Origin of the sequence: Methylobacterium sp. E-046 (assembly GCF_022829625.1) — a bacterium.
GTDB lineage: Bacteria > Pseudomonadota > Alphaproteobacteria > Rhizobiales > Beijerinckiaceae > Methylobacterium > Methylobacterium longum.
The window spans coordinates 1-57,671 of sequence record NZ_JAKSYP010000085.1; the positions used below are offsets into that span (position 1 = coordinate 1).

48 protein-coding genes and 1 tRNA gene are annotated in these 57,671 nt (G+C 70.9%); 31 read left to right on the top strand and 18 right to left on the bottom strand.

What is annotated here, in order from left to right:
• Positions 1-367, top strand: a 367-nt coding sequence (locus MKK82_RS06830; protein ID WP_243985060.1) for a response regulator, incomplete at its 5' end; no start/stop codon positions are given.
• 318 nt (positions 368-685) lie between these two features.
• Here the strand turns inward: MKK82_RS06830 and MKK82_RS06835 are convergent.
• Positions 686-1,810: an alpha/beta hydrolase gene (locus tag MKK82_RS06835; RefSeq protein ID WP_243985062.1), complete on the bottom strand. Its 1,125-nt coding sequence runs from the start codon at positions 1,808-1,810 to the stop codon at positions 686-688.
• 219 nt (positions 1,811-2,029) lie between these two features.
• Between MKK82_RS06835 and MKK82_RS06840 the strand changes: the two genes are divergently transcribed.
• Positions 2,030-3,664 (top strand): alpha-D-glucose phosphate-specific phosphoglucomutase, encoded by a 1,635-nt coding sequence (locus MKK82_RS06840; RefSeq protein WP_243985064.1) that lies wholly within the window; start codon positions 2,030-2,032, stop codon positions 3,662-3,664.
• Between the two features lie 76 nt (positions 3,665-3,740).
• Here MKK82_RS06840 and MKK82_RS06845 read toward each other — a convergent pair whose 3' ends face one another.
• Positions 3,741-4,259, bottom strand: coding sequence for a GNAT family N-acetyltransferase (locus MKK82_RS06845; RefSeq protein ID WP_243985066.1), 519 nt, complete (start codon positions 4,257-4,259; stop codon positions 3,741-3,743).
• Between the two features lie 190 nt (positions 4,260-4,449).
• Between MKK82_RS06845 and rpsD the strand changes: the two genes are divergently transcribed.
• Positions 4,450-5,067 carry a 30S ribosomal protein S4 gene (gene rpsD, locus MKK82_RS06850; RefSeq protein ID WP_010686187.1) on the top strand — a complete coding sequence of 206 codons (618 nt, stop codon included), beginning with the start codon at positions 4,450-4,452 and terminating at the stop codon, positions 5,065-5,067.
• Between the two features lie 98 nt (positions 5,068-5,165).
• On the opposite strand, the gene MKK82_RS06855 is transcribed toward rpsD, so the two are convergent.
• The gene (locus MKK82_RS06855; RefSeq protein ID WP_243985068.1) at positions 5,166-5,492 is read right to left on the bottom strand and encodes a hypothetical protein; all 327 of its coding nucleotides are present in this window, start codon (positions 5,490-5,492) and stop codon (positions 5,166-5,168) included.
• Positions 5,493-5,617: 125 nt separating this feature from the next.
• Here MKK82_RS06855 and MKK82_RS06860 point away from each other — a divergent pair, with 125 nt between their 5' ends.
• The 5 genes from MKK82_RS06860 (at position 5,618) to MKK82_RS06880 (ending at position 9,498) form a co-directional block, all read left to right on the top strand.
• Complete coding sequence (locus tag MKK82_RS06860; RefSeq protein ID WP_238290210.1) at positions 5,618-5,962, top strand: DUF2293 domain-containing protein; 345 nt, start codon at positions 5,618-5,620, stop codon at positions 5,960-5,962.
• An 83-nt stretch (positions 5,963-6,045) separates the two neighbouring features.
• The gene (locus MKK82_RS06865; protein ID WP_238290211.1) at positions 6,046-6,255 is read left to right on the top strand and encodes a molybdopterin-binding protein; all 210 of its coding nucleotides are present in this window, start codon (positions 6,046-6,048) and stop codon (positions 6,253-6,255) included.
• A gap of 305 nt (positions 6,256-6,560) precedes the next feature.
• A complete protein-coding gene (tsaD, locus tag MKK82_RS06870) occupies positions 6,561-7,652 on the top strand; it encodes a tRNA (adenosine(37)-N6)-threonylcarbamoyltransferase complex transferase subunit TsaD (RefSeq protein ID WP_238290213.1) in 1,092 nt (363 codons plus the stop codon).
• Positions 7,649-8,503 (top strand): GNAT family N-acetyltransferase, encoded by an 855-nt coding sequence (locus MKK82_RS06875; protein ID WP_243985070.1) that lies wholly within the window; start codon positions 7,649-7,651, stop codon positions 8,501-8,503. Before tsaD ends, MKK82_RS06875 begins: the two co-directional genes overlap by 4 nt.
• Positions 8,500-9,498, top strand: coding sequence for an NAD(P)H-dependent glycerol-3-phosphate dehydrogenase (locus MKK82_RS06880; protein WP_243985072.1), 999 nt, complete (start codon positions 8,500-8,502; stop codon positions 9,496-9,498). The genes MKK82_RS06875 and MKK82_RS06880 overlap by 4 nt, the downstream gene beginning before the upstream one ends.
• Positions 9,499-9,520: 22 nt before the next feature.
• Here the strand turns inward: MKK82_RS06880 and MKK82_RS06885 are convergent, their stop codons facing one another.
• Positions 9,521-11,929, bottom strand: coding sequence for an EAL domain-containing protein (locus tag MKK82_RS06885; RefSeq protein WP_243985074.1), 2,409 nt, complete (start codon positions 11,927-11,929; stop codon positions 9,521-9,523).
• A gap of 231 nt (positions 11,930-12,160) precedes the next feature.
• Between MKK82_RS06885 and MKK82_RS06890 the strand changes: the two genes are divergently transcribed.
• Positions 12,161-12,574, top strand: a complete 414-nt coding sequence (locus tag MKK82_RS06890; protein ID WP_243985076.1) for an EVE domain-containing protein — start codon at positions 12,161-12,163, stop codon at positions 12,572-12,574.
• A 168-nt stretch (positions 12,575-12,742) separates the two neighbouring features.
• Here the strand turns inward: MKK82_RS06890 and MKK82_RS06895 are convergent, their stop codons facing one another.
• On the bottom strand, positions 12,743-14,275 hold the full coding sequence (locus MKK82_RS06895) for an ATP-binding protein (protein WP_238290218.1): 1,533 nt from the start codon (positions 14,273-14,275) through the stop codon (positions 12,743-12,745).
• Positions 14,276-14,567: 292 nt separating this feature from the next.
• On the opposite strand from MKK82_RS06895, the gene MKK82_RS06900 reads away from it, so the two are divergent.
• The 5 genes from MKK82_RS06900 (at position 14,568) to MKK82_RS06920 (ending at position 19,494) form a co-directional block, all read left to right on the top strand.
• Complete coding sequence (locus tag MKK82_RS06900) at positions 14,568-15,023, top strand: (2Fe-2S)-binding protein (protein ID WP_238290219.1); 456 nt, start codon at positions 14,568-14,570, stop codon at positions 15,021-15,023.
• A 61-nt stretch (positions 15,024-15,084) separates the two neighbouring features.
• The gene (locus MKK82_RS06905) at positions 15,085-17,280 is read left to right on the top strand and encodes a xanthine dehydrogenase family protein molybdopterin-binding subunit (RefSeq protein ID WP_243985078.1); all 2,196 of its coding nucleotides are present in this window, start codon (positions 15,085-15,087) and stop codon (positions 17,278-17,280) included.
• A gap of 137 nt (positions 17,281-17,417) precedes the next feature.
• Positions 17,418-18,038, top strand: a complete 621-nt coding sequence (locus MKK82_RS06910; protein WP_243985080.1) for a uracil-DNA glycosylase family protein — start codon at positions 17,418-17,420, stop codon at positions 18,036-18,038.
• A 359-nt stretch (positions 18,039-18,397) separates the two neighbouring features.
• A complete protein-coding gene (gene pyrF, locus MKK82_RS06915) occupies positions 18,398-19,090 on the top strand; it encodes an orotidine-5'-phosphate decarboxylase (protein ID WP_243985083.1) in 693 nt (230 codons plus the stop codon).
• A 59-nt stretch (positions 19,091-19,149) separates the two neighbouring features.
• Positions 19,150-19,494, top strand: coding sequence for a DUF1330 domain-containing protein (locus MKK82_RS06920; protein ID WP_238290226.1), 345 nt, complete (start codon positions 19,150-19,152; stop codon positions 19,492-19,494).
• A gap of 35 nt (positions 19,495-19,529) precedes the next feature.
• Here MKK82_RS06920 and MKK82_RS06925 read toward each other — a convergent pair whose 3' ends face one another.
• Entirely contained in the window at positions 19,530-20,159 is a 630-nt protein-coding gene (locus tag MKK82_RS06925; RefSeq protein WP_238290227.1) for a TetR/AcrR family transcriptional regulator, read from the bottom strand.
• Positions 20,160-20,315: 156 nt separating this feature from the next.
• On the opposite strand from MKK82_RS06925, the gene MKK82_RS06930 reads away from it, so the two are divergent.
• Positions 20,316-21,086, top strand: a complete 771-nt coding sequence (locus tag MKK82_RS06930) for an SDR family NAD(P)-dependent oxidoreductase (RefSeq protein WP_243985085.1) — start codon at positions 20,316-20,318, stop codon at positions 21,084-21,086.
• A 58-nt stretch (positions 21,087-21,144) separates the two neighbouring features.
• Here MKK82_RS06930 and MKK82_RS06935 read toward each other — a convergent pair whose 3' ends face one another.
• From MKK82_RS06935 to MKK82_RS06950, 4 genes are all read right to left on the bottom strand, one after another.
• Entirely contained in the window at positions 21,145-21,342 is a 198-nt protein-coding gene (locus MKK82_RS06935) for a hypothetical protein (protein ID WP_238290229.1), read from the bottom strand.
• A gap of 218 nt (positions 21,343-21,560) precedes the next feature.
• On the bottom strand, positions 21,561-22,124 hold the full coding sequence (locus MKK82_RS06940; RefSeq protein ID WP_313902086.1) for an isochorismatase family cysteine hydrolase: 564 nt from the start codon (positions 22,122-22,124) through the stop codon (positions 21,561-21,563).
• 286 nt (positions 22,125-22,410) lie between these two features.
• Positions 22,411-22,920, bottom strand: a complete 510-nt coding sequence (locus tag MKK82_RS06945; protein WP_238290230.1) for a ferritin-like domain-containing protein — start codon at positions 22,918-22,920, stop codon at positions 22,411-22,413.
• A 149-nt stretch (positions 22,921-23,069) separates the two neighbouring features.
• A complete protein-coding gene (locus MKK82_RS06950) occupies positions 23,070-23,669 on the bottom strand; it encodes a PAS domain-containing protein (protein ID WP_243985087.1) in 600 nt (199 codons plus the stop codon).
• A gap of 586 nt (positions 23,670-24,255) precedes the next feature.
• Between MKK82_RS06950 and MKK82_RS06955 the strand changes: the two genes are divergently transcribed.
• Positions 24,256-24,642: a hypothetical protein gene (locus MKK82_RS06955; protein WP_243985089.1), complete on the top strand. Its 387-nt coding sequence runs from the start codon at positions 24,256-24,258 to the stop codon at positions 24,640-24,642.
• Between the two features lie 12 nt (positions 24,643-24,654).
• Positions 24,655-25,011 carry a hypothetical protein gene (locus MKK82_RS06960; protein ID WP_243985092.1) on the top strand — a complete coding sequence of 119 codons (357 nt, stop codon included), beginning with the start codon at positions 24,655-24,657 and terminating at the stop codon, positions 25,009-25,011.
• Between the two features lie 120 nt (positions 25,012-25,131).
• Here MKK82_RS06960 and MKK82_RS06965 read toward each other — a convergent pair whose 3' ends face one another.
• The 5 genes from MKK82_RS06965 to MKK82_RS06985 form a co-directional block, all read right to left on the bottom strand.
• Entirely contained in the window at positions 25,132-25,677 is a 546-nt protein-coding gene (locus MKK82_RS06965) for a hypothetical protein (protein WP_243985094.1), read from the bottom strand.
• Positions 25,678-25,877: 200 nt separating this feature from the next.
• On the bottom strand, positions 25,878-26,627 hold the full coding sequence (locus MKK82_RS06970) for a class I SAM-dependent methyltransferase (protein WP_243985096.1): 750 nt from the start codon (positions 26,625-26,627) through the stop codon (positions 25,878-25,880).
• Between the two features lie 486 nt (positions 26,628-27,113).
• Positions 27,114-30,593, bottom strand: a complete 3,480-nt coding sequence (locus MKK82_RS06975; protein WP_243985098.1) for a PAS domain S-box protein — start codon at positions 30,591-30,593, stop codon at positions 27,114-27,116.
• Between the two features lie 1,207 nt (positions 30,594-31,800).
• Positions 31,801-32,952, bottom strand: a complete 1,152-nt coding sequence (locus MKK82_RS06980; RefSeq protein WP_243985100.1) for an acyltransferase family protein — start codon at positions 32,950-32,952, stop codon at positions 31,801-31,803.
• A 522-nt stretch (positions 32,953-33,474) separates the two neighbouring features.
• Entirely contained in the window at positions 33,475-33,801 is a 327-nt protein-coding gene (locus MKK82_RS06985) for a hypothetical protein (protein WP_243985101.1), read from the bottom strand.
• Between the two features lie 772 nt (positions 33,802-34,573).
• Here MKK82_RS06985 and MKK82_RS06990 point away from each other — a divergent pair.
• Positions 34,574-36,304, top strand: a complete 1,731-nt coding sequence (locus MKK82_RS06990; protein WP_243985102.1) for an omptin family outer membrane protease — start codon at positions 34,574-34,576, stop codon at positions 36,302-36,304.
• Between the two features lie 448 nt (positions 36,305-36,752).
• Here the strand turns inward: MKK82_RS06990 and MKK82_RS06995 are convergent.
• A tRNA-Val gene (locus tag MKK82_RS06995) sits at positions 36,753-36,827 on the bottom strand.
• Positions 36,828-37,167: 340 nt separating this feature from the next.
• Between MKK82_RS06995 and MKK82_RS07000 the strand changes: the two genes are divergently transcribed.
• The 9 genes from MKK82_RS07000 to scpA all read left to right on the top strand — a co-directional run bounded on the left by MKK82_RS07000 (position 37,168) and on the right by scpA (position 49,433).
• Positions 37,168-38,211: a hypothetical protein gene (locus MKK82_RS07000; RefSeq protein WP_238290241.1), complete on the top strand. Its 1,044-nt coding sequence runs from the start codon at positions 37,168-37,170 to the stop codon at positions 38,209-38,211.
• 2 nt (positions 38,212-38,213) lie between these two features.
• A complete protein-coding gene (locus tag MKK82_RS07005) occupies positions 38,214-40,394 on the top strand; it encodes a glycosyltransferase family 2 protein (protein ID WP_409566778.1) in 2,181 nt (726 codons plus the stop codon).
• 170 nt (positions 40,395-40,564) lie between these two features.
• Positions 40,565-41,896, top strand: a complete 1,332-nt coding sequence (locus tag MKK82_RS07010; protein WP_238290243.1) for an MFS transporter — start codon at positions 40,565-40,567, stop codon at positions 41,894-41,896.
• A gap of 108 nt (positions 41,897-42,004) precedes the next feature.
• Positions 42,005-43,234, top strand: a complete 1,230-nt coding sequence (cyoA, locus tag MKK82_RS07015) for a ubiquinol oxidase subunit II (protein WP_238290244.1) — start codon at positions 42,005-42,007, stop codon at positions 43,232-43,234.
• Positions 43,235-43,309: 75 nt separating this feature from the next.
• Entirely contained in the window at positions 43,310-45,310 is a 2,001-nt protein-coding gene (gene cyoB / locus MKK82_RS07020; RefSeq protein WP_238290245.1) for a cytochrome o ubiquinol oxidase subunit I, read from the top strand.
• A gap of 4 nt (positions 45,311-45,314) precedes the next feature.
• Complete coding sequence (gene cyoC, locus MKK82_RS07025) at positions 45,315-45,947, top strand: cytochrome o ubiquinol oxidase subunit III (protein WP_238290246.1); 633 nt, start codon at positions 45,315-45,317, stop codon at positions 45,945-45,947.
• Positions 45,944-46,369: a cytochrome o ubiquinol oxidase subunit IV gene (gene cyoD / locus MKK82_RS07030; RefSeq protein ID WP_243985103.1), complete on the top strand. Its 426-nt coding sequence runs from the start codon at positions 45,944-45,946 to the stop codon at positions 46,367-46,369. Before cyoC ends, cyoD begins: the two co-directional genes overlap by 4 nt.
• A gap of 14 nt (positions 46,370-46,383) precedes the next feature.
• On the top strand, positions 46,384-47,160 hold the full coding sequence (locus tag MKK82_RS07035; RefSeq protein ID WP_243985104.1) for an SURF1 family protein: 777 nt from the start codon (positions 46,384-46,386) through the stop codon (positions 47,158-47,160).
• Between the two features lie 107 nt (positions 47,161-47,267).
• Complete coding sequence (gene scpA / locus MKK82_RS07040; RefSeq protein WP_238290249.1) at positions 47,268-49,433, top strand: methylmalonyl-CoA mutase; 2,166 nt, start codon at positions 47,268-47,270, stop codon at positions 49,431-49,433.
• 140 nt (positions 49,434-49,573) lie between these two features.
• Here the strand turns inward: scpA and MKK82_RS07045 are convergent, their stop codons facing one another.
• Positions 49,574-51,130: a PepSY-associated TM helix domain-containing protein gene (locus MKK82_RS07045; RefSeq protein ID WP_243985105.1), complete on the bottom strand. Its 1,557-nt coding sequence runs from the start codon at positions 51,128-51,130 to the stop codon at positions 49,574-49,576.
• A 10-nt stretch (positions 51,131-51,140) separates the two neighbouring features.
• On the bottom strand, positions 51,141-53,483 hold the full coding sequence (locus tag MKK82_RS07050) for a TonB-dependent siderophore receptor (RefSeq protein WP_243985106.1): 2,343 nt from the start codon (positions 53,481-53,483) through the stop codon (positions 51,141-51,143).
• 402 nt (positions 53,484-53,885) lie between these two features.
• Here MKK82_RS07050 and MKK82_RS07055 point away from each other — a divergent pair, with 402 nt between their 5' ends.
• From MKK82_RS07055 to MKK82_RS07070, 4 genes are all read left to right on the top strand, one after another.
• A complete protein-coding gene (locus MKK82_RS07055) occupies positions 53,886-54,359 on the top strand; it encodes a VOC family protein (protein WP_238290286.1) in 474 nt (157 codons plus the stop codon).
• A gap of 553 nt (positions 54,360-54,912) precedes the next feature.
• Entirely contained in the window at positions 54,913-55,827 is a 915-nt protein-coding gene (locus MKK82_RS07060) for a helix-turn-helix domain-containing protein (protein WP_238290253.1), read from the top strand.
• Positions 55,828-56,167: 340 nt separating this feature from the next.
• Complete coding sequence (locus tag MKK82_RS07065) at positions 56,168-56,584, top strand: cupin domain-containing protein (protein ID WP_238290255.1); 417 nt, start codon at positions 56,168-56,170, stop codon at positions 56,582-56,584.
• A gap of 3 nt (positions 56,585-56,587) precedes the next feature.
• Positions 56,588-57,526 (top strand): NADP-dependent oxidoreductase, encoded by a 939-nt coding sequence (locus MKK82_RS07070; protein ID WP_243985107.1) that lies wholly within the window; start codon positions 56,588-56,590, stop codon positions 57,524-57,526.
• The last annotated feature ends 145 nt before the right edge of the window (positions 57,527-57,671 follow it).

Consider the following 57,671-nt stretch of genomic DNA (forward strand, 5'->3'; position numbering starts at 1 on the left):
GATGCTGGTCACCGAGGTGCTGGAGGATCTCGGCTACACGGCGATCGAGGCCGCCGACAGCGTCGCCGGGCTGAAGGTGCTGCAATCGGACGTGCGCATCGACCTCCTGGTGACGGATGTCGGCCTGCCGGGCGGCATGAACGGCCGGCAGATCGCCGATGCCGGCCGCGCCCGGCGTCCCGGCCTCAAGGTCCTGTTCATCACCGGCTACGCCGAGAACGCGGCGGTGGGAAGCGGGCAGCTCGATCCCGGCATGCAGGTGCTGACGAAGCCCTTCGCCATGGAGGCGCTCGCCGGGCGGATCCGGGACCTCATCCACGTCGCGGCGCCCCCGCAGGGGGGCGACCCGGGCTCGGGGACGCGCTGAGGCCGCGACCCGGTCCAAGATCCGGTCCGCGACCCGATCCAAGACCCGGTCCGCGACCGCCGGCGGCCGACCCGTCGGGGGGGCGCCGAAACTAAGGACCGGGAGCCGCGCCCGCGTGGCGCACATCCGTGCAGCACACGAGTGCAGCGCGCGCTACACGACACCGCCCTGCGGCAGGCTGATCGGGGGCTTCCGCCCGTCCCCCTCGGCCCGAGGTGGCCGCGCGGCGGCCTCTCGGGATGAGTCGGGATGAGGACGTGGGATTGGAGGACCGCCCCCGGCCGCCCTGTGTCGTGGACCGTGGCTCTCGGCGCGGCTCTAGTTCAGCGCCTGCGGGTCCGCCTCCGTGAGGAAGGCGCCGACCTCGTGGAGGAACTGCATGCGGTTCTTCTCCATCATCACCGTGTGGGTGCCCTCTCCCAGCTCGACGAAGCGCTTGTAGGGGGCGTGCGTCAGCTTGGTGAAGTATTCCTGCGCCTGGTAGCTCGGCAGGTCGGCGTCCCACTCGGCGTGGATGATCAGCACCGGCACGCGGATCTCGCCCGGGTCGTAGAGCGGCTTGCCCGCCGCCCAGTAGGCGTCCTTGTCGGCGACCGTGCCGTTCGGCGCCCGCAGGACCGGCGGCGACTGCTTCGCCCCGACTTGGTCCGTGGCGAAGGTCGCGTCGGCCCATTGCTCGAACCACCCCGCCGGGATCAGGTCGGCCTTCTTGTCCTCGGGCACCCCCGTCAGCCAGCGCGTCCGGGCGCTGTCCCGACTGACGCTGCGATAGGCCCCCACGGGCCCGCCACCGCCGATCAGGCCGGGCGTGCGCGCCAGCCATTGCGGCGCGTAGAGGACGAGGCGGTTGACCGTGTCGTTGTGGGTGCTGGTGTAGAGCCCCATGGTGGAGGTCCCCCAGGACCAGCCCATCAGGTCGATCTTCTCGACGTTGCGCCGCTTCCGGATGAAGTCGACGACCTGCCCCACCACCTTTGCGGCGTCCGGCGTGCGCATCAGCGGCGGGTTGTCGGCGGGCGGCGCGTCCATGGCGGCCGGGCGCCCGGACAGGCCGTAGCCCGGCAGGTCGACGCAGTACACGTCGAAGCCGAGGCCCGCGAGGTAGTCCATCGCCGACAGCCCGCCGAGCGGCAGGTCGAAGGCCGTCGAGGACGGGTAGGTGGAGCCGTGCACGTAGAGCAGGATCCGGTCCCCCGGGAACCGGTCCGTGCCGGCCGGGCGCTTGTTGCGCACGTAGATCTCAACCCCGGGCTCGCTCCAGGGCAGGCGGAACTCCTCCGTCGCCAGCCGGCCGGCCGGGGCCGCGGTGGCCGGGGCCGCGGTGGCCGATGCCGTGGCCGCGACCGCCGCCCCTGCGGCGAGCGCCCCGACCAGCTCGCGCCGGGCGAGGCCCCGGCCCGGCCGCGCCCCGTTCGGATCCGTCCGCATTGGTCTGTCCGCCATGATGTCCTCCGGCCCGCCTTGTCGGGCGGCTCGTTCGATAGAACCGGCGGGCGCCGGCCGGCGCAACGCCCCGCGGCGCGGACCAGCGGACAGGAGGCGGCTTCCGTCGCCCGATCCGACGGAAACCCCGTGAAAAAAGCCCGCCCTCGTCGCCGGGGGCTGGTGACGCCGCGCCCGCGGACGGGCATTGAGGCGGGAAATCCCGGGAGACGCCCGCTCATGACGACTCCGACCCGCGTCGCGACCACGCCCTTCCCCGACCAGAAGCCGGGCACGTCCGGCCTGCGCAAGAAGGTGCCGGTGTTCCGGCAGCCGAACTACGTCGAGAACTTCGTCCAGGCGATCTTCGACACCCTGCCCGACAGGGATGGCGCGACCCTGGTGCTGGGCGGCGACGGCCGGTTCCTCAACCGCGAGGTCGTGCAGAAGACCCTGCGCCTCGCCGCCGGCAACGGCTTCGGCCGGGTCCTGGTCGGGCGCGGCGGCCTGCTCTCGACGCCGGCCGCCTCCTGCGTGATCCGGAAATCGAAGGCGCTCGGCGGCATCGTCCTGTCGGCGAGCCACAACCCGGGCGGGCCGGACGGCGATTTCGGCATCAAGTTCAACGCCGCCAACGGCGGCCCGGCACCCGAATCCGTCACCGACGCGATCTTCGCGCGCGCCAAGGCGCTGACGGAGTACCGCCTCGTGGAGGCCCCGGACCTCGACCTCGACCGGCTCGGCGACACCCGCCTCGGCACCATGACGGTGACGGTGATCGACCCGGTGGCCGACTACGCCGAGCTGATGCGCACGCTCATCGACTTCGACGCGGTGTCGCGCCTGTTCGCCTCCGGCTTCCGGATGCGCTTCGACGCCATGAGCGCGGTGACCGGCCCCTACGCGACGGCGATCCTCGAAGGGATGCTGGGCGCGCCCGCCGGCACGGTGGTCAACGCGGTCCCGAAGGAGGATTTCGGCGGCCACCACCCGGATCCCAATCCGGTCCATTGCCACGACCTGTTCGACCTGATGCAGGGGCCGGACGCGCCGGATTTCGGCGCCGCCTCGGATGGCGACGGCGACCGCAACATGATCGTGGCCCCGGGGCTGTTCGTGACGCCGAGCGACAGCCTCGCCCTGCTGGCCGCCCACGCCCATCGGGCACCGGGCTACGCGGGCGGGCTCTCGGGGGTCGCCCGCTCCATGCCGACGAGCCGCGCCGCCGACCGGGTCGCGGCCGCCCTCGGCATCAAGGCCTACGAGACGCCCACCGGCTGGAAGTTCTTCGGCAACCTGCTGGATGCGGGCCTCATCACCCTCTGCGGCGAGGAGAGCGCCGGCACCGGCTCGAACCACGTCCGCGAGAAGGACGGGCTCTGGGCGGTGCTGCTCTGGCTCAACATCCTGGCGGCCACCGGCGAGCGCGCCGACGCGCTTGTGCGAGCGCATTGGCGCACCCACGGACGCGACTACTACGCCCGCCACGACTACGAGGAGGTGGATTCGGACGCCGCCAACGGCCTGATGGACGCGCTGCGCGAGAAGCTCGCCGGGCTGCCGGGCACGCGGATCGGCGACCTCACGGTGTCGACGGCCGACGAGTTCGCCTACCGCGATCCGGTGGACGGCTCGCTCACCGAGCGCCAGGGCATCCGCATCGGCTTCGCCGAGGACGCGCGGGCGGTGTTCCGCCTCTCGGGCACGGGCACCGCCGGGGCGACGCTGCGGGTCTACCTGGAGCGCTACGAGAACGCGCCGGACCGGCTCGACCGGCCCGTGGCCGAGGTTCTGGCCCCGGTGGCGGCCGCCGCCGGCGCGATCGCCGAGATCGCGCCGCGGACCGGCCGGGCCGAGCCGAGCGTCGTGACCTGAGGAAGGCCGGGTGTGGGGGCGCTGCGCCAAGTCCTGACGCCAGGTCCCTCACGCCGGGTCCCTCACGCCGGGTCCCTCACGCCAGATCCTTCACCATGTGCACGGTGACGTCGTCGTCCCGGGTCCGGCCCGGTCCATCGTAGGGCTCCTCCCGCTCCACCCGGTAGCCGAGGGCCCCGTAGAGGCGCAGGTTCGCCGTGTACTTCTTGTTGGTGTAGAGGCGCAGCCGCGCGAGCCCCGCCTCGGCCGCGAGGGCGTCCGCCCGCGCCATCAGCGCGACGCCGAAGCCCCGGCCCTGGAAGGCCGGGTGCACCGCCACGTTGACGACCAGCAGGTGGTCGACCTCCGCTTTCGTCTCGATCAGGCCCGCGAGATCCGAACCTGCGAGATTCGAACCTGCGAGACCTGGGCCTGCGCGGTTCGGGCCAACGGGCAGCAGGTCGAAGCGGTGCTCGAGCACCGCCTGCGCGTAATCCGCCCGCATCGGGATCGGCAGCCGGCCGATCACCGGGATCCACTTGGCGTAGGCTGCCGCCACCAGCGCCCGGATCGCGTCCGCGGGCGCGCCGCGCCGGATCGTGGCTGGCTCGTCCATCCGACCTCCCATGGTTGACCGCGGCGCCCCCGTCCCCTAAACACCCGGCCGTCGATGGGGCTCCGCACGGGGCCCCGTCGCGTTTTCACGCGCACCCGTGGGCGGGATCCTCCCGCCCTGTCGTCCCGGACCTGAACGTCCGGGAAAAGGAGGGCGCGTTCCTCATTCTCGTCACGAGAGGACGCGAAACATGTCGAAGCGGATTCAGGCCAAGCACAAGCTCGACCGCCGCATGGGCCAGAACATCTGGGGCCGCCCGAAGAGCCCCGTCAACCGCCGCGAGTACGGCCCCGGCCAGCACGGCCAGCGCCGCAAGGGCAAGATGAGCGACTTCGGCACGCAGCTGCGCGCCAAGCAGAAGCTCAAGGGCTACTACGGCAACATCACCGAGAAGCAGTTCCGCCGCTACTACGCCGAGGCGATCCGCCTGCGCGGCGATTCCGGCGAGAACCTCGTCGGCCTGCTCGAGCGCCGCCTCGACGCCGTGGTCTACCGGGCGAAGTTCGTCGCGACCCCGTTCGCGGCGCGCCAGTTCGTCAACCACGGGCACGTCAAGGTGAACGGCGTCCGCGTCAACATCCCGAGCTATCAGGTGAAGGCCGGCGACCTGATCGAGGTCAAGGAATCGTCCCGGCAGCTCGAGATCGTCATCGTGGCGACCCAGCTCTCCGAGCGCGACGTGCCGGACTACATCGAGGCCGACCACGCCAAGATGACCGCCCGCGTCACCCGCATCCCCAGCCTGTCCGAGGTGCCCTACCCGGTGCAGATGGAGCCGAACCTCGTCATCGAGTTCTACTCCCGCTGAGCTTGCATCGACGGCGACGTCGATGAAGGGGCTGCCCGTTCGGGCGGCCCCTTCGTGTTTCCAGGGTACCGGCCCGGGACCGGGACGGCGCGGAGGCCTCAGCACCCGTGGCAGATCGAGCCCATCGTGTTGCGCATCTTGCTGTCCCAGGCCTTCGAGCGGGCCTCGGCGGCCTTCTGGGCCTTGATCATCTCGGCCTCGTTGACGGTGCGGGGGGGGAGCGCCGCGCCGGTGCCGGGCGGCTTGGTCTGACCGGTGGCGGTGATGCGCCGGCCGCCGGCCGGAGGGGCGGACGGAGAGGCCGTCGGAGACGTGGCCGTGGACGGGGATGGGCCGACGCCCGGATTCGGGGCCGGGCTCTGGGCCAGGGCCGGCGCCGCCCCGAGCAGAAGGCCCAGAATCAGCGCGTGACGAAGAACTGCCATGGACCTGATCTCCCCGGCGAGGACCCATTGCCTGCCCCGCCTCATCCGGGCCCGACCCTAGCCGATCGCGGTCCTGAAATCATGCGGTGCGTGTGCGGGACCGCCGCGGCCTCGGCGCCCCCCCGGTGAGCGGCCCGCCCCCGAACCGCCGCGAGGCCGTCGCCGATGCGCTGGCCCGCCTCGCCCCGCGCCTGCCGGCCTTCGAGGCCGACGCCGCCCTCGACCGGGCGCTGGCGAGCCCGGGCCTGCGCCGGGCCGCGCCCGAGACCGCGGCGCGCCTCGCCCTCGTGGCCTACGCGCGCCACGTCTTCACCGATTACGACGACCTGCTGGCCGACGGGTACGACCGGGACAGCGCCCGCCACTTCGTCCTCGACGATCTCAACGCCGCCCTCGCCGCCTGGGGCGCCGCGCCGATCCCCGAGGAGGCCGCCGTCGAGGCCGACGAGCCGGAGGACGATCCGCGCTGAGGTGGTCGCGCCGGGCGCCGCCATGCTGTAGGAGACCCGCCCGAGGTCGCCCGGTGCGGCCCAGGGAAGCTTGGCGGATCATCATGAAGATCAGCGCGCGCAACGTCCTCAAGGGAACCGTCGTCTCGGTGGACAAGGGGGCCACGACGTCCCACGTCAAGATCGAGGTCAGCCCCGGCCAGGTGGTCACCGCCTCGATCACCAACGAGGCGGTCGAAGCCCTCAAGCTCGTCGCGGGCGGCCCCGCCTACGCGGTGATCAAGGCCTCCGACGTGATGGTCGCGGTCGACTGAGGCGGCGGGGTTCACGGGCCGGCTGCCCGGGGCGGGCGGGGACATCCCATCCGGTCCCCTCATCCCGCGGCGCGGCGGAGCCGCCGCGAAGGCGCCCTCCGGCCGCGCGATCGTGGCGCGCTCCAAGGGCGTTCCAAAGGCGCTCCCCCGTGCGCTCCCCGCGCGCTCCGGAGGCCTCCTCCGAGGCCGCGCTCCGGCCCTCAGGGGGCGACCGGGATAGGCCCCCGACGCCGCGCACCGGCTCCTCGACGCCTCCTCGACGCCGCCTCCTCTCTGCCTTCGCGCCGCGACCGTCGGCGGATAGAATGTGGTCCCGACAAGGAGTTCCGCCCGTGCAGAAGACCGTCCTCGGCATCGAGACCACCTGCGACGAGACCGCGGCCGCCGTGGTGTCGGTCGACGCGGACGGCATCGGCCAGATCCGCTCCAACGAGGTGCTGAGCCAGATCGCCGAGCACGCCGCGTACGGCGGCGTCGTGCCGGAGATCGCCGCCCGCGCCCACGTGGAGGTGCTCGACCGGCTGATCGCCCGCGCCCTCGAACGGGCCGGAACCGGGTTCCGCGACCTCGACGGCATCGCGGTGGCGGCCGGACCGGGGCTGATCGGCGGCGTGCTGGTGGGTCTCGTCACCGCCAAGACCCTGGCGCTCGTGACCCGCAAGCCCCTGCTCGCCGTCAACCACCTGGAGGCGCACGCCCTCACGGCGCGGCTCACCGACGGCATCGCCTTCCCCTACCTCTTGCTGCTGGTCTCGGGCGGCCACACCCAGCTCGTCGCCGTGCGCGGCGTCGGCGACTACGTGCGCCTCGGCTCCACCATCGACGACGCCATCGGCGAGGCCTTCGACAAGGCCGCCAAGCTCCTCGGCCTCGGCTATCCGGGCGGCCCCGAGGTCGAGCGCATGGCCGAGGCCGGCGACCCCGAGCGCTTCGCCCTGCCCCGGCCGATGCTCGGCCGCCGCGAGGCCGACTTCTCCCTCTCGGGCCTCAAGACCGCCCTGCGGATCGAGGCCGAGAAGATCGCACCGCTGGCCGAGCGCGACGTCGCCGACCTCTGCGCGAGCTTCCAGGCTGCCGTGGTCGACGTGGTGGTGGACCGCACCCGAGTCGCCCTGCGGGCCTTCTCGGACGCGGCCGGGCGGCCGACCGCCCTGGTGGCGGCGGGGGGCGTGGCCGCCAACGGTGCCGTCCGGCGGGCGCTGGCCGCGCTGGCCGGCGAGGCGGGCCTGAGCTTCGTGGCGCCGCCCCTGCCGCTCTGCGGCGACAACGGCGCGATGATCGCCTGGGCCGGGCTGGAGCGCCTGCGCCTCGGGCTGGTGGATGATCTCACCGCGCCCGCCCGGCCCCGCTGGCCGCTGGCGGCCGCCCCGGACCGCGCGGCGGTGCCGGCCGGATGAGCGCGGCGGCGCGGCGCGCGCACTGGCGCGACTTGGTGGAGCGGCGCCTGCCCGAGGCCGCCCGGCCGGACTGGCCGGTGCGGCTCGATCACTGCTTCGGCCGCATCCTCCTGGACCACGCCTGCGGCGGTCCCTGGCGCGACCAGGTGCGCCCGCCCGCCCACGCCACCCTGCCCCTCGATCAGCTCGAGACGGCGATCGCGCTCGGCGAGGCGGTGCTGGCCGGCCACGCGGATCTCGCGCTCCTGAACCGGCGGTCGCTCGCGTGGCGCGGCAAGATCCCGCCCGCCCCGGTGCCCGCCATCCGAGACGGGGGCCTGATCCTGCGCCGCTGGCGGCCGGAGGACGCGGCGCCGTTCGCGGCGCTCAACGCCGACCCGGCGGTGATGGCCCATTTCCCGCGCCCCCGGACCGGGGCCGAGAGCGCCGCCGAGGCCGGTCTCCTCGACCGGCGCTTCGTGGCGGACGGGTTCGGCCCCTGGGCGCTGGAGCATGACGGCCGGTTCGTCGGCTTCGCGGGCGCGATGCGGATCCTGCGGCCCCTGCCCTTCCCGGGCGGCGACCGGCCGGGCAGTACGGTCGAGCTGGCTTGGCGCCTGGCGCGGGAGGCCTGGGGGCGGGGCCTCGCCACCCGTGCCGCGCGGCTGGCCCTGGCCGATCTCGCCGGGCGCTGCGGCATCCGCGCCGTCGTGGCTTTCACGGCGGTCGGCAACGTCCGGTCGCGGGCCGTGATGGAGCGCCTCGGCATGGCGCCGTCCGGGACGTTTCCGCATCCGGCCGTGCCGGAGGGGCCGCTGCGCGAACACGTGCTCTACCGGCTCGACGGCGCGGACAGGGAGGAAGCGGCATGAGCGCTGAGACCGCGATCAACGTCGTCGGCGGCGGGGCCTGGGGGACGGCGCTGGCCAACGCCGCCGCCGGGGCCGGCCACCCCGTGACCCTCTGGCTGCGCGACGCGACGGCTGCGGCCGCCCTCCAGGCGGACCGCGAGAACCCGCGCTACCTGCCGGGCGTCCCGCTGCATCCGGGCATCGCGGCGACCGCCGATCCGCACAGGCTCGCCGACGCCCGGGCGACCCTGCTGGTCGTGCCCGCCCAGACCGTGCGCGGCGTGCTGGAGACTCTGCGCGACCCCCTGGCCACGGCCGGTCCGGTGATCCTCTGCGCCAAGGGGATCGAGCGCGGCAGCGACAGCTTCATGAGCGCGGTCGCCGCGGAGACCCTGCCGCCGGGAACGCCCGTCGCCGTCCTGTCGGGTCCGAGCTTCGCGGCCGACGTCGCCCGGGGCCTGCCCACCGCGGTGACCCTGGCGGCTTCCGATCCCGGCCTCGCCGCGTCGCTGAGCGGCCTGCTGTCCGGTCCGAGCTTCCGGCTCTATCACACCGACGACGTGCGCGGCGTCGAGATCGGCGGCGCCGGCAAGAACGTGCTGGCCATCGCGTGCGGCATCGTGGCCGGGCGGGGCCTCGGCGACAGCGCCCGGGCGGCGCTGATCGCCCGGGCCTTCGCGGAGCTGATGCGCTTCGCCCGCACCTTCGGGGGCCGGGCCGAGACGCTGATGGGGCTCTCGGGCCTCGGCGACCTCGTGCTGACCGCCTCCTCGCCGCAATCGCGCAACTTCGCCTTCGGCCAGCGGCTCGGCGCCGGGGCGAGCCCGGACGAGGCCGCCGGCGGCAAGCTCGCCGAGGGCGCGTTCACCGCGGCGGCGCTGGCGGGCCTCGCCGCCGCGAAGGGGGTCGAGATGCCGGTGGCGCAGGCCGTCGCGGCGATCGTGGCAGGCGCGGCCGGGGTCGACGACGTGGTCGCGGGGCTGCTGGCCCGGCCGCTGCGCGGCGAGACCGATTAGGCGTCTGGCGGGCCCCGGTCGCTCACGCCACCGCGGCCGTCCGACCCGGCTGGGCGCCCTGGCTCTGGGCGCCCTGGACCTGGGCGCCGTGGGTATGGGCGGCGAAGCGCTCGATCGGGGCGGGGCGACCCAGCAGGTATCCCTGGGCGGAGGTGCAGTTCTCCTGGGCCAGGAAGGACAGCTCGTCGGCCGTCTCGACACCCTCGGCCACCACGGAGAGCCCGAGGCCGCGGCCCAGGCCCAGCACCGAGCGCACGATCGCGGCTCCCTGGGGGTTGGTGTGGACCGCCTTGATGAACGAGCCGTCGATCTTGATCCGGTCGAACGGGAAGGAGCGCAGGTTCGAGAGCGAGGAATAGCCGGTTCCGAAATCGTCCATGGCGATCTGGACGCCCAGGGCCTTGAGCTGGCGCAGGGTGAGTAGCGCCCGGCCCGGATCCCGGATCAGCGCGGTCTCGGTGATCTCGATCTCCAGGCGGTCGGCCTTCAGGCCGGTCTCGAACAGGGTGCCGTGGACGAACTGCACGAAGTGCGGGTTGTGGAGCTGCACCGCCGAGACGTTGACGGCGATCGCCAGGGGCTGGGTCCAGCCGGCGGCCGTGCGGCAGGCCTCCCGCAGCACCCAGGCGCCGATCTCCAGGATGGCCCCGGTTTCCTCGGCGATCGGCACGAACACGGCCGGCGAGATCGTGCCGCGCGCCGGATGGACCCAGCGCAGCAGCGCCTCGAATCCCGTCACCGCGCCGGTCCCGATCTGGGTCTGCGGCTGGTAGACGAGATGGAGCTCGCTCCTGGCCACCGCGTGGCGCAGGTCGTGCTCCAGCATCCGCCGGTCGCGGATCTGCGCGCCCATGCTGGCGTCGTAGCGGCGGCAGGTGCCGCGCCCCTCGTTCTTGGCCCGGTACAGGGCGGCGTCGGCGTAGCTCAGGAGGGCGCGCTGGTCCGGGGCGTCGTCGGGATAGACCGCGATGCCGATGCTGGTGGCGATCACCGGGCCGGAGGCCGCCGGCACCGCCGCCAGGGTCGTCAGGATCCGCTCGGCCAGCCGCTCGGCGGTCCCGTCCGCGGATCCCGGACCCTGCGGCGTCAGGATGGCGAACTCGTCGCCGCCGAGCCGCGCCATCAGCTGGTTGCCGTCGAGCAGGCCGCCGACCCGCAGGGCGAGGTCGCGCAGCATCGCGTCGCCGGCCGCGTGGCCGAACAGGTCGTTGACCTCCTTGAACCGGTCGAGGTCGAGGCACAGCACGGCGAGCCGGGTGCCCTGGCCGTCAGCGGCGCGCATCGCCCGCTCCAGGCGGGCGTGGAAGCTCGTGCGGTTGGCCAGCCCCGTGAGCGCGTCGTGGTGGGCGAGGTAGTGGATCTCGCTCTCGGCCCGGCGCCGAGCGCGCAGGTCGCGCACCGCCACGGCGTGGTGCGGCTGGCGGCCGTACTCGGCCACCGGGCGCATGATCACCTCCACCGGGATGGTGGTGCCGCCCACCTGGACGAGCTCGGCCTCCAGGGGCTGGTCGGGCGTTCCCGACCCGGCCACGAGGCCCGGGAGGTACGCGGCGAGGCCCGTTCCCGCCAGGCTGGCCGCTTCGGCGCCGGCCAGCCGGGCGAAGGCCTCGTTGGCGCTGACGATCTGTCCGGCGCGGCACACCACCAGCCCCTCCACGGCCGCGTTGGCGAGGCTGAGCAGGCGCTCGCGCTCGAACGCGGCGCGCCGGCGCTCGCGCAGGTCGATCAGGAGGGCGGCCCCGGCCATGAGCAGGATCAGGCAGCTCGCCACGGCCACGGCGGCGGCGAGCCAATCGGTCCGGATCGCGCTCTCCGGGATCGTGACGGCCGGATCGGGCAGGAGGGTCACCGCGCCCATGCCGGTGAAGTGATGGCCGCAGATCGCCAGGATCAGCAGGGCGGCGCCGAGGCAGCGGCCCCGGACCCCGTCGGAGGACAGCCCGACCACAAGGGCGGCGGCCCCGAGCGCAGCCCCGAGGCCCACCGAGACGACGACCAGCGCGGGGTTCCAGAGGAGGTGGCCCGGCACTTGGTAGGCGGCCATGCCGGTGTAGTGCATCGCGGCGATGCCGCCGCCCGCGACCGCGCCCCCGATCGCCGCCCGGACCCGGCCGCCGGTCGTGGCGAGGGCGAAGCCGAGTCCGGTGATCGCGACGGCGTCCGCGTAGGACAGAAGGGTCAGGCCGAGGCCGTAGCCGGAGGGCAGTCCCGGCTCGAAGGCGAGCATCGCCAGGAAGTGCGTCGCCCAGATGCCGGATCCGCCCGCAGCCGCCGCGACCGCCAGCCACGTGAAGCGGCTGCGGCCGCCGGCCCGGACGGCATGGGTCAGAAGCTCCATCGCGGTGGCGCTCGCCAGCGCGCAGACGAGCCCCGCCAGCGCTACCAGCCAGACGTTGTGATCGCCGACGAAGCAACCGATGACGGTCAACATGTGGACAATGGGCTTCCGCAAGGAGACGTATGAGGGTCTATGTTCTGTGATAGAATTTAATATCCAAACAACGACTGGGCTTGATCTTGCTTAATAGGGTTCGGCCGCCCCGCGTGCCGGTGCCGATGCCGGGGCTTGGTCCGGGGCCGTCTCCGCGGCCTGTCCCTCGGGGGCGAAGCTGCGCTATGGCGGGCGCGCCGCCGGGTCCGGGCGGCCCCGGGGGTCTCAGCGATGGCGTACTGGCTGTTCAAATCGGAGCCCGCGACCTGGTCGTGGGATCAGCAGGTTGCGGCCGGCGAGGCCGGGACGTTCTGGAACGGCGTGCGCAACCACCTCGCCAAGAAGCAGCTCATGGCCATGACGGTGGGCGAGCGGGGCTTCTTCTACCACTCGAACGAGGGCAAGGCGGTGGTCGGCATCGTGGCGGTGATCCGGCCCTACTACCCCGATCACACCGACGAGACCGGCCGCTTCGGCATGGTCGACGTGCGGGCCGTGCAGGCGCTGCCGCGGCCGGTGACGCTCGACGCGATCAAGGCCGATCCGGCGCTCGCCGACATGGTGCTGGTGAACAATTCCCGCCTGTCCGTTCAGCCCGTAACCGAGGCCGAGTGGGCCCGGGTGCGCGCCCTGAGCGGGCTGTAACGCGGGCGCCGCGTTCGCGCGCCCGCCCCCTCCGCAGGGGCCGGCGGAGGTACACCCTACCCGATGCGCCCGCGCTGACCGCGGCGCCCGACGCGTGAGCGTCCCGGCTCGCCGCGGGGAGGGCGGGCGCGTGCCGGTGGCGCACCGCGCTTCCCCGGGGATCCGCCGTCACGCCGCCCGGTCGAAGGAGCCCCGGGCCGGCACCAGCTCCTCGTCGACCTCGACCGCCGGCAGCGTGTCCATCACCCGGGTGGCCGGTAGCGTCACCACCACCTCGGTGCCCTCCCGGGGCTTCGAGGTCAGCTTGAACCGCCCGCCGTGCAGCTCGACCAAGCCCTTGACGATCGGAAGCCCCAGGCCTGAGCCCTGCTCGGCGGTCTTGATCGCCAGGGAGCCGCGGCCGAAGGAGGACAGGACCGTGCCGAGTTCGTCCTCCGGGATCCCGGGGCCGCTGTCCTTCACCGACACGTACTGCCCGCCCGAGGCGGTCCAGCCGACCTTCAGCCAGATCTCGCCTTCGGGCGGCGTGAACTTCACGGCGTTCGACAGGAGGTTGAGCACGATCTGGCGCAGCGCCCGCTCGTCCGCCCAGAGCCGCGGCAGCGAATCGTCGACGAGGCCGTGGAAGGTCTGGTTCTTCGCCTTGGCGCGCAGGCCCATCATGTGGCGGCACTCCTCCACGATATGGGCGAGCTGCACCGCCTCCTCGTTGAGCTCGTAGCGCCCGGCCTCGATGCGGGAGAGGTCGAGGATCTCGTTGATCAGGTTCAGGAGGTGCATCCCGCTGTCGTGGATGTCGTTCGAGTATTCCCGGTAGGAGGGCGCCGTGTGGGTGCCGAACACCTCGTTCTTCATCACCTCCGAGAAGCCCAGGATGGCGTTGAGCGGCGTGCGCAGCTCGTGGCTCATGGTGGCGAGGAAGCGCGACTTGGCGAGGTTCGCCTCCTCGGCCCGCCGGCGGGCCTCGTCGGAATTGGCCTTGGCCTGTTCCAGCTCGCCGAACACCGCGTCCTTCTCGGCGCGGGAGCGCAGGGCACCCACCGTGGAGGCGTAGAGGCGGCGGGACAGGCCGAGGAAGAAGAGCTGCGCGCCGCCGGCCATGGCCACGAGCATCAGCGCGTTCATCTCGCCCGGGAAGGCGGAGAGCGAGGCCGTGGCCAGCGCCAGCGGGACCAGGGCGGCGATGGCCGCCAGCGGCACCGTGGCGGCCAGCATGGTGGTGACCGCGGAGGCGATGACGAGTCCGAACAGCGCGAAGGTCCACCCCCCGGTGGCGCCCAGCCCGATCATGGCCGACCACGACAGGCTCTGGAGCACCTCGCCGATCAGGAAGCGGCGGCGCCACCGGGCGAGCGGGCTCGTCGCCGGGTCGGCGCGCAGGAAGCGGCGGCTCAAGGTGGTGTTGAGCGAGATCATCAGGACCACGCCGAGGGCCCAGACCGCCGCCACCGGCGGCGTGATCCAGACGGTCGCGGCCAGGGCGAGGACCCCCGCGAACAGGACCAGCGGGATCCCCGCCCCGGTCCGGTGCTCGGCGTAGTGGCGCAGCAGCTCGTAGTCGAAGGCCCGCTCCAGGCCGGTCTGCGAGGTCAGCTTCTCACGGGCCGAGCGGATCTCGCGGGCGACCCCGCGGCGGCGCGCCGCCTCTTCCGTCGAGGGGCCGCGACCGCGCTGAACCATCTCGACGGTGAGATCGGACATCGCGTCTTGAAACTCGGAAGGGGTGTGGGCTCGGAATCGCTCCGTGAGGATGCGGCGGATGTGTTAAGAAGCGGCTGCCGGTATCCGTTGGATCTTAAGCAATCTGGCTGTTGCGAGGCTGTCGCGAGGTTGTCTCAAGGGTGCCGCGTCGCTCGGGCCGGCGTGCGGTCCCGCACATCGCGCGGGCCGGGGTGAACGCTACGGTTGCACCGCCGACCGCGATGCCCGATCGAGGCCGCGGACCGTGAACCGGGACGCCCGGGCGCACGCGTCGTGTAAGGGGTCGCCGACCATGCCGAATCTCACCGTCAACGGCGTCACGCACGCGATCGACGCCGACCCCGACATGCCGCTGCTCTGGGTGCTGCGGGACCGGCTCGACGCCACCGGCACCAAGTACGGCTGCGGCATCGCGCAGTGCGGCGCCTGCACGGTCCACCTCGACGGCCAGCCGGTCCGCGCCTGCCAGACGAAGGTCGGCGATGTCGGCGCCGCGCAGGTGACCACCATCGAGGGCGTATCGGGCCGGGTGGCGGAGGCCGTGCAGGCCGCGTGGCGCAAGCTCGACGTCGTCCAGTGCGGCTACTGCCAGTCCGGCCAGATCATGTCGGCGATCGGCCTGCTCTCGGGCAACGCCACGCCGAGCGACGCCGACATCGACGGCGCCATGGACGGCAACATCTGCCGCTGCGGCACCTACCAGCGCATCCGCGCGGCGATTCACGAAGCCGCGCGCAGCCTCGCCTGATCCGTCCCGGCGCCCACTTTCCCCCGCCCTGCCCCGCGGTCCCGACCGGAGCCTCGCCGCCATGCTGAACGCCCGTCGACCGAATCCCCTCCCCGCCCGGCCCAGCCGCCGCGGCCTGCTGGCCGGCGCCGGCGCCCTCGTGGTCGCCTTCCGCCTCGACCCGAAATCCGCCCGCGCGGCGTCCGGCCCGAACCTCGCCGACGTGAAGGCCCAGCCCAACGCCTTCGTGCGCATCGGCGCGGACGACACCGTGACGGTGGTGATCAAGCACCTCGACATGGGCCAGGGGAACACCACCGGGCTGGCCACGATCCTGGCCGACGAGCTCGGCGCCGACTGGGCGAAGGTCCGCACCGAGTTCGCCCCCGCGGACGCGACGCTCTACAACAACAGCCTGATGGGACCGATCCAGGGCACCGGCGGCTCCACCGCGGTGGCCAATTCCTGGTTCCAGCTGCGCAAGGCGGGTGCCGCCGCCCGCGAGATGCTGATGGCCGAGGCGGCCTTCCACTGGAAGGTGCCGGTGTCGCAGATCACCGTGGCCGAGGGTGTGGTCCGCCACGAGCCGTCCGGCCGGCAGGCCCGGTTCGGGGAGCTGGCGGCCTCCGCGGCCTCCTTGCCGGTGCCCTCGGAGCCGCGGCTCAAGGACCCGAGCGAGTGGCGGCTGATCGGTCGGACGATCCCGCGCCTCGACTCCGTGGCCAAGACCGACGGCACGGCGATCTACTCCCTCGACATCCGCCGCCCGAACCAAGTCACCGCGGTGGTGGCCCGGGCGCCGCGCTTCGGCGCCACCGTGAAGTCCTTCGACGCCGCCGCCGCCCGCACGGTCGCGGGCGTGCTCGACGTGGTGCAGGTGCCGACCGGCGTGGCGGTGATCGCCCGCGACACGTGGTCGGCCATGAAGGGCCGCGAGGCGCTCACGGTCGCCTGGGACGACAGCACCGCCGAGACCCGCTCGTCCGACGCGATCCTGGCCGAGTACCGGGAGCGGGCCAAGGGCCCCGGCCTGACGGCCTCCGAGCGCGGCGACCCGCAGGCGGCGCTGAAGGGCGCCGCCAAGGTCGTCGAGGCCGAGTTCACCTTCCCGTACCTCGCCCACGCGGCGATGGAGCCGCTCAACGCCACGATCGAGCGGGCGGCCGACGGCGGCTACGACGTCTACGCGGGCTTCCAGTTCCAGACCGTCGAGCAGGCCACGATGGCGGCGATCCTCGGGGTGACGTCCGACCGGGTGCGGCTGCACAGCAACTGGGCCGGCGGCTCCTTCGGGCGCCGGGCGACCCCGACCGCCGACTACCTCGCGGAGGCCGCCGCCGTCTTCAAGGCGTCGGGCGAGAAGGCCCCGGTCCACCTCGTCTGGACCCGCGAGGACGACATGGCCGGCGGCTATTACCGCCCGACCGTGCTGCACAAGGTCCGGGCCGGAATCGACGGCAAGGGCGCGGTGGTCGGCTGGGACCACGTCATGGTCGGCAAGTCGATCATGATCGGCTCGCCCTTCGAGGCGATGATCGTCAAGAACGGCATCGACTCCACCACCGTGGAGGGCGCCTCCGACACGCCCTACGCGCTGCCGGCCTACCGGTTCGGCGTCCATAACGGCCGCGAGGGCGTGCCGGTCCTGTGGTGGCGCTCGGTCGGCCACACCCACACCGCCCACGTGATGGAGGTGATGATCGACGAGTTGGCCCACGCCGCCGACGTCGATCCGGTGGCCTACCGGCTCTCCCTCCTGACCCAGGCGCCGCGCCTGTCCGGCGTCCTCAAGCTCGCCGCCGACAAGGCCGGCTGGGCGAACAAGCCGCAGGACCAGGGTCGCGGCCTCGGGGTGGCGGTCCACGAATCCTTCGGCTCCTACGTCGCCATGGTGGCCGACGTGACCGCGCAGGATGGGGCAATCCGGGTGAACCGGATCGTGGCGGCGGTGGATGTCGGCGTGCCGGTGAATCCGGACGTGATCCGCGCGCAGGTCGAGGGCGCGGTGGGCTTCGCCCTGTCGGCGGTGCTCCGGAACCGCATCACCCTCAAGGACGGGCGGGTGCAGGAGCACAATTTCGACGCCTACGAGCCGACCCGGATGAGCGAGATGCCCCGGGTGGAGGTGCACATCGTGCCGAGCCAGGTGGCGCCCACCGGCATCGGCGAGCCGGGCGTCCCCGTCCTGGGGCCGGCGATCGCCAACGCGGTCTTCGCCGCCACCGGCCGGCGCCTGCGCTCGCTGCCGCTGGACCTGTCCGGGGTGAAGGGCGCGTGAGGAATCGCACGTTCCGCGGGCGCGGATCGGCGTAGGACGGTGGGGCCTTCCCCCCAAGGCAAGAGACCCGACTGAAGACGGCGCGGCGCAACACCGCGCCGTTTCTTTTTTGCGCGCCGACGCGCCATCTCCGGGTCATGCCGTTCGACGACACCGCCGCGCGCCTGCGCGCCTGCCGCCTCTGCCGGGACGCCCCGCGCTACGGCCCGCCCCTGCCCCAGGAACCCCGGCCGATCGTGCAGGGCTCGGCCACGGCCCGTCTCTGCATCGCCAGCCAGGCCCCCGGAACGCGCGCGCACCGCACCGGGCAGCCCTTCACCGATCCCTCGGGCGTGCGGCTGCGGTCCTGGCTGGGGCTCGACGCCCGGCAATTCTACGACGCCACCCGGGTCGCCATCGTGCCGATGGGCGCGTGCTTCCCGGGCCTCGACGCCAAGGGCGGCGACCGGCCGCCCCGCCGGGAATGCGCCGAAACCTGGCGGGCGGAACTCGTCTCCGGCCTGCCACACCTCGAATTGATCCTGGTGATCGGCCAGTACGCGCAAGCCTGGCACCTGGGGCGGATGGAGGGCGGGCTGACCGGCACGGTGCGGCGCTGGCGGGAGATCCTGTCCGAGCCGCGCCGCCCGCGGGTGCTGCCCCTGCCCCACCCGTCCTGGCGCAACAACGGCTGGCTCAAGCGCGAGCCCTGGTTCGCGGCGGATCTGCTGCCGGTGCTGCGGGCCGAGGTGGCGCGGGTGATGGCGGGTGATCCCTGAGCCCGTCGCCGGCGAGGTCGCGAATGCCGGCTTCTCCCGCGGGGATCGGCAGGCGGTGTCCGACAGCCCCGGATCGGCGGGCGCGCGATGGGCCGGAATGCGCCCGCGGCCGCCCGGCGGGCCGGGCGGGCACCGAGACCCGCGGTCGCCCGTCCCGGTGCCCGCCGGTTGCGATGCGCGCCGCCTGCGCGGCCGGCGGTCCCGGCCGGCGCGCATGGGACGCGGCGCCGGGCGGAGAACGCCGGGCGGCCCGGCCGGGGGCGGCCGAGCGGGTCTGAGACCCGGCGGCCCGCCCCGGGGCCGCATTGACAGGGATCGCCGGCCCGTGATCCGTGCTGCGACTCCCGAAGGACGCCCCGATGACCGACCCTGCCGACCCCCGCGACCGCCTGATCGTGGCCCTGGACCTGCCCGGCGTGCCCGAGGCCGAGGCGCTGATCGACCGGATCGGCGACGCCGCGACCGTCTACAAGATCGGCTACCAGCTGGGCTACGCGGGCGGCCTCGCCCTCGCCGAGCGGCTGGCGGCGCGCGGCCTGAAGGTCTTCCTCGACTTGAAGCTTCACGACATCGGCAACACCGTCGAGGAGGGCGTGCGCGCGGCCTCGGGCTCGGGCGCCACCTTCCTCACCGTCCACGCCTATCCGCAGACCATGCGGGCGGCCCTGCGCGGCCGGGGCGCGGGCCTGAAGATCCTCGCCGTGACGGTGCTCACCTCCTACGACGATGCCGACGCCGCGGAGGCCGGCTATGCCCTGCCGGTGGCGGAGCTCGTCGCCCGGCGCGCCGCCCAGGCCGCCGAGATCGGCCTCGACGGCCTGGTCTGCTCGGCCGCCGAGGCGGCCTCGGTCCGGCGGATCGTCGGGCCGGGCCGGCTGATCGTCACCCCGGGCATCCGCCCGGCGGGCGCCGAGGCCGGCGACCAGAAGCGGGTGATGACGCCGGCCGCCGCCCGCACGGCCGGGATCGACCACGTGGTGGTCGGTCGCCCGATCACCGGCACGGCGGATCCCCGCGCGGTGGCACAGGCGATCGTGGCGGACCTCGCCTGACCGGGCATTGCCTTCGCGCGGATCGGATCCACTTCGTTGCGCATCAGAGGAGACGCGGCATGACGAAGGGCTACTGGATCGCGCGGATCGATGTCCGCGACGCGGAGGCCTACAAGGACTACGTGGCGGCCAACGGCGTCGCCTTCGCGAAGTTCGGCGGCCGCTTCCTCGTGCGCGGCGGCGCCCACGAGGCGGTGATGGGACAGGCCCGGTCGCGCAACGTGGTGATCGAGTTCCCGACCTACGCCGACGCCCTCGCCTGCTGGAACTCCGACCTCTACCAGGCCGCCAAGGCCAAGCAGCGCGGCGGCGTGGAGGCCGAGATCCTGGTGATCGAGGGCTATGACGGCCCGCAGCCCAGCGCCTCCGAGCCGGCGCCGGACGCGGGACCGGCCTCCGAGTAGCCCGCGGCGCCGCGGGCGTAGCCCTCCCGGGAGGGCTACGCCCGCCGCCCTGCCGGCGCGAGGCTCCGCAGCAGGAACGCCGTCATGACCTCCACGGACGGTGCCGGCTGAAGGGGCGAGGCACCCACCAGCAGCGGATGGGTGTAGCGGGCGATGGCGGTGTGGATGCAGGCCGCCGCCTGGGCGGGGTCGTCGGCCTCGAAGGCGCCGCGCGCCACCCCGTCGCGGATGATCCGTTCGAATCCGGCGGTGATCCGGGCGACATGGTGGCGGCAGACCTCCCAGCTCTCCGCCATCGCCGCCTCGATCATCTCGTGCAGGCGGGGAAAGGCTTCGCAGCGCCGGGTGCAGTCGCGGTGCAGGGTCTCGATCGCCGCCGCGAGGCGCGCGGTGGCGTCGAGGCCGGGGCGGTCGGCGATCTCCGAGATCACCGCCTCGCTCTCCCCGATCAGGCGCTCCAGCACCGCCTCGTTGATCGCCTTCTTCGAGTCGAAGAAGCGGTAGACGTTGGCGGGGCTCATCTTCAGCGTCCGGGCGATGTCGGCGACCGTCGTCTTCTGGTAGCCGATCTCGCGAAAATACGTGTCGGCCGCCGCGAGGATGCGGCTGCGGGTGTCGGGGGCGCACTCCTCCGTGGGCAGGGGGATCGTGTCGTCGAGGGACATGCGTCCTCCCTAGGGCATGCGGGCGCGGAGCGTCAAAGGCGCCAACCCCGGATCGGGTTCCGCCTGCGGCCGGTGCGCACGCCTGGAACCGGCCCCGGCGGCACCGATTGCCCCCGCATCCGGCCGCGACCGCGGTGCGCCTGAGAGGGACCAGCGATGAGCTTCACCGATACCCGTGCCCTCGTCACCGGGGCCGATTCCGGCATCGGGCAGGCGACCGCGGAGCTGCTGGCCCGCGCCGGCGCCGACGTGGCGATCACCTACCACACCGACGAGGCCGGCATCCGCGAGACCGCCGGCCGGGTCGAGGCCGCCGGGCGCCGGGCGCTGGTGCTCCAGCTCGACGTCGGCGACCCGGCCGCCGTCACGGCCGCTTTCGACCGGATCGGCAGCGAGTTCGGCACCCTCGATCTCCTGGTGGCCAATGCCGGCCAGGCCATGAGCGGCGTGCCGGTCGCCGAGATGGACGACGCGCTGCTGGAGCGGATCCTGCGGGTGAACCTCATGGGGCCGCTGTTCTGCGCGCGGCCGTTCATCAAGATGCGCAAGGCGCAGGGCGGGAACGGCAAGATCGTGTTCGTGTCGTCGGTGGCCCAGCACCTGCCGACGCCGGAGAGCGCGCCCTACGGCATGTCGAAGGCCGGCCTGGGCTCCCTGTGCCGCTCCCTGTCGCGGGAACTTGCCGAGGACCGGATCAACGTCAACAACGTGGCGCCGGGCCTGATCGAGACGCCGATGACGGCGGACCGCTTCGAGAAGCCGGAGGTGCTCGAGCAGTCGCTGGAGCGGATTCCGTGGCGCCGGGCCGGGCGGCCGGAGGAGATCGCCCGGGCGATCCTCTACCTCGCCTCGGACGCGGCCGATTACGTCACCGGCCACACCCTGGTGGTCGATGGCGGGCTGACGATGCAGTGGGGCGGGGCCTGAACGACGAACGGCGCCGGACCCGCGTCCGGCGCCGCTCCGAGCCCGCGGAGAGGACGGCTCAGGAGCCGAACTGCGAGCCGAGCCGCTCGAGGTATTCGGCGAGGTCGACGCCGCCGATCCGCTTGCCGTAGTCGAAGCGCATGCCTTGGCGGATGTCGACGCTGGCGTCGCGCGTCGTCAGTGTGAAGGGACGGACGCAGATCCAGGCTCCGTCACGACGGTGCTCGAAGTAGCCGAGGATCTCGTGCTTGGCCATGATCTATCCTCCGAAGCCGTGTTTGGAGACATAACGGCCGCGCTCGCCGGCGGTTCACCCGGAGCGACTGTTTTTCGCACACGATCTGGTGGAGACCGGCGTGCCGGCGACCAGCCGAGAGACGAGACCGCGCGGCCTGTTCTGGCGTGAGCTTGACCATACGCCCGCGAAGCTTGGCGCTGGCCGGCCGAATGCTCCGCGCGTGGTTCCCGGTCCGCTCACTGCCAGCAATCGAGGATCTCGGCGGTGGTCATCGTCTGGACCTGATGCCCATAGCGCATCCGGTACATCAGCAGCAGCGCGTCGTGCGCCTCGTCGCAGGAACTGCAGAGGCCGTCGGTGGCCAGTACGATGCGGTAGCCGCGGTCCACGCCGCCGAGCACCGCGGCCAGGACGCAGACATCCGTCTCCGCGCCGGTGACGATGAGGGTGTCGACGCCCCGCGCCTGCAGGCGCGCGTCGAGGTCCGTGTCGAGCCAGGGCGAGTAGACGCCCTTGTCGATCACCTCCGCGGGCGGGGTCAGCCGCGCGAGGTCCGGGACGAGGTCGATCATCTCGGGGGCGAGGTGTTCCCGGGTCATCGACGCCCATCGCTTCGAGTAGGTCGCCCAGGTGCCGCGGCCCTCCCCAGGCCGTCCGGCGGGGATGTAGCGGGTGAAGATGGTCCGGGCCGGATGCGCCGCGGCGAGGCGGGACACGTGCGGCAGGACCCGCGTCATCCACGGGGTCTGCCAATCCGTGGGCTCGGCGAACATGCGCTGCATGTCCACGCACAGATGCACGCAACGCTCCCCCAGGGGCTGCGCGGAGGCCCCGCCGTCCGATCCGTGATTGGATCCGTGATTGCCCGTCAAGTGACCGCTATCCGTGCTCATAATCGCGAAATCGGGCCAGGATCGGGGTTGTTCCTGCGGTGAAGAGGTGCCGGCCCGCGGGGTCGCCAACCCCTCCGGTCCGCCGGGGTGCTCCCCGGCGGGGACAGGGTGTCGACGGGGCGACCAGTCCGGTCGCGGTGCCGTGCCGGAGGGACAAGAGGTCCCGCGCCGCCCGTCTCCGGCGGCGCGGGACCTAGCGGTCCGCCTTCTCGCCGGCGGTGGTCAATTGCAGGTAGCGCTCCGTGGTCGGCCGGATCAGGTTGCGCACCGCCTCGGCCATGGTCTGCTCCTCCTTCAGCGATTGCTGGAAGGCCGTGCGGTGGCCCTGCTGGCCGGCCGCGTCGCCGATGGTGAGCAGCGACTCGTAGGCCGCGATCTCGAAATTCTCGAACGCATGGTTGGCGTAGGTGTTCTTCAGGATCTCGTCCTGGGCCGGCGCGTGGCCCAACGCCATCATGTTGCCGACGAAGCCCAGAAAGCCCTCCTTGAGGGCCGAGGGGCTGTCGCCCAGGCTCTGGAGCGCTTCCTCCAGGCGATGGCGCTGGCCGTGCGTCTCCTCGATGTGGCGGCGGAGCGCCTGCTCCATCTCGGGATAGCGCTCCAGGCGCTCGACCTGGCGCTCCATGATCTGCAGCGCCTGCATCTCGAGGGCGTGGGTATTCTTCAGGGCCGTGACGTAGATCTCGCGTGCGTCCAGGGCCATGGGGTTACCTCATCTCGGTTGCGAGCCAGGTGGCTCGTTCAACCAGGGAACGCAGACGTCGCACGGCCAAGTTCCGGCAGGATGGTCGCAGGGGCGGGGCTTCCGGACGGTGACCGGGATGCGGCTGGAGTGCGGCTGGGGCGCGCCGGTCAGTGCAGGGAGCCGGTCCGCGCGGCCCGCTCGCGGTCCGCCAAGCGCCGGCCGATCTCGAGCAGCAGGGTCTCGGTCAGCGCCACCAGGGGCGCGTCACCGAACTGCGAGACCATGTTGTGCAGCGAGAGGCACAGGTCGGCGGTCCGGTTGAGGGCGTCGTCGATCGTGGCGCCGTCGCGGATCGCGAAGGCCGCACCGGCGGACTTGCTGTCCGTGATCTCGACGATCACCCCCCGGCCGGTGGTGGGCCGGCCATCCTGGTCGAGGTAGAAGTGCCCGCGGGTGAACAGCCACCGCAGCTGGCCCTCCGGCGAGCACACGCGGTACTCGGCCGTGTAGGAGCCGCCGGTCTGAACGCAGTCCAGGATGACCTGCGAGATGTGCGCCTGATCGTCCGGGTGGATGGCCTTGAGGATCTCGGAGAGGCTGACGCCCGCGCGCGACCGGGCGGGGCTGATGTTGAACAGCAGGGCGCTGACCGGATCCGCCCGCGCCTCGTCCCGGAGGATGTCCCACATCCAGAAGCCGACGCCGCCCGAGGCTTCCAGGGCCGCGACCAGGGCGGCCTCGGAGACGACGTCGTGCGCGTGATCCATCCGAGACGTCTCCCGATCCCGTCGCCCGCGATAGGCGGCGCTGCGCGAGGCCCGGGAGCCCGCCAAAACCCGATTTTCGCCGCTTCGATCCGAGATCGCGCGCGATCGAATCGTGTCTACACGCGTGTCTACAAGTATGCGCGTCCCGTGTCTGTATCCCGGATCGCAGGTCGGCCGTGCCGCCCGGGGCCCTCCGTCCGGCACGCGGCGTCAGGTCGGCCGCTTCGCCCGGAGAATTCCGGGCCGCGGCCACGGCGCGCGACGACCGCCCGCCGCATCCGGCAGGCGGGCTTCCTCCGGACGAACCGGGCGGACATGAATGTTCTCAGATTTGTGAGCGGCAAACGTCCTAACCTGAGTTATTCTCAGGGTGTCGGCACGATTGCTGACCATCCATGCCCTCTCGGACGTTCATTACCCCTCAGAGCTGACGAGAGGGCGTGGATGCCTCGGGCCCCGACGACGCTTCGGCTTGCGGCGCGACCGGCGACGTGTCGGTTGCCGCGCCGCATCGAGGCCGATGACGGCGGGTCTCCTCGCCGAAGGGCAGTAGCCCTCGACGCGCTTCGCATCCAAGATGCATCCGGTGGCCTTCACCCCGCGAGGCCATCGGCCGGATCCCCACCGAGCACCTGAAGGCGAAGGGCGACCTGAGATGACCGAGGAAGGCGATCCGTCCAACAAGATGTTCGAGGTCGCCGGACTGGCGGCGGCGATCGCCGACCGCATCCTCGAACAGCACGCGGCGGCCACGCCGATCCCGCCGGAGCAGTTCCGGATGCTGGTTCGGGCGGCGCGGATGCTGCTCGACAACGGCGTGCCGTGGCCGCCCTCGGTAGAGCACGTTGTGATGGAGGTGGCCAGGCGGGTGGAAGAGGCCAAGGCCGTCTCCGCGGGCGCCGCGGGTGCTTCTCAGGGCCACGATGTCGTGGTGAACCTGACGCAGGCCCTCGGCGCCATGAAGCGGTCCTGAGGGAGCGGTCCGATGGACGAACCGAAGGACGGACCGTCTGCCACGGACGCGGATGTCTCAGCGGCCCTGTCGGAAGTCCTGCGCCTCACGACGGCGCTCGCGGATCAGGTGCGCGCCGAGCTGATCGCCGGGCGGACCATCGGGAGGGACCAGAGCGACGCCCTGTCGACCGCCGTGAGCGGCCTCAGGCGGCAGGGCGTGATCCTGCCGCCCGCGCTGGAGCGGACGATCCACGACATCTCGCGGCGCGCCACGGCGGTGATCGCGCGGGCGGACCGGCCGACGGTCGGCGCCCTGTCCTGGACCTTCGGCAGGATGCGCGGTCGCCAGCGATTGATCCTGTCTGCCCGGAAGACGCGGGACGCCTAGGACGCAGGCGGTCCGGGGCGCAGGATGCCTGGGACGGAGGACGCGTTCGTCGCGGTCCGGCCGGATCCGGATCTCGGGGGCGATCCTGCGGCGGCCGACCCTGCGGCGTCTGCGCCCGCCTCAGCCGACCAGGGCGGCGGCAGGCGCCGGGCTCACCGGCTGGGTCGGCTTCTCCGCCGCGTCGCGGCCGTTCGGGGGGCGGACGGTTTCCGGGGCGGGGGCAGCCGGAGGCGGCAGCGGGAGTGCACCCGTGTCGGACCGCGCCTGATGCGTGATCTGGGGAAGATTCTCCTGGTCCTTCCGGTCTTGCGGCAGCTTTGCGCGCAGGTGCTGCAGCATGTCCTTCGCGACCTGAAGCTTATATTGGTGATGCTCGGTTTCGGCCAGGCGTCGCTTCTCCGTCTCGACTTCCCGGCCCTGTGCCTCCTGCGCCTGATGCTGTAGTTCCAGTGACGCGAGGGCCAGGCTGGTCGACACGCGCGCGAGAAGGTCGCTCGTTTTCAGGGACGGACGCGATGCGAAGACATAGAAGGTATTCGCGATCAGGAACGCCAGCAGGATAAACAGCGCGATGTCGGAGGCGCGACCGGAGACGGTCCAGAACACCAGTACGGCCAGCGTCGCCAGGGCAGAAAAGCCCAGTAGTATGTAGCGAAGGATTGTCACGAGTAACCGTCAACTAGATTAAGGTATTGCAGTTAGAGCGTCAATTTGAGGCTATAATGTGAATAGATTGGCAATTGTAGGGCGGGGATTTTGCCGCGGCGCTCTACGGAACCCGTTCGCGATCCTCTTTGAAAGGTCGGGACGGCCGCGGGCCCCGGGGGTGCCGCAGCGGCGAACGGGGGCCGCCGCGCGGCTTCGGCCTAGGTCTTTCCCAGCAGCATGAGTCTCAGCTTGTTCACGACTCCGGACGGGAGTTCGCGGATCAGCGGCCTGAAGGCGATCTCCCTGTACGACGCCGCGGCCTCGTATTTCTCCGGGTGAACGATATCCAGGGGATAGGCGCCCAGCCGCCTGCGCGAGACGTAGTCCTCGAACGTTCCGACGCGTTCCGTGCTCTCGCCATCGACGTAGACGAGGATGTTCTGTTTGTACCAGAAATGTACGTCGTCTCGATGCCAGATCTGCGGCCTGATGACGTCGAAATACCGATATCCGCGCTGGGCAAACCTGTCCGCCCACCAGGATTGCCACCTCTCATTGATATGGCGAAACCCACCCTGGTACGGGATCGCGGCTCCGAAGAGTATGACGTCGCTGTGCCTGACGAGATTGTCGACCATGATATCGGCCGATTCCGGCGACACATGCTCGGCGACCTCGAGGCTGATCGCGATATCGAACCGCCGCGCCAGATCGATGCTCGTCTCGAGGTCGTAGGTCACGAAATCGTTGGCCGCGATCCGCAACGCCTCGACGTTCGTCCAGGGGCCGTCGACGCCTTTGACCTCCCGGAACCCCAGATCCGACGCCTTCTCCAGCCAGATGCCGTCGCCGCATCCAATATCGAGGATGGATTTCGGGTCAAAAATCTCCCGTATGACCGAGAGAGCGGCCGCTGCGGAAGCAACCGTCTTCGCACTGTGCCTCTGGTGCCAGCTAAAGTCGTACATGCGACTGTCCGTGGGGCAAAGTTCAGTCAGTTTCGAATCTTTAGAGTGGATTGCGCCAATAATCAATATAAATTTTATTAGCAATATATTTAGTACAAAGCCAAGATTAAGACGATCGACGCGGCAGTCGGCGACCATGGCGTCTTTGGGCGCCGATTGAGCGGCAAATATTTTTCATCAAGACGTTATGACATCGAAGGCGATAATTTGCACTGTATATCATGCTGTTCGTCCGGGTGCCGCCGTCGCCGCGGGAAAATCATCTTGCGTGATCTTCGCCGATACGTTGCCCGGCCTGGGACGCGACCCGGTTCCGTCGCCGCCCACAGGCCCGGCTGCGGCCCGCCCGCGCGGTCCGGATCCGGGGCGAGCCTCCGCGGCGCGCCGGGACGCCGGGACGCCGGGACGTCGGTGCGGGGTGGCCGCTGCTGCGGGCCGCGTCCGCCGGCCGGCGACAGGCGGCCGCGCGGTGAACGGGCCCGCCCGTCAGGCCGCGCGCAGGGCGGCGATCTCGGTGATCGTCCGGCCGGCCTGGGCCTGGAGCGCGTCGAGCAGCGGGGCGACGTCGTCGCCGGCCCGGCAGGCGGCCTCGACCGCCCGGCAGGTCTCGGCGAGGGCCACGAACCCGACCATGCCGGCCGCCGACACCATCGCGTGCGCGTCCAGCATCAGCCGCTCGCGGCCGGCCGCGGGACCGTCGGCCCCGAGATCCGCCCCGAACCGCTGGGCGAGTTCCTTCGCCAGCATTCCCAGGAGATCGCCCATCCGCGCGCGGCCGACCATGTCGGTCATCTCGTCCAGCACGGCGCGGTCGATGGACGCCGCCGGATCCTGCGCCGGCTCGCTCGGCGGCACACTGCGGCCCGCCCAGCGGTCGACCGCCGCGAGCAGTGCCCCCGTGCGGAACGGCTTACCCACGTGGTCGTCGAGCCCGGCGGCGCGGAGATCCGCCACCTGCTGTGGCAGGACGTTCGCCGTCAGGGCCAGGACCGGCACGCGTCCGGCGGGGCCGCCGAGCGCGCGGATCCGCCGGGTGGCCGTGAGGCCGTCCATCACCGGCATCTGCACGTCCATCAGGACGAGGTCGTAGGCCTGGGCCTGCACCGCCGCCACGGCCGCGACGCCGTCGCCGACCACGTCCACCGCGTGCCCAGCCCCTTCCAGGATCGTCCGGGCGAGGTCCTGGTTCAGCGGCACGTCCTCCGCCAGGAGCAGGCGCCGGCCCGTGGCGCGGATGGCGGTCGCCGACGCCGGCTCGCACCGTCCCTCCGGGGTGGTGGCGGGGAGCGGCGCCGCGAACCAGAAGGTCGAGCCCTGCCCCGCGACGCTCGCGACCCCGATCGTCCCGCCCATGAGTTCGATCAGGGACTTCGAGATGGCGAGCCCCAGGCCGGTGCCGCCGTACTGACGGCTGACGGAGCCGTCGACCTGCGAGAAGCGCCGGAACAGCCGGTCGCACTTGTCGGCCGGGATGCCGATCCCGGTGTCGCGGATCGCGAAGCGCAGCGTCCCGGCGCCCCCCTCCTGCCCGGCCGGGCCGGCCTCGACCGACAGGTCGATGCGGCCCGCCGGGGTGAACTTCACGGCGTTGTTGAGGAGATTTAGGAGGATTTGCCGGAGCCGGTCCTCGTCGCCCCGGACCCAGGCGGGCAGGCCGGCCGCGCACGCGATGGCCAGCGCGAGTCCCTTGCGCTCGGCCGACGGGCGCACGATCGAGACGGCGTTGTCGATGAGCGCCGCGAGGGCGAAGGGCCGGGGCACGATCTCGATCTGCCCGGCCTCGACCTTCGAGAAGTCGAGGACGTCGTTGACCACCGTCAGGAGCGCGGCGCCGGCGCCGCGGATGCGGTCGGCGTGCCGGCGCGCCGCCGGGCCGAGATCCGGCTCGTCGAGCAGCAGGTCGGCGTAGCCGATCACGCCGTTGAGCGGCGTGCGGATCTCGTGGCTCATGGCGGCTAGGAACTCGCTCTTGGCCGCGCTCGCCCGCTCGGCCTCCAGGCGCGCGGCATCGGCCGCGGCCTTGGCGGCGATCAGCGCCGCCTCCGCGGCCTTGCGGGCGGTCACGTCGATGTTGAGGCCCAGCATCCGCCGCGTCCGGCCGTCCGGCCCGGGCACGCCGCGCCCGACCCCGTTGATCCAGCGCGTCCCGCCCTCCGGGGTCGGGACCCGGAACTCGATGGTGAAGGTTTCCCCGGTCTCGGCGGCCGCCGCGGCGGTCCGCAGGGCCCGCGCGCCGTCCTCGCGGTCGATCAGGGTGAGCCAGGTCCGCGTATCGATGCGGTACTCCCGGTCGGTCTCGATCCCGTGCAGGCGCGCGCTGCCCGGGGACCAGTCGATATGGCCGCTGTCGACGTCGAGGTGCCACGTGCCGGCGTCGGCGGCCTTCTGGGCGAGGAGCAGCAGGCTGCTCGCCTCCTCGACGGCGCGGCGCGCCGTCACGATCTCGTCGATGTCGAGGGCGGTACCGAGCATGCCGATCAGGGTCTCGCCCTGCCGGATCGGCAGGAGCACGAGCTTGTGCCAGCGATAGGCCCCGTCGTGCCGCCGCAGCCGACCCTCGACCTCGCAGGCGTCGTGGCGCGTCCGCGCCTCGGACCACCAGCGCTCCATCCGCTCCGCGTCGTCGGGGTGGTTGCGGGCGATCCGGGCGGCGCGCGAGGGCCCGATCGGGCCGTAGTAATCCGCGAAGCGGCGGTTGACGTAGGTGGCGTCGCCGGTCTCCAGGCCGGCGATCCACACGAGCTGGGGCAGCGCGTCCGCGAGGGCCCGGTAGCGCGCCTCGCTCAGGCGCAGCGCCGCCTCCGCGGCCTTGCGGCCGCTCACGTCGCGCAGGCTGGCCACGTAGCCGTCCGGCGCGCCGGTCGCCGGGTCCTGCGTCAGGCTGAAGGAGATCTCCAGCCAGACCCAGTGACCGTCCCGGTGGCGGTAGCGCTGGCAGGTCAGGGCCTGCGCGGTGCGGCCGCTGGTGAGGCCGTCGAGGACCGCGCGGTAGGACGCCACGTCCTCGGGGTGGACGAAGTCGAGGGGCTGCGTGCCGATCAGCGCCTCGGGCGCGTAGCCGAGGACCGCGCGCACGGCCGGCGAGACGTAGCGGCGGCAGGTTGTCAGGTCGGACCAGATGATGATGTCGGTGGTGTTCTCGGCCAGCAGCCGGTAGTGGCGCTCGCTCTCCTCCAGAGCCCGCTCGGCGATCCGGATCTGGGTGACGTCGCCGAAGGTGAGGACCGCGCCGCCATCGGCCAGGCCCGAGCGCCGGACCTCCAGGATGATCCCGCCGGGCAGGCGCCAGTCGAAGGCCGGCGGAAGCGCCCGCAGGTCGCGGCCGGCCGAGCCCAGCGGCAGGCCGGAATCCGCCGCGAAGTCGCCCCGGGCGCGCTGGTAGGCGTGGATGTCGGGGAAGGCCACGCCCGCGCGCAGGACATCCTCCGGCAGGTCCAGCAGCGCCGCGGCGCTCCGGTTGAACACCCGGACCCGCTGGGCGGCGTCGAGGATCACGAGGCCCTGGTCCATGCTGTCCAGAGTGCCGCGCAGGAGCGTGTCGGTGGCGTGCGCGCGCTGCTCGGACTGCACGAGGTCGGTCACGTCGAGCAGGAGCCCGTGCAGCGCCACCACCGTACCGTCGGGCCCGAGTTCGGGCAGCCCCTGGATGATCGCGTCGCAGCCGGTGCCGTCCGGGCGCAGGATGCGGGCCCGCGCCTGGTACGGGTGCGGGGGCGAGCGACCGGACAGGAGGTTCTCGACCCGTGCGACAACGGCGGCGCGGTCGTCCGGGTGGTAGCAGTCGAAATGCGCGTCCACGGAGAGGCTGCGCTCCGCGGGCGGGTCCCCTAGGACGCGCGACAGGCTCGCCGAGCGGGTCACGCGCCGGGTGCACGCATCGAGGCGCCACTGACCGAACCCGAAGACCCCGTCCCACGGCCCTTGGTCGCTTCCCGCGCAGTCCGGAGAAGGCACGTCTGGGGGCATCGGCGCGTCCGGATCCGTTCGACCGGCGCGAACCGCGCCCGGGGCACCCGCGGCCCCATCCGGATGACTCTGCGGGCCGATGGTTGCGGATCCCTTGCCGGGATCGTGCGGCCTCCGCGCGAACCGCTTCGGAGCACCCGGTCCTGCCGCCGCCGCGCGGTGCGCCGCCCACCGCTGCGGCCCGCCGCCGCGCGGGCCGCGCCGGCCGTGACAGGCCGCCCCCGCCAGGAGGGCCGGGCCGGTCGTGGCCGTGACATCTGTCATCCGGCCGGTTCCCCGGCGCGGGCCGGTCGGTCACCGGCCGCCGGAAGGCGAGCCCGGTCGTCGATGTTGAGCGCCCCGGCCCCCGGACGCCGGATCGCGGGCGGCCTGCACCGCGTCGCCGGGACCGCCCGCCTGGAGGCGGCCGGGACCCCGCGGCCCGGTCCGGTCCGGTCCGGTCCCGTCGCCAGCGATCGGGACGGTCCGGTCGACGGTCGCGCGGGCGGTGGCGCCCGCCGCCCTGTCCTCGCCCGGGACGCGGCTGCCGGGCCTGCGCTCCCGGGCCCGGTCGGCCTCCGGTTCGGCGGCCGCGGCGCGCCGCACCGGAACCCGGTTCAGCCCCCTCGTCGGCCCCCTCGTCGGCACTTTCACCCGCTCTCGCATCGGCCCCACGGCCGCTCTTCGAGGGGTAGCCCGACGCGCTTCTGAGCGTCTCACCGGCTCCGCACAGCCACCGGTCCGACAGTCGCCGCCTTCCTCGACAGCGAGGCCTCCCACGGCCCAGGCGTGCCTTCGAAGCGCCACCGATGGGCCAGTGCCGTACAGATCATCTCAGGAGGCGCGCTCATGTGCGATGTCTCGACCTGCGACGTTGTGTCGAACCTGTGCGGCCCGCCACGTACGGGCAGGACAGAGCGTGTTTCGCGCGCGTCACGGTTCGTCATCCCTGCCAGGGCGCGGCGGGGCTTCGTCCCGACCTGCACGCGCAGCCAGCGCGATGTTCCTCGCCCGGCGCTGGGCAGTTGCAGGCTACGGCGACGCTCGGATCCGCGATCCCGCCCGCCACCAGTTGGGCGCGGAGCGACACAGGGTCTCGGGCCTGAGCAGCTGCCCGTTCTCTCGCGCGAGCAGGATGCGGCAGCGCGGACTCGGAGCGAGTTGTCGTCCCGAAGGCGTGCGGCCCCTGCAGGGGCCGCATCCGGCTCGACCGGGGTGGTCCGGCCGGTCAGGCGATCGCGGCCTGATGGCGAGGCTTGCGCACCCAGAGGTGCCGAAGCCTGAGGGCCGGCTTCTCGATGTAGTCCCACGAGAGTGAAGCGAAGGACCCGGTCAGGACCAGAACCAACGGGAAGATCACCGCGAAGGACACTTCCTTCGGGAGGTCGCCCAACTGGGGGAGCAGGAGGGCGACGACGGCCTGCGTCAGCGGGAAACCGTACAAGTAAATGCCATAGGATAGGTCCTTCTTCACCCAGCGGTCGAACCAAGCGAAGCTCTGCATGCCGATATACACCATGCAGTAGGTCAGCAGGATCCCGCTCACGGCACCGAGCAGATCGGCCAGCATCAGGACATAATATCCGGCCCCGCACGCCAGGAAGAGCGGGACGCTGACGGGTACGCGCCGGGCGTTCAGGTACATCGCCACGCCGAAGAAGAACATCAGCACGATGTACCACGTGGTGAAGTGGGTGTTGTCGTGCCGCACCGTGAAGCGCACCGGATCGTACAGGCCGAGGCCCAGCGCGACCACGGCGAGGCCGGCGACCGCCAGGGTGAACCGGACCGGCGTCGCGAGGACGCCGCCGACCATCAAGGCCAGCATGATCAGGTAGCACCAGAACTCGGGCGGCAGCGTCCAGAGATTGACGTTGACGACGGAGGGCCATGGATTGTGCTGGAAGACGCCCGGCAACTCGAGGGCGACGTGCCCGACGATGTTTCCGAAGTACTGCAGCAGCATCGGATCCGAGAAGTACTGCTTCAGCGGCAGCGTCGTGAAGAAAGGGCCCAGCACGAGGGCCGAGAGCGTCACCTCGACGGTGAGGGCGGGCACGATGCGGAAGCACCGGTTGGCCAGGAACGGTCCGACCTTGCCGCTCCTCAGCGCGCTCCCGGCGATCAGGAAGCCACTGAGGGCGAAGAACATGCCCACCAGGGCGAACACGCCCGGCTGGAGGAACCCGCCCAGCACCTTCGAGTGGCCGATCGCCGTCGCGGCGCCCGCCGCGGTTCCCTCGAGAGCGACCTGAGCCGGACTGGTCCCGCCGAGGACCGCGACGCGGCAATGGTGCGCGAGAATGACGACGGACAGGGCGTGCCGGAGGAGGTGAAATCCCGGCCCGATGCCGCCATGCTCCGCGAGACGCTCCGCCAAGCTGCGCGTGTGCGCTCCCCGTGCTCGGCCACCGAATGCGGACAGGACCCGTTGGACGCGGCCGGCGGACGATCCGGGTGATGGCATGGCAGGTCGCTCATGGTTTGAAGCCGCAGCGCTTCACCGCCGTGCAGGCCAATCAAGCCATCTCACACTAATAATTGCGCTCTATATCAGCAATGAAAGGAGGCTATTAAGGTTGACGCCGACGCAGAGCACAGCATTCACGGCCGAAGCTCGACGTATCCGGTCGGTCGTCTCGGCCTCAGGTGCCGAACGTGATCCATAGGCCGCGCTCGCTGAAGTTCAGGTCCGCGGCGGCAAGGGGGGACCCGGACGATGCCGGTGTCGAGGCAGGTGTCGGAGGCCCGGATCACGGGTTCGCGTCGATCGCGGGAGTAAGCGGCTGTGACTTGGCGAGGTCGACAACGACCGCGACGCTGTTCCGGGGCCGCGCGTCAACCGACTGGGCCTGGCTGATGCAGGCGGACGCCCGGACCGTCCGGGCGCCCGTGCCTCGGCTCAGCAGCTCAGGCGGCGGCCTTCGCGGCGCCCGAAGACCCGGTAATGGGCGGCGCCGGACTCCATCTGCCCGGCTGCTACGGCGCGGCGGACGTCCGGATTGCAGCGCAGGTATTCGCGCTCATCGAAGCCGTAGTTGGCACGACCGCGATAATCGTCCCGATCCCGATAGCCGCGGCCGCGGTCGTCGTAATCGCCGCGATCCCGGTATCCCCGGTCGCGATAACCGTAATCCTCATAGTCCGGTCCGCGCGGCTGCGCCGAGACCGGGCTGAGTGCGCCCAGAACGCCGAGAGTCACGGCGGCGGCCGCCAGAAACGCCTTCATCGTACTGCCCTCCTTGAAGCACCCCGCGGAACTCCCCCAGATCGGGCCGCCCCGGTCCACACGTGGCTGCAACCGAGGCGTCCGCGCGGTGCCTGATTGGTGGCTTGAAACGCTCTGCGCGCCGGATGGTTCGATCGCGCACCAAGGCCTGGCGACCGCCCCGCCGGGGCTGGAAGCCGGCCGCAGAAAGACCGGACTCCGGGCCGGGACCGACGGCACGGCATGCGGTGCATCATCCGGCGCTACATCCCGCGACGCATCATGCGCCGCGCTCTGCGGTAGCGCAGGGCGTGGCGCTCGATCCGGTCCGGCGCGGCGGTGCCGGGACCGAGCGGGACGGCGACGACCGAATTGCGCACCCGTCTCGCTACGCCGCGATGGCAGCCCGTCACCGAACGGTGTCGCCCGCCGGTGATGCAGGAATGCAACATCGGTGGGTGAAATGGGCGAATCCCGGGGACCGGCGGGGGACAAGCGGGAACGTGAATCGCCGGCTTTTCAGCGTCACGCCCGCGCTCCGTCGCGTTTGACTGCTATCCAATCCGCCTGTTTTGCTCACGCCGCCGTCCCGAAGTAATCGATCCAGAAATTTCAATTCAATTTGGCCCCGCAGCGAGGCTTTCGAATCATTTTTCTTGAGGGTACGGGTAAATCCACCGCGCGCTGAACGGTGAAAGATTGTTGTGATTGACACTTTAATGCAATCTTAACATTGCGGCCGTCGGGAGATGGTCGGTCTCAGGCTTCGGTGGCGCGCAGCTGGGGGGTATTCGTGCGTCGAACCATAGGATCCGGTCTTCTCTGCAGTCTGCTGTCGCACACCGCGCTCGCCGCGGATCTGCCGCGGGCATCCCGGCCGGTGCCGCCCGCCGCGCCGCCGGTCTTCACCTGGACCGGGGCGCATGCCGGCCTGTTCGCCGGCTACGGCGCCTTCGGCAGGAACACGCAGTTCGTCTGCACGGGCCCCGGCGGACAGCCGGGCGGGCGCCTCTGCCCCGTCCTCCCGGCCCGGACGGCGACGGCGGACAGCTTCATCGCCGGCGGCGAGATCGGATACGACTGGCAGCTGGAAACCGGGCTGGTCGCCGGCGCCGCCGCGGACCACCAGATCACCCGCCTGTGGGGCTACGATCGCTGGGAGGGCCGCTTCCCGGCCCAGGGCGGCGGCTTCTACCCCGCCAGCGTCGCCCATTCCGGGCAGCGGCTGGACAATCTCACGACGATCCGCGGCAGGCTCGGCTTCGCCGTCGACCGGACCCTCGTCTACGCCACCGGCGGCCTCGCCCTCGGACAGATCCGGACCGACAACAACCTGACCTTCGACAGGACGTTCAGGCCCACCGAGCTCTTCGACGGCCGGTCCGGCGATCTGCGTCTCGGCTACGCGGTCGGCGCCGGGATCGAGCAGGCGCTCACCCCGCATCTCTCGGTCAAGGCCGAGGGCCTGTATTACGATTTCGGCAGCCGCGCGGTCCTCACGACCCCCGGCTATCGCGCCTGGACGGGCTACGCCGCCGGGACCCGCACCGCGACGGACGGCGTCCTGACCCGGGTCGGCCTCAATTACCGGTTCGGAGACGGGCTGTCGGACCTGCCGCCGATCGGGTCGGCCGGGCCGGCCAGCTGGGCCTTCGCGGGCGGCCTGCGCTACTTCTACAGCTCGGGCGGTCCGCGCTACACCCTCGGCAGCAACCGCATCCCCGGGCAGGTGAATTCCCGCCTGATCTACGCGGGTACGGACGCCCAGTCCGGCGAGAGCTTCGCGCGGCTGGAGCACATGCCGACGGGCCTGTTCGCCAAGGGCTTCCTCGGCGCCGGCGGGGTCTCGTCCGGCCGCCTCTCCGACGAGGATTTCCCCCCCGCCCTCAACCCGTACTCGAAGACGCTCTCGCCGATCAGGGGCGGCGACATCAGCTACGGTGTCGTCGACCTCGGCTATACCGTCCTGCGTCGGGACGGCTTCAGCCTCGGCGGCTTCGCCGGGTACCAGCACGAGGCCGAACTGCTCAACGGCGATGGCTGCCGGCAGGTCGCCAGAAGCGGCATCTGCGCGGGTCGGCAGGCCGTGACGGATCAGGTCAGGGTCCTGAGTGAGAACCAGCGCTGGAACGCCCTGCGGATCGGCGTGATCGGCGAGGCCCGGTTCGACCGGGTCACGCTGAGCCTCGAAGGCGCCTACCTGCCCGTGGTGGCGATGGACGGGGTCGACCGTCACTGGCTGCGTCAGGATATCAACCCGCTGCCGCAGCACGGCAGTGGCGACGGCTACTTCGCCGAGGGCATCGCCGCGTACGATCTCACCCCCGAGGTGAGCGTCGGCGTCGGTGGCCGCTACTGGCGAATGCAGACGGATTCGGGCCGGACGACGTTCCCCCTCGCGACGCGCAGCCCGACCAAGTTCGAGACCGACCGCTACGGCGGCTTCGTGCAGCTCTCCTACAGGCTGTCCGATTTCGGCCTCGCCGAAGCGACCGCCCCGGCGGCCCCGATCCGCAAGGAGTGAGGCCGCGCCGATCGGGTGCCCGACCCGGACGGACCCGGGCGGGACCGGCTCGCACCGCCCCGGCGGCGCGCCGGTGTCGAGCCCTGGAGGATCGCAGGGATCCGACGCGCGGGCCCGTCGCGGGGCCCCGTCGCAGGGGTCCATCGCATGACCGGCGATCCTGCCGACGGAACCCGACGCGGTGCCGCAGGTCCGGCCGCCGCGCCCGACAGGACCCGTGCCGGTCCTCGTGGGCACCACCAGGTCGGGTCGGAGAGCGGGGGGCTGCGCGGGGCGGGTTTCCCCGCGCCATCCGCGTCGAATCGGGCGCTCGGCCTCGCCCTGGTCGTGGGCCGGAGCCTCGCGCCGGCTATCGGCCGAATCCGGGGCCACACTCGCCCGGCAGGGCTCCCGCACCGCCGCGGGCACGGTGCGGCTTGATCACGGTGCGGCTTGATCTCTGAGGGAGTGGTGGAGACGACAGGGATCGAACCTGTGACCTTTCCCATGTCAAGGGAATGCACTACCGCTGTGCTACGTCTCCTAAACGACTGCGTTCAAGTTCGCTGAACCTGAAAGCCATCGAAATAATCCAGACAACTCAACGGCTTATGAAGAGTGATGCCTATCCTGTCAAGGTAGTGCTCTCCCGCTGAGCTACGCGCCCGGGCCGGAGCCGTGCGGGCTCCGGTGGGCGGGGCCTATAGCGGCTGGCCGGCGAGGGCGCAAGCGGAACCTGCGCACGGCGGGCCGCAACGGGCGGGATCCGCCCCTTTGCGGAGGCGATGGTGCACGCCGGGGAAAAAATGCGCTATGGGCCTGCCGCTCGGCATCCGGCCGCGCCGCGCGACAGGGCGTCGGCACGCCGCCTCACGCTTCGGGACATGCGCTACTTCATCGACCACGATCAGGGTGATTCGATCCGCGGCTGGATCGTGCCGGACAATCCCCTCGCCATCAGCCGAGTCGCGGTCTCCGTCGAGGGACGGCGCGTGGCCGACGTCGCGGCCAGCCTCACGGACGAGACGTTCAAGCGCAACGGCTGGCACGCGACCGGGCAATGCACCTTCGTGCTGACCGCCGCCGAGGTGCCGGGCCTGCCGAACCTGCCCCGCGTCGAACTCTACGACGTCGACACCAACGTCCTGATCTATCGCCGCGCGCCGCCCGACGGGCAGGTGCCCCTGCGCGTGATGCTGATCAACACCGGCATCGAGCCGGAGACCCTCCTCCAGGCGGCGCTCTTCCCCCATTTCCAGCACTGCTATTTCGGCATCCACAAGCTGCCGGACGAGATCATGACCTGCGTGCTGACCGGCTCGGCCGCACCCTCGGCCTTCCTGTCGGGCGCCGTGACCATCCCGCGCTACGAGAACTACATGACGCCGGACCTGATGGTCACGGCGATCCTGCTCCAGGATCCCTACATAGAGACGGCGACCCGCATGCGCTGGCTCAAGGCCCGGGCCGGCGACGCCGCCGATCCCACGCGAAGCTGGCGCCTGGGGCCGCTGGCCGAGGCCGCGTCCTTCGCGGACGAATACGATTTCGCCGATGCGAAGAGCCTCAAGCGCTTCTTCCGGATGCTGCCGGAGCCGGCCTACCGGCTGCTCTACAACCCGCTGACCCGCCAGCTCGGGACCCGCATGCCGGAGGACCGGCTGCATCCGGGCAATTCCATCGCCGCGATCGAGATCCTCGCCCGGGTCGGCATCGTCGGCCACAAGGCCCGGTTCCCCGCCTTCGCGTCGACCTTGTTCGACCGGCTCGGCATCACGACGCCGATCCCGGCCCTGCCCCCGATCCCACCCGAGACCCAGGCGCTCGCCCAGCGCCTGAAGACCGTCAAGGCGGTCGAGGAGATGGTCGTGTTCGACGTGGCCATGTCGGATGCCGTGAAGGCCTCGGTCGACAAGAGCTGGAGCTGATCGTGCGCGCCACCGACGCGGCCGCCGGGCTCCGCCTGCCCCCGGCGCAGCTCGCCGGCCCCTTGAGCGGCCGGGGCGCCCTGCCGGTCCGGGCGGGCGCCGACGGGTTGCGCGTCGACCTTCCCGGGCTCGCGGGACGCTGGGTCGAGATCGTCCTGTTCAACGATCCCGCCGACGGCCGGGACGCCAATCCCGACCTCAGCCTCGTTGGGCCGGACGGACGCCCGGGGGCGCTGCTGCCCCAGGAGGCACGGGGCGCGGGCGCCTTCGCGTGGATCGGCCGCCTGCCGGAGGGCACCGCGGCGCTGCGCGTGGCCGATCCGTCCCGGCAGGTCCCCGCCCGGCTGCGCCGGATCGCGGTGCGCCGCCTCGCCCGACCGGTCCTCGCCCTGCGCGGACTCCTGCGCGAGCCCGCACTGACCGCCCAGGCCCTCGGCTGGCGCATCCTCGGCAAGAAGGTCCGGGCCCGGGGCTTCCTCGGCCGGGCCCTGCGCCACCGGCGCGTGACCGGCTACGAGGCATGGATCGGCACGAACGCGCTCCGCCGCCCGGAGCGGGACGGGATCGCCGCCGAGATCGCCGCCTGGCCCGATCCGCCTCTGATCTCCGTGCTGATGCCGGTCCACGATCCCGACCCGAAGGTGCTCAGGGCCGCCCTCGCGTCGCTCAGGGCGCAGCTCTACCCCCATTGGGAGCTCTGCGTCGTCGACGACGCCTCCACGCGGCCCGCGATCCCGAGGATCCTCTCCGAGGCGGCCGCGGACGATCCGCGCATCCGCGTCCTCACCCGAGCTGAGAACGGTCACATCGCCCGGGCGACCAACGACGCGCTGGGGCAGGCTCGCGGCGTCCTCTGCGCCTTCATGGACCACGACGACGCGCTGACCGAGGATGCCCTCTACGAGGTCGCCCGGGCGCTCCGGCGCGACCCGGACCTCGTGCTGATCTACAGCGACGAGGACAAGATCGACGGGCGCGGGCGCCGGTTCGACCCGCATTTCAAGGCGGGTTTCGATCGGGAACTGCTCTACGCGCAGAACTACATCAATCACCTCACGGTGGTGCGCACCGCGGCCTTGCGCGCCGTCGGCGGGTTGCGCCCGGGCTTCGAGGGCAGCCAGGACCACGACCTGCTGCTGCGCCTGACCGCCGGGCTCGACCCGGCGCGCATCCGCCACATCCCGCGGGTGCTCTACCATTGGCGGGCTGCCCAGGGCTCCGGCACCTTCTCGGACCGGTCGCTGGCCAGGGCTGAGACCGCGCGGCTGCGCGCGCTGGCGGAGGTCGCCGCGGCCTTCGGCGGTCGGGCCGAGCGCGGTCCCGGCGGCTTCAACCGCCTGATCCGGCCCCTGCCTGAGCCGCCCCCCCGGGTCTCGGTGATCATCCCCACCCGGGATCGGGCCGAACTCCTGGCGGTGACCCTCGACGGGCTGCTCGAGGCCACGGCCTATCCCGACATCGAGTTGGTGATCGTCGACAACGACAGCCGCGAGCCCGAGACCGCCGCCCTGTTCGCCCGCTACCGGGACGATCCGCGGGTACGCGTCGTCGAGGTGCCCGGCGCCTTCAATTTCTCCGATCTCTCGAACCGGGGGGCCGCGGCGGCGACCGGGCCGGTGCTCCTGTTCCTCAACAACGACATCGAGGTGCTGGAACCCGCATGGCTCACCGAGCTGGTCCGCCAGGCGGTGCGGCCGGAGGTCGGCGCCGTCGGGGCCAAGCTCCTCTACCCGGACCGGACCATCCAGCACGGCGGCATCGTGCTGGGGATCGGCGGGGTCGCCGGGCACAGCCATCTCGGCGTCGCGGATACGGATCCGGGCTATTTCTGCCGCATGGTGATCGCCCACGAGGTCTCGGCGGTGACGGGGGCGTGCCTCGCCATGCGGGCGGACGTGTTCGCGCAGGTCGGCGGCTTCGACGCGGTCGACCTGAAGGTCGCCTTCAACGATGTCGACCTCTGCCTGAAGATCCGCCGGGCGGGCTACCGGATCGTCTGGACGCCGTTCGCCACGCTGATCCATCACGAGTCGAAGAGCCGCGGCGCGGAGGACACCCCCGAGAAGCAGAAGCGCTTCGAGGGTGAGGTGCTCACCATGCTGGACCGTTGGGGTCCGGAATTGCGGGCGGATCCCTATTACAACATCAACCTGTCGCGGAATTCGGCCCATTACCGGGTGTGACCGGCGCGCGGCCTGCCGCACCGTGGGCTGGACTGCGACCACGCGTTGCCATGCGTGCGTCAGTGGGTGAACTTGCGTCCGGAGCCGGTTGCGATACCTCTGGACATGCCGCAAGAGGCGGTTCCGGCCAAGGCGTCCCGGCGGGCGCACGGCGAGGGCGACAACCAGAGATGAGTGCGAACACCCCAACGGTCACGGGCCTCGAGCGCGATGCGCAGCAGGCGATGGGAGACCACAAGGTCCACCCGAACGAGATCGCCATCGGCGTGGTGATCGGGCGCGCGTCCGAGTACTTCGACTTCTTCGTGTTCGGCATCGCCTGCGTGCTGGTCTTCCCGAAGGTGTTCTTTCCCTTCGTCGACCCGCTCAAGGGCACGCTCTACGCCTTCGCGATCTTCGCCCTCGCGTTCATCGCCCGGCCGCTCGGCACCGTGATCTTCATGGCGATCGACCGCCGCCACGGACGCAGCGTCAAGCTCACCACCGCCCTGTTCCTGCTCGGCGCCTCCACGGCGGCCGTCAGCTTCCTGCCGCGCTACGACAGCATCGGCATCTCGGCCGTCTACATCCTGGCGGGCTTCCGCGTGCTGCAGGGCCTCGCGCTGGGCGGCGCCTGGGACGGGCTCGCCTCGCTGCTCGCCATGAACGCGCCGCGGGAGCGGCGCGGATGGTACGCGATGATCCCGCAGCTCGGCGCGCCGCTGGGCTTCATGGTGGCGAGCGCCCTGTTCGCGTTCTTCATCGTCAACCTCGACGAGGCCGACTTCATCGACTGGGGCTGGCGCTTCCCGTTCTACTGCGCCTTCACCATCAACGTGGTCGCCCTGTTCGCCCGGCTGCGCCTCGTCGCCACCGACGAGTTCGCCCGGATGATGGATCTCGACCGGCTGCGCCCGGTCCCCGCCCTGGAACTGTTCCGCCACCACGCGGGCGACGTGATCCGCGGCGCCTTCGTGCCGCTGGCCGCCTTCGCGCTGTTCCACCTCGTGACGATCTTCCCGATCGCGTGGCTGGCGCTGAACAGCACCACCCGCTCGCCCGGCGAGTTCCTGATCGTGCAGTTCTCCGGCGCCATCGTGTGCGCCGGCGCGGTGGCGGCCTCGGGGCTGATCGCCGACCAGATCGGCCGCCGCAACTGCCTGATCATGAGCGCCTCGCTGATCGGCTTCTTCGCCGTCGGCAGCATCATCGCGCCGCTCCTGTTCGGCGAGAGCGCCATCGGCCAGACCATCTACGTCACGATCGGCTTCATGCTGCTCGGGTTCGCCTACGGCCAGACCGCGGGCGCGGTGACCGCCCGCCTGGGCAACCGCTACCGCTACACCGGCGCGGCGCTGACCTCGGACTTCGCGTGGCTCATCGGCGCCGGCTTCGCGCCCCTGGTCGCGCTGTTCCTGTCCCAGCGCTACGGGCTGGCGATGATCGGGGTCTACCTCCTGTCGGGGGCGGTCTGCACCCTCGCGGCCCTGTATTTCGACCGTTCGGAAATGCGCCAGATGTAGTCGGGCGCGGCGCGGGCTGCGCCGCGCGCGCCGGGCTGACAGGAACGCCGCCTCGCGCGGCACGGCAGAAGCGCCGCGGCAGCGGCATGGGAAAACGAGACGCGTGCTGTGACCTCTTCGACCGATCGACCGGACAGGACCGACACCGCACGCCCCCGGAGCAATCGCGGGCGGCGCCTCCTGCCGCTCCTCGCCCTGCCGCTGCTGACGCTGCTGGGCGGTTGCAACTTCGTGGTCATGCATCCGGCCGGCTACGTGGCCGAGCAGCAGCGCAACCTCGTGCTGGCCGCGACCGGGCTGATGCTCCTGATCATCGTGCCCGTCATCGCCTTCACGCTGATCTTCGCGTGGCGCTACCGGGCCAGCAACGAGGACGCGGTCTACGACCCCGAATGGCATCACTCGACGCAGCTCGAGGTGCTGATCTGGACGGCGCCGCTGATGATCATCATCGCGCTGGGCGCGCTGACGTGGATCGGGACCCACACCCTCGATCCGTTCCGGCCGCTGAGCAAGATCGACACGAAGCGCGACGTCCCGGCCGGCACCGTGCCGCTGGAGGTCGAGGCCATCGCCATGGATTGGAAGTGGCTGTTCCTCTACCCGCAATACGGGATCGCCACGGTCAACGAGCTCGCCGCGCCGGTGGACCGGCCGATCCGCTTCAAGATCACCGCCACCGACGTGATGAACACGTTCTACGTGCCGACGCTCGCCGGCATGGTCTACGCGATGCCCGGCATGCAGACGCAGCTCCACGCGGTGGTCAACCGCGAGGGCGCCTCCGAGGGCCGCTCGGCGCATTACAGCGGTGCCGGCTTCTCCAACATGTTCTTCAAGTTCCACGGCCTGACCAACGACAAGTTCGAGCAGTGGATCGCCAAGGCCAAGGCCGAGGGCGGAGAACTGAGCCAGGAGGCCTACCTCAAGCTCGAGGAGCCGAGCGAGGCCGAGCCGGCCCGCTACTACAAGTCCTACATGCAGGGCCTGTACGACCGGATCATCGGCATGTGCCCCCGGCCCGACCAGATGTGCGTCGGCGAGATGGTGAAGATCGACGCCAAAGGCGGCGCCTCCGGCGCGGAGGCCGAGGCGAACTACAAGCGGCTGCAATACGACAACCGCCTCGCCGAGCGCGGCGTCGAGGGGCCGGGCGCCACGGCGCCGGCTTCCGAAACCGGTCCGCACGGCCAGACGCAGCCCCAGGGCATGAGGCCGCGGCCCGACATGGGCAACCCGGATGTCCGGGAGCAGAAGTCGCCTGACAGCCAGGGCAAGGGCTCCGGCGAGGGCCAGAGCGAGGGCGGCCAGATCGCGCCCAAGCAGCTGAATCAGTAAAGCCGCTCTTCATGAGAGCGGAAATCAAGCACAAGACCGGCGGTCGCCGTCGAACCCACTGAACGGGCCGATCCCATGTTCGCAAATATGGACTTGCAGCAGCTTCTGTTCGGACGCTTCACGATCGAGCAGATCCCCTATCACGAGCCGATCCTGCAGGCGACGTTCGCCGGGGTCGCCGTGGTCGGGCTCACCGTGCTCGGCGTCATCACCTACTACCGCTTCTGGGGGCCGATGTGGCGTGACTGGATCACGTCGATCGACCACAAGAAGATCGGCATCATGTACTGCATCTTCGCGATGGTCATGCTGCTGCGCGGCTTCGCCGACGCGATCCTGATGCGCTCGCAGCAGGCGGTGGCGTTCGGTTCGGAGCAGGGCTTCCTGCCGCCGCACCACTACGATCAGATCTTCACCGCCCACGGCATGATCATGATCTTCTTCGTGGCGATGCCGTTCGTCACGGGGCTCATGAACTTCGCCGTGCCGCTGCAGATCGGCGCCCGCGACGTCGCCTTCCCGTTCCTCAACAACTTCAGCTTCTGGATGACGGTGGCCGGCGGCATGCTGGTGATGGTCTCGCTGTTCGTCGGCGAGTTCTCCCGGGCCACTTGGCTCGCCTACCCGCCGCTCTCCGGGGCGGCGATGAGCCCCGGCGTCGGCGTCGACTACTACATCTGGGCGCTGCAGATCGCCGGCATCGGGACGCTGCTCTCGGGCATCAACCTGATCGCCACCATCGTGAAGATGCGGGCGCCCGGCATGACCATGATGAAGCTGCCGATCTTCGTCTGGTCGTCGCTGTGCACCAACATCCTGATCGTGGCCGCCTTCCCGATCCTCACGGCCGTTCTCGCGATGCTGTCGCTCGACCGCTACGTCGGCACGCACTTCTTCACGAACGACCTCGGCGGCAACGCCATGCTGTACTTCAACCTGATCTGGATCTGGGGTCACCCGGAGGTCTACATCCTGATCCTGCCGGCCTTCGGCGTGTTCTCGGAGATCACCTCGACCTTCTGCGGCAAGCGCCTGTTCGGCTACACCTCGATGGTCTACGCGCTGGTGGTGATCACCATCCTCGCCTACCTCGTGTGGCTGCACCACTTCTTCACGATGGGCTCGGGCGCGGACGTGAACTCGTTCTTCGGGATCACGACCATGATCATCTCGATCCCGACCGGCGCGAAGATCTTCAACTGGATGTTCACGATGTACCGGGGCCGGATCCGGTTCGAGGTGCCGATGCTCTGGGTGGTGGCGTTCATCGTCACCTTCGTGATCGGCGGCATGACCGGCGTGCTGCTCGCGGTGCCCCCGGCCGACTTCGTGCTGCACAACTCGCTGTTCCTGATCGCCCACTTCCACAACGTGATCATCGGCGGCGTGCTGTTCGGGATGTTCGCCGGCGTGACCTTCTGGTTCCCCAAAGCCTTCGGGTTCAAGCTCGACGAGTTCTGGGGGAAGATGGCCCTCGGGTTCTGGGTCACCGGGTTCTACGTCGCCTTCATGCCGCTCTACGTGCTCGGCCTGATGGGCGTGACCCGGCGCATGCAGCACTTCGACGACCCCTCGCTGCAGATCTGGTTCGTCATCGCGGCCATCGGCGCCGCGCTCATCGCCTGCGGCATCGCCTCGCAGATCGTCATGTTCGTGGTCTCGATCCGCAACCGCGACAAGCTGCGCGACCTGACCGGCGACCCGTGGGGCGGGCGGACGCTGGAATGGTCCACCTCCTCGCCGCCGCCGGACTACAACTTCGCCTTCACGCCCGTCGTCCACGATTCGGACGCGTGGTGGGACATGAAGAACCGCGGCTTCGACCGGCCCCTCAAGGGCTACCGGCCGATCCACATGCCCAAGAACACCGCGACGGGGGCGATCCTGGCGGGCCTGAACTTCACCTTCGGCATCGCCATGATCTGGTACGTGTGGTGGCTGGCGGCGCTGACCTTCCTGGCGATCTTCGTCGTGGCGATCGCCCACACCTTTAATTACAAGCGCGACTACTACATTCCCGCAGAAGCCGTCAGTCGGACGGAAGGTCAGCGGACGCGCGAGCTGGAGATGGCGTGATCCGATGATGCACGCAGACACCGCACCCCCCGGCGCCGCGGCGCCGGTCTTCTACCAGACCGACGAGGAGGGCCATCACTCCGAGGGCTCGACCATGCTTGGGTTCTGGCTCTACCTGATGAGCGACTGTCTCATCTTCGCGACCCTGTTCGCGACCTACGGCGTGCTCGGGCGGAGCTACGCGGCAGGGCCGACCCCGAAGGACCTGTTCGACCTGCCGGGCATCGCGGTGAACACCGCCATGCTGCTGTTCTCGTCCATCACCTACGGCTTCGCCATGCTGGAGATGGACCGGGACCGGATCAAGCGGACGCAGGTGTGGCTCGCCATCACCGGCCTGTTCGGCGTCGCCTTCGTGGCCCTTGAGATCCGGGAGTTCGCGCACCTGTTCCACGAGGGCGCGCCGCCCTGGCGCAGCGCCTTCCTGTCCTCGTTCTACACCCTGGTCGGGACCCACGGGCTGCACGTCTCCATGGGCATCCTGTGGCTCGTCGTGCTCATGGTTCAGGTGCGCAAGTACGGGCTGATCGTCGAGAACAAGCGCCGGCTCATGTGCCTGTCGATGTTCTGGCACTTCCTCGACTTGATCTGGATCGGGGTCTTCACCGTCGTCTACCTGATGGGAGTGCTCGAATGAGCGCCGACGCGCACCACATGGCCGGTCCCGTCGGGCACGGTGGAGCCTCCGCGGGGCACGGCCACGACCCGCACGCCCACAGCGAGGGCGGGCACGGGACCGTCCAGAGCTACATGACGGGTTTCGTCCTGTCGGTGATCCTGACGGTGATCCCGTTCTGGCTGGTGATGGGCAACGTCCTCGACAACAGCCTCGTCACCACCCTGGTCATCCTGGCGCTGGGCGGCGTCCAGATGGTCGTGCACGTCGTCTACTTCCTGCACATGAGCACGAAGTCGGAGGGCGGCTGGACCTTCATGGCCCTGATCTTCACCATCACGCTCGTGGTGATCATGCTCGCGGGGTCGGTCTGGGTGATGTATCACCTCAACCACAACATGATGCCGATGGATGCCCACGACGTCATGAACAACGCCCGCTGAGCGCGCGTCCGGAGATGAGACCCGCGGGGTCGGCGGGGGGCCTGGGTCCCTCCCCGGCCCCGAATTCTTTGCTGCGACGCGTCGTGTTCGGCGTCGGCGCCGGCCTCGTCTTCGTCGTCCTGGTCGGTCTCGGCACGTGGCAGGTGGAGCGGCGCGCCTGGAAGCTCGACCTCATCGCCCGGGTCGATGCCCGGGTCCACGCACTCCCCGTTCCGGCTCCCGGCCCCGCCGAATGGCCGCGCCTCGGCCCCGACGACGCCTACCGGCACGTCCGGCTCTCCGGTACCTTCCTGCATGATCGTGAGACGCTGGTTCAGGCGGTGACCGAGCGGGGCGGCGGCTTCTGGGTGCTGACGCCGCTGCGTCGCTCCGACGGCAGCCTCGTTTTGGTCAACCGCGGCTTCGTGCCCGGCGACCGACGGGATCCGGCGAGCCGGCAGGCCGGGGCGGTCGCGGGCGAGGCGCAGGTGACCGGGCTCCTGCGCCTGACCGAGCCCAAGGGCGCCTTCCTGCGCTCCAACGCCCCTGGCGACGACCGCTGGTACTCCCGCGACGTGACGGCGATCGCGGCGGCCCGGGGCCTGACCGATGTCGCCCCCTACTTCGTCGATGCCGACGCGACGGCCAATCCCGGCGGCTTGCCGGTCGGCGGCCTCACGGTGATCGCTTTCCCCAACAACCACCTCGTCTACGCGATTACGTGGTACGGGCTGGCGCTGATGCTGGCGGGGGCGGTGGGGTATATCCTGCGGGCTGGACGCGCCCGGGATCCGGCGTCGGAAGGGCGCTGAGCAACACCCTTCGACGCGGCCCCTGCGTGGTGCTCGACCACAGGGGAGTAGCCCGCTCCGAGGGCGTCTCTATAATGGGGTGACAAACGCCACAACGAGTCAACGCCATGACCTCCCGCATCCCGGACTTCGCCGAAATCCCGCTCGCCGGCGAAACGCTCGCGGTCGCGACCCCGGCGCTGGGCGAGCCCTGGATGACGCCGGAGGGCATCCCCGTGAAGGGCCATTACGGCCCGGAGGACCGGGAGGGCATCGAGTTCCTCGACACGTATCCCGGCATCGCGCCGTTCCTGCGCGGCCCCTACCCGACCATGTACGTCACGCAGCCCTGGACGATCCGGCAATATGCCGGCTTCTCCACGGCCGAGGATTCGAACGCCTTCTACCGCCGGAACCTGGCGGCCGGCCAGAAGGGCCTGTCGGTGGCCTTCGACCTCGCCACCCACCGCGGCTACGATTCCGACCATCCCCGCGTCTCGGGCGATGTCGGCATGGCGGGCGTGGCGATCGACTCGATCTACGACATGCGCACGCTGTTCTCGGGCATTCCCCTCGACGAGATGACCGTGTCGATGACGATGAACGGCGCGGTGCTGCCGATCCTCGCCCTCTACATCGTCGCCGCCGAGGAGCAGGGCGTGCCGCCGCAGAAGCTCGCGGGCACGATCCAGAACGACATCCTCAAGGAGTTCATGGTCCGCAACACCTACATCTATCCCCCGAAGGGATCGATGCGGATCATCTCGGACATCTTCGCCTACACCTCGAAGAACATGCCGAAGTTCAACTCGATCTCGATCTCCGGCTACCACATGCAGGAGGCCGGGGCGACGAACGACCTGGAACTCGCCTACACGCTCGCCGACGGCGTCGAGTACATCAAGGCGGGGCTCGCGGCCGGCCTGACCATCGACCAGTTCGCCCCGCGCCTGTCGTTCTTCTGGGCGATCTCGACCAACTTCTTCATGGAGGTCGCCAAGATGCGGGCCGCGCGCCTGATCTGGGCGAAGCTCGTGAAGGGGTTCGATCCGAAATCCGAGAAGTCCCTGGCGCTGCGCACGCACTCGCAGACGAGCGGCTGGTCGCTCACCGCCCAGGACGTGTTCAACAACGTCACCCGCACCAACATCGAGGCGATGGCGGCGACGCAAGGGGGGACGCAGTCGCTCCACACCAACGCGCTGGACGAGGCGCTGGCGCTGCCGACCGACTTCTCGGCCCGGATCGCCCGCAACACCCAGCTGTTCCTGCAGCAGGAGAGCGGCACCACTCGGATCGTCGATCCTTGGGGCGGCTCCTACTACGTGGAGAAGCTCACCGCCGACATGGTGGCGCGCGCCTGGGAGCATATCCGCGAGGTCGACGGGCTCGGCGGCATGGCCAAGGCGATCGAGGCCGGCATCCCGAAGCTGCGGATCGAGGAGGCGGCCGCCCGCGCCCAGGCGCGGATCGATTCCGGGCGCCAGACCATCGTCGGCATCAACAAGTTCCGGGCCGACGACGAGATGGCGATCGAGCTCCTGCGGGTCGACAACGGCAACGTCCGCCGGCTCCAGATCGACAAGCTCAAGCGCCTGCGCGCCGAGCGCGACGAGGCGGCCGTCGCCGCGGGACTCGAAGCTCTGACCCGGGCCGCCGATGGCGACGGCAACCTCCTGGAACTCGCCGTCGAGGCGGCCCGCGCCAAGGCGACGGTGGGCGAGATTTCGGAGGCCCTGGAGAAGGCCTGGGGCCGGCACCGCGCCGAGATCCGCTCGATCTCCGGCGTCTACAAGCGCGAGGTGGGGGGCATGTCGCCAGTGGTCGAGGAAGTCCGTGCGCTGGTCGAGGCGTTCGAGGAGAACGACGGCCGCCGGCCGCGCATCCTGGTCGCCAAGATGGGTCAGGACGGGCATGACCGCGGCCAGAAGGTGATCGCCTCGGCCTTCGCGGATCTCGGCTTCGACGTGGATATCGGGCCGCTCTTCGCCACGCCGGCCGAGGCCGCCCGGCAGGCGGTGGAGAACGACGTGCACATCGTCGGCGTCTCCTCGCTGGCAGCCGGCCACCTGACCCTGGTGCCGGAGCTGAAGGCGGCGCTGACCGAGCAGGGCCGGGACGACGTGATGATCGCGATCGGCGGCGTGATCCCGCCGGGCGATTACGCGGCGCTGACGGCCGCCGGCGCGGCGGCGATCTTCCCGCCCGGTACGGTGATCGCCGAGGCGGCGGCCAAGCTGATCCGCGCGCTGAACGAGCGGCTCGGCTACGAAGCGCGACAGGCGGCGGAGTAGCGGCGCCCGGAGCCGGCCTGCGACGGCAGCGCCGTCGGCGGTCGCGCTCCGCCCGGAGCCGTTCAGGAACTCTGCCGCCGCGGCTCCCACCAGGGGCAGGCTTTCGTCGCCGGACCGGCCGCCGCCGACGCGGGCGCTGCTCAGATCGGGGCCCCGGTCGCCCTCGCCGAGACGCGGCGGGACGGTCCGTCGTGCCGGCCGATCGTGCGGGCTGCGAACAGGATCAGGGCGGCGACCACCAGCATCGCGCCGTCGAAGGCGAGGAAGACCGGCTCGCCCGGCCCGTCGCCCGCGAGCCGAAGGGCGGCGCCGCGTCCGGCGTCGGCCAGCGCGACGGCGCCGAACAGCCCCGCCGCGACCGTCAGCGTCTCGGGCCAGACCCGCCGGTGCGTCCGCAGGAAGGCGGTGCCGGCGACGAGGAGCCAGACGGCGAAGAACGTCCGGACTTCCCAGTCGGCCCGGTCCGGCAGGGCGACCGGCAGGAGCCGGTTGGCCAGGAAGTACCCGGCGATCGCCGCCGGCATCCCGGCGATCGTCGCGAGGTTGAGGCCTTGAACGAGGCGCAGGCCGAGGCCCCGGGCTGCGGTTCCCTTGGGCAGGCGCGCCGCCGTCCACAGCAGCAGCCCCGTCGCCACCATGGCGCTGCCGGCGAGGCCGCACAGGAAGAACAGCATCCGCAGGGCCGGGCCGGCGAAGTGCGCCTCGTGCAGGCCGACCATCGTGGCGAAGGTCTTGGTCGCCGGCCGCAGCCCCCCCGCGCGCACCTCCACGACCGCCCCGGTGATCCCGTCGAAGGCGATCTGCGGGTGCTCGTGGGAGAGGCCGTGCGGCTCCTCGAACACCGCCACCACGGTCGCGTGCGCGTCCTTCGGGTTGACGATCGTGATCCGCTCCAGGGGCTCCGCCCGCATCGCCAGGGCGCGCGCCACCATCGGCCCGACCGGGGCCAGCGTGCCGGGCAGGCCGGCGGGCGGGCGCGGCGCGGTGATCTGGCCGGATTCGGCAAAGTAGCGCTGGCTGTCGCCGCGATAGGCCGTGCTCACCCCCCAGGGCACGTACATCACCATGAGGGTCGCGAGCCCGGTATAGGTGATCATCAGGTGGAACGGCAGGGCCAGGACACCCGTGACGTTGTGCGCATCGAGCCAGCCCCGCTGGGCGGACTTGTCCCGGCGGAAGGTGAAGAAGTCGGCGAAAATGCGCCGGTGCGTCACGAGACCCGAGATCAGCGCCACCAGCATGATCAGCGCGCAGGCGCCGACGATCCAGCGCCCCCAGAGCGGCGGCAAATTCAGTTCGAAGTGGAAACGGTAGAGGAAATCCCCGCCCCGGGTTGCCCGCAGGACGGCCGGCGCGCCGCTGTCGGGATCCAGCATGACGTGGCCGGCCGGCCGGCCCGGCCCCGTCCGCCAGAACAGCTCCAGCACCGGCCTGTCCGGCCGCGGCAGGGCGATGAACCACGTCCGCGCGCCGCCCGCCTGCGCCTGGAGGTAGGCGACGCCGCGCTCGGCCGCCGCCGCCAGATCCGCCGGCCCGAAGGTCCTGTCGGTGCGGAGTTCGGGCCGCATCCACTGCGAGATCTCGGCCCGGTAGTAGCTCGCCGTGCCCGTCACGAAGACGGCGAACAGCACCCAGCCGACGACGAGGCCCGACCAGGCGTGGAGCCACGCCATCGACTGCCGGAAGGTCTTGCCCACGGCGGCCGCCTCACCAGCGGTAGCGCAGGGTCGCGTAGACCGTGCGCGGCAGGCCGTAATAGCAGCCCGAATAGGTGAAGCAGCCGGTCACGTAGCGCTCGTCGAGGAGATTCTGCACGTTGATCTGCGCGCTGAGGCCGGTGAGCCGCGGGTCGAGGTGCTTCATGTCGTAGGAGGCGACGGCGTCGACCAGCACGCTCTCCGGCACCTTGAAGGTGTTGGCCGGATCGCCCCAGGACGGGCCGAGGTAGCGCACGCCGCCGCCGAGGCCGAGGCCGAGCAGCGGGCCGTCGGTGAAGCGGTAGTCGACGAACAGCGAGGCCGTCATGTCCGGCACCTGCACCGGCCGCAGGCCCTGGAGCGGCACCTGACGGCGGGTCAGGTCGTTCGTGGTGAAGCCGGTGTCGCGGACGTTGCGGATGTCGAGGAGCGAGAAGCCGCCGATCAGGCTCAGACCCTCGGCGACGGTGGCCCGCGCCTCGAACTCGACGCCCTGCACGCCGACCTCGCCGGTCTGCACGACGAAGCCGGGATTGACCGGGTCGGTGGTGGTCGCGTTCGAGCGGCGGATGTCGAAGAACGCGGTGGTCAGCAGGATGTCGGTGCCCGGGGGCTGGTACTTGATGCCGGCCTCGTACTGGTTGCTGGCGATCGGGACGGGGATGCGCCCGGACGAGCCGAAGGCCGCGTCGAAGATCCGCCCGGTGACGATCGGCTCGAACGCCTCGCTGTAGGAGACGTACGGGGCGATGCCGCTGTCGAACAGGTAGAGCAGGCTGGCGCGGCCGGTGAAGGCCTCGGCCGGCACGTCCTGGATGGTCAGCCCGTTCGGCGCGAAGGTGCGGGTCGGGCCGGTCTGCCGGGCGGTGTCGTAGCGGCCGCCGAGCGTCAGGATGAAGCGGTCGACCTTCGCCTGATCCTGGAAGTACACGCCGGTCTGCTGCGCGTCGATCCGCGCGGTCGACGTGAAGGCGGGGAAGCGGATCGGCAGGTCGTGGTCGGGGGCGAGGGCGTTCAGGCCCGTCGTCGCCGGGAACGGCCCGGTGACCGACCGCGTGCTGAAGGTCCGGTGGTCGACGCCGAGCAGCGCCGTGTGGGCGATCGGGCCGGTGTCGAAATCGGCGATGAAGTTGTTGTCCATCGTGTAAGCTTCGATGTCGACCTGGGTGCCGCCGACCGAGCGGCCGATGGCCGGGCCGCTCGTGTACGGGCCGTTGACGTCGCCGAAGGTCGTGAACACGCTGCGGTAGTCGCCGTTCGAGCGCAGGTAGCGGCCGGCCGAGTGGAAGCGCAGGTTCTCGGTGATCCGGTGGTCGAACAGGTACTCGATGGAGGCCTGGGTGCGGTCGGAGCGCTCGATGTTGCGGTCGCCGTCGTAGAAGTTCACCGGCAGCCGGCCGAAGACGCCGTTGCCGAAGTTGCGGGGAAACACCGTACCGACCGCCGGGAAGCCGCCGTAGAAGCCCGAGAACGGATCGCGCTGATAGTTGCCGATGATCGTGAGCGAGGTGTCGGCGGAGGGCCGCCACGTGATGCTGGGATTGATGAAGGCGCGCTCGACCTTCGTGGTCACGGCCGGCCCGTCGCCGTTCCAGCCGAGCCCGATGACCCGGTAGGCGAACTGGTCGGCGAGGCCCGGGATGTCGGATTCGATCGGCCCGCCGATATCGAAGCCGCTGCGCACCTCGCTGAAGCCGCCGCCCTGGACGAAGATCTCGCCGTGCCGGACGAATTGCGGCACCTTCGAGACGAGGTTGACGAGGCCGCCCGGGCCGGACTGCCCGTAGAGGACCGAGGCCGGCCCCTTGATGATGTCGACCCGCTCCAGGCGGTAGGGATCGACCGTGGGGAAGGCGTCGCGGTTGCCCGGCAGCGCCATGTTGTCGAGGAAGATCGGGGCGGCGAAGCCGCGGATGAAGAACTGCTCGAGGCGCGTCGAGCCGGCGCCGCCCCGCTGCTCGGTGGTGACGCTCGGCGTGTAGCGCAGGGCCTGATTGATGGTCAGGGCGTTCTGATCCTCGATCTGCTGGCGCCCGATGACGGAGACCGACTGCGCCGTCTCGACGATGGGCGTGTCGGTCTTCGTGCCGACCGTGCTGCGGCTGGCGACGTAGCCCGGCACGGCGCCGTTGGCCCCGCCGGCCCCGTACAGGTCGCTGTTCAAGGTGCGCCCGCGCCCCTCCCCCATCACGCTGAGTTCGGAGAGTTCGACATCCGTGGCGGGCGCGGGCTCGGCGAGCGCGGCTGTCCCGATGGAGAAGATAGACGTCGTCGATACAAATCCGACGCGCAACAGCCATTCTGCACAAAATGGCGCCCGCGATGCGGATCTACGGCCGGACGGTCTCGACATTATATCGACTCTAAACAGCGACTATTGGGTTATTACGTTCGTGTATGCCCAGTATCACGGATCCGTGATCCGGGTGTGTTTTTGATGACACAGATATCCGAAAGGTATATTTGTATTGATCTAATGAAAAAGCGGGGGTGTGCGCCCGCGGGCGGAGGCGGATGGTGCCTCCGGCAGACCGCACACGGCCTCGGGGAGCGTTCCGGCGGGCTGCTGCGAAATCCGCCCGTCCTCGCGCTCGGAGCGAAGCGCGCGCGGCGCCGATGCGCCTTGAGCGGCGATCCACGGATCGTGATCGCCGACCTTTGCAGCCCGGACGCGGCATGATTGGATGAAGGCCAGCAATCCGTACGGGCCGTGGGCGATGTCCGGCGTCGGCTCTGCCAGCGAGGAAGCGCCATGATCGCCAAGAACACGATCTGCCTCTGGTACGACAAGGACGCCGAGGCCGCCGCGCGCTTCTACGTCGCGACGTTCCCGCAGAGCGCGATGGGGGCGGTTCACCGGGCGCCGGCCGACTACCCGTCGGGACGCGCGGGCGACGTGCTGACGGTCGCGTTCACGGTGGCCGGTCTTCCCTGCATCGGCCTGAACGGCGGATCCGTCTTCCGGCACAGCGAGGCCTTCTCGTTCCAGATCGCCACCGACGATCAGACGGAGACGGATCGCCTCTGGGACGCGATCGTGAGCCATGGCGGGCAGGAGAGCGCCTGCGGTTGGTGCAAGGACCGCTGGGGCATCTCGTGGCAGATCACCCCGCGCGTGCTCACCGCTGCTCTGGCGGCCGGCGGCGAGGAGGCGACGCGGGCCTTCGCTGCCATGATGACCATGCGCAAGATCGACGTGGCGGCGATCGAGGCGGCCCGGCGCGGCTGACGATGCCTCGGCCCGTCACGGTCCGGAACGTGGCCGCGGCGACCGCCCTCCGGACCGCGCCGGAGAGCTCCTTCCAGGCGACCTGACCGCATCTCAGGAGGAGGGTGAGGGCCGGATGCGCGCGGTCGCGCTTCGATGTCGACGCCGGGGCACACGCACGAATCTCGCGGCGTCGCCGACGCGGCCAGTGCGCTGTCGGGTATCGGCAGAACGCTGCTTCCTGGCCCGTCCGCAGGCCTGTGTCGGCACCGCGCAAGGCATATGCAGGATGCCCTCGAACGGCTGAGTCCGATCCAACTCGGCAGCGCGTCGGGCAAGTGGGAACGGCCGAACCCGGCCCGGGGGCGGAAGGCCCGCTTCAGAGCAGGTACGCCACACCAGCCGACGCGTCGCCGCCAGCGCAGCCAGATTGTAGCGGCCACGCTCCGCATTGTCTGAAGGCAGAAGCGTTCAGCTGGCACTCTGGCGGCCATGCCTGATCGCGGGAGACTTGCGTGACGGCTTCCGACAGGTGTCAAATTTGCTCTTCGCCGTCCTGACTCGAGTGGGGGGCATGAGCGAAGCCAGCGACGACCGGATCGGCAAGGGGCGGTGGGCGCTGCCCTCGGCGAACCTTCTTCTCTCTTCGGACGGACGAAGATGGACGGGGATCGCAGCCGAGACGAGACGGCACTCGACCGGTGAGCTGCCCGAGATGATCTCGGATCGGACCGTCGTCGCCTTGGCGCTGCGCGGCAATCCGGACGCCGTGATCCACCGGCGCGGGAACGGCCTCCACCAAGCTACCCGGGCCGCGACCGGTACCTATTGGCTGTGCCCGGAAGGCGTGTCGGAGGATTCCATCCGCATCACGGCCGCAATCCCGGCGATGCTCCACATCTACTTGCCTCACCAGCCCTTCCATGTGCTGTCGCGCGAGGACGCGTTCCCGGACCTCGATGCCACGACCGTCCTGTACGCGGCCGGTCCCCATGACACGTGGATCACCGAGGTCGGCTGGGCTATCGCTGCGGAACTCGCATGCGAGACAGCATCGGGGAAGCTGCTGGTCGAGAGCGCGGCCTTGGCGCTCGCCGCGTCCCTGGCGCACCGGCATTCGGGCAATCGCCTACCTCCTGGCGCTCGGGGTGGGCTTCCGCACGCGCTGGACGCGATGCGGCTCTCGAGGGTGCGGGACTTCATCGACGCCAACTTGGACCGCGACATCGGTGTGGACGATCTGGCGGCGGTCGCCTGCCTCAGCCAGTATCACTTCATCCGCGCGTTCAAGGCGGCGACGGGCCTGCCGCCGCACCGTTACCTCGGGCTTCGGCGTCTCGAACGCGCCAAGGCGTTGCTTCGGCTCGGGCACATGTCCCTGGCGGACATCGCCCTAGCATGCCGCTTCTCGTCGCAAGCGAACTTCACGCGAGCATTCCGACGGTCGGTTGGGCTGCCGCCGGGCGAGTATCGCCTCCGCTTCGGCTGACGCATCCGGCGGCTGGCCCTCAGCTCGGCAATCCGTGAACAAGGAAGCGCAATCCGGGACAACACGGCCGAGGCGGATCGCGTCAGACTGCACCCGCCTCCGTCGTCGGCGGCAGGGCCGCACGGTGGCACGGCTGTGCCAAGATCCGCCTGCCTGAGCATCGCGAAGGCTCGGCCGGCCTATCGATGCGCAGGCCCGGCGCTTGTCTTGAAGGGAGTCTCGGATGCCTCCGCTCCCAGGCAAGGGGTCCAAGACAGGCCGGGGTCGAGATGGACTCGACGCCGGAGCACGTGGTCGGAGTGCTCGGAAGTATCCACGGGTTCGAGTTGGAAGCACGGTCATGAAGAAGTCTGTGATCGTCGCGTCGGCGGCGCTGGCGCTGGTCGGACAGGTGCGAAGCGTCCTGGCCGAGCCCGGGCGGCACGAGCGTGTCACGCCCGTCTTCAGCGCCGCCATTCCCAACGTAACGGGGAAGAGCTTGGTCAGCGCGGTCGTCGACTATCCTCCGGGCGCGAAATCACCGCCGCACAGGCATGCCGCCTCCGCCTTCGTCTACGCCTTCGTGGTGTCCGGCGCGGTCCGCAGCCAGGTCGGCGACGCGCCGGCGCGGGTCTACCGGGCCGGCGAGAGTTTCTCCGAACCCCCGGGTGCGCATCACGCCACCAGCGAGAACGCCAGCGACACCGAGCCCGCACGGCTCCTGGCCGTCTTCATCCTCGACACCGACGATCATCCGCTCACGACGCCGGACCCCTAGCCCATGCGAGCCTGTCGCGTTCACCGCTTCGGTGGTCCGGAAGCCATCAGCCTCGACGACATCCCGGTGCCCACGCCCGGTCCCGGCGAGGTTCTCGTGAGCGTCCGCGCGGCCGGCGTCGGTCCATGGGATTCCTGGATACGGGCAGGCCGGAGCGTTCTCCCGCAGCCACTTCCCCTGACTCTCGGTTCCGACCTCTCGGGCGAGGTCGCTGCCGTCGGCGAGGGTGTCTCTGGGTTCGCGGTCGGCGATGCGGTCTTCGGCGTCACCAGCCGGCGCTTCACGGGCGGCTACGCCGATTACGCCGTCGCCGAGGCCGCTATGTTGGCGCCCAAGCCGCTGAGCCTGGACCATGTCCACGCCGCCTCCATGCCGGTCGTCGCGGTGACGGCGTGGCAAGCCCTGTTCGCGCAGGCTCACCTCGCCCGCGGGCAGAGCGTCTTGATCCACGGGGCCGCCGGGAACGTGGGCGCCTACGCGGTGCAGCTCGCCAGGCGGGGCGGCCTCAAGGTCAGCGCCACGGCAGGCTCGGCCGACCTAGCCTATGTGCAAAGCCTCGGTGCCGATCAGGTGGTCGATTTCCGCTCGACGGCGTTCGAAGACGTCGTGAAGGATGTCGATGCCGTGATCGACCTTGTCGGCGGTGAGGTTCAGGCGCGCTCATTCGCCGTGCTGAGACGTGGAGGCACACTCGTCTCGGCGGTCTCTCAACCGGATCAGGCGTCGGCCCGAAGAGCCGATGTGGAAGCCAGGTTCTTCCTCGTCGCGGTGACCTCCGCGACGCTGTCCGAACTGGGGAGCCTGGTCGACGATGGGGGTTTGACCGCGAGCGTCGGAACCGTTCTCCCGATCACCGGGGTCCGACGAGCTCATGAGATGCTGGACAGTCCTGAGCGCCACCCTCGGGGGAAGATCGTCATGGAGGTCGCTTCGTCGAGTTGATGCATGACCCGAACGGTCGTCGCCGCCGCGCACGCGAGCAGCGCAACGACCAAACGCGATGCAACCCACATCGCGCCTCCCCCCGATCGCGATCGTGTTTGACGGGGACGGCGGAAGGGCAGGCGTCCTGCCTGTACTCGCTGGA

Excerpts from the sequence above, each read along its gene's own strand:
- MKK82_RS06925 (WP_238290227.1), bottom strand. The coding sequence starts at position 20,159 with ATGTCCCTCGACGACACGATCCCCCTGCCCACGGAGGAGTGCGCCCCC.
- MKK82_RS07050 (WP_243985106.1), bottom strand. The coding sequence starts at position 53,483 with ATGTCGAGACCGTCCGGCCGTAGATCCGCATCGCGGGCGCCATTTTGT.
- MKK82_RS06910 (WP_243985080.1), top strand. The coding sequence starts at position 17,418 with ATGCCGTTCGACGACACCGCCGCGCGCCTGCGCGCCTGCCGCCTCTGC.
- scpA (WP_238290249.1), top strand. The coding sequence starts at position 47,268 with ATGACCTCCCGCATCCCGGACTTCGCCGAAATCCCGCTCGCCGGCGAA.
- MKK82_RS06890 (WP_243985076.1), top strand. The coding sequence starts at position 12,161 with ATGGCGTACTGGCTGTTCAAATCGGAGCCCGCGACCTGGTCGTGGGAT.
- MKK82_RS06855 (WP_243985068.1), bottom strand. The coding sequence starts at position 5,492 with ATGGCAGTTCTTCGTCACGCGCTGATTCTGGGCCTTCTGCTCGGGGCG.
- MKK82_RS06885 (WP_243985074.1), bottom strand. The coding sequence starts at position 11,929 with ATGTTGACCGTCATCGGTTGCTTCGTCGGCGATCACAACGTCTGGCTG.
- MKK82_RS06895 (WP_238290218.1), bottom strand. The coding sequence starts at position 14,275 with ATGTCCGATCTCACCGTCGAGATGGTTCAGCGCGGTCGCGGCCCCTCG.
- MKK82_RS07060 (WP_238290253.1), top strand. The coding sequence starts at position 54,913 with ATGAGCGAAGCCAGCGACGACCGGATCGGCAAGGGGCGGTGGGCGCTG.
- MKK82_RS06875 (WP_243985070.1), top strand. The coding sequence starts at position 7,649 with ATGAGCGCGGCGGCGCGGCGCGCGCACTGGCGCGACTTGGTGGAGCGG.
- pyrF (WP_243985083.1), top strand. The coding sequence starts at position 18,398 with ATGACCGACCCTGCCGACCCCCGCGACCGCCTGATCGTGGCCCTGGAC.
- MKK82_RS06950 (WP_243985087.1), bottom strand. The coding sequence starts at position 23,669 with ATGGATCACGCGCACGACGTCGTCTCCGAGGCCGCCCTGGTCGCGGCC.
- MKK82_RS06920 (WP_238290226.1), top strand. The coding sequence starts at position 19,150 with ATGACGAAGGGCTACTGGATCGCGCGGATCGATGTCCGCGACGCGGAG.
- MKK82_RS06935 (WP_238290229.1), bottom strand. The coding sequence starts at position 21,342 with ATGGCCAAGCACGAGATCCTCGGCTACTTCGAGCACCGTCGTGACGGA.
- cyoC (WP_238290246.1), top strand. The coding sequence starts at position 45,315 with ATGATGCACGCAGACACCGCACCCCCCGGCGCCGCGGCGCCGGTCTTC.
- MKK82_RS06975 (WP_243985098.1), bottom strand. The coding sequence starts at position 30,593 with ATGCCCCCAGACGTGCCTTCTCCGGACTGCGCGGGAAGCGACCAAGGG.
- MKK82_RS06845 (WP_243985066.1), bottom strand. The coding sequence starts at position 4,259 with ATGGACGAGCCAGCCACGATCCGGCGCGGCGCGCCCGCGGACGCGATC.
- MKK82_RS06985 (WP_243985101.1), bottom strand. The coding sequence starts at position 33,801 with ATGAAGGCGTTTCTGGCGGCCGCCGCCGTGACTCTCGGCGTTCTGGGC.
- MKK82_RS07070 (WP_243985107.1), top strand. The coding sequence starts at position 56,588 with ATGCGAGCCTGTCGCGTTCACCGCTTCGGTGGTCCGGAAGCCATCAGC.
- cyoD (WP_243985103.1), top strand. The coding sequence starts at position 45,944 with ATGAGCGCCGACGCGCACCACATGGCCGGTCCCGTCGGGCACGGTGGA.
- MKK82_RS06905 (WP_243985078.1), top strand. The coding sequence starts at position 15,085 with ATGCTGAACGCCCGTCGACCGAATCCCCTCCCCGCCCGGCCCAGCCGC.
- MKK82_RS06930 (WP_243985085.1), top strand. The coding sequence starts at position 20,316 with ATGAGCTTCACCGATACCCGTGCCCTCGTCACCGGGGCCGATTCCGGC.
- MKK82_RS07035 (WP_243985104.1), top strand. The coding sequence starts at position 46,384 with ATGAGACCCGCGGGGTCGGCGGGGGGCCTGGGTCCCTCCCCGGCCCCG.
- MKK82_RS06880 (WP_243985072.1), top strand. The coding sequence starts at position 8,500 with ATGAGCGCTGAGACCGCGATCAACGTCGTCGGCGGCGGGGCCTGGGGG.
- cyoB (WP_238290245.1), top strand. The coding sequence starts at position 43,310 with ATGTTCGCAAATATGGACTTGCAGCAGCTTCTGTTCGGACGCTTCACG.
- tsaD (WP_238290213.1), top strand. The coding sequence starts at position 6,561 with ATGTGGTCCCGACAAGGAGTTCCGCCCGTGCAGAAGACCGTCCTCGGC.
- MKK82_RS07000 (WP_238290241.1), top strand. The coding sequence starts at position 37,168 with ATGCGCTACTTCATCGACCACGATCAGGGTGATTCGATCCGCGGCTGG.
- MKK82_RS07010 (WP_238290243.1), top strand. The coding sequence starts at position 40,565 with ATGAGTGCGAACACCCCAACGGTCACGGGCCTCGAGCGCGATGCGCAG.
- MKK82_RS06900 (WP_238290219.1), top strand. The coding sequence starts at position 14,568 with ATGCCGAATCTCACCGTCAACGGCGTCACGCACGCGATCGACGCCGAC.
- MKK82_RS06840 (WP_243985064.1), top strand. The coding sequence starts at position 2,030 with ATGACGACTCCGACCCGCGTCGCGACCACGCCCTTCCCCGACCAGAAG.
- MKK82_RS06865 (WP_238290211.1), top strand. The coding sequence starts at position 6,046 with ATGAAGATCAGCGCGCGCAACGTCCTCAAGGGAACCGTCGTCTCGGTG.
- MKK82_RS06960 (WP_243985092.1), top strand. The coding sequence starts at position 24,655 with ATGGACGAACCGAAGGACGGACCGTCTGCCACGGACGCGGATGTCTCA.
- rpsD (WP_010686187.1), top strand. The coding sequence starts at position 4,450 with ATGTCGAAGCGGATTCAGGCCAAGCACAAGCTCGACCGCCGCATGGGC.
- MKK82_RS06945 (WP_238290230.1), bottom strand. The coding sequence starts at position 22,920 with ATGGCCCTGGACGCACGCGAGATCTACGTCACGGCCCTGAAGAATACC.
- MKK82_RS07065 (WP_238290255.1), top strand. The coding sequence starts at position 56,168 with ATGAAGAAGTCTGTGATCGTCGCGTCGGCGGCGCTGGCGCTGGTCGGA.
- MKK82_RS06970 (WP_243985096.1), bottom strand. The coding sequence starts at position 26,627 with ATGTACGACTTTAGCTGGCACCAGAGGCACAGTGCGAAGACGGTTGCT.
- MKK82_RS06835 (WP_243985062.1), bottom strand. The coding sequence starts at position 1,810 with ATGGCGGACAGACCAATGCGGACGGATCCGAACGGGGCGCGGCCGGGC.